The following is a 55,653-nucleotide window of genomic DNA, read 5'->3' on the forward strand; positions in this document are numbered from 1 at the left end:
TCAGGTAGACGGGAAGAAAGCCCGCGAACGCCAGCAGCGCGCGCTCGGCCGACCGCAGCGACGGGAGCCACGGCTGCGCGAGCGTGCGCGCCAGCCGCGCGCCAAGGTAGAACGCGGCGCCGAGATACAGCGCGAACAGCACCAGCCGTCCCGGCGAATAGTCGATCTCCAGCGCGGAGCGCCGCCACCAGACGGCGCGCCAGTCGCCCTCCAGCCAGTTGGCATGGGGCGGCTGGGTGACCGCGTACATGTAGGTGTCGTAGACGTGTACCGGTACGCCGGCGCCGTGCCATATCCACCAGGCGACGGCCGCCAGCAGCGCGGCCAGTCCCGCGATGCGGACGGTGCGCCGCGGCATCAGCGTGCCGGTGCCGAAGCTCCCGCGGGCGGTGCCGAAGCCGGGCCGGCCTGCGCACCGCGCGGGTGCTGGTGCTCGATGCCGGTGGGATCGGTGAGCTGCACCACCCGTCCCTTCTGCCAGGCATCGGCGCCGGGGTCGATCGGGGGGGGCGGCGATGCCCTCACGCTGCTTTTTCTTTTCCGCGCTATCGATCCCCAGGCGCTTGTCGCGCTCTGCGATCATCGCCGGATCGGCCTGGCCGTCCGCGGTGAAGCCCATCATCAACTGCGGCACGCCCAGCGGCAGCTCCTTGTGCAGGTCGGTGTGCCACGTATGCCAGGTCTTGCCATAGGTGCCGACCAGCTTCTTCATCAGCTCGTGCTCCGCCGCCTGCGGAATCCCGGGCGCTACCAGGGTGCCCGACTTGACCTCGTGCACATGGCTGTGCCACAGGGCCTTTTCGGCGTCGGGCAAGGTCTTGAAAATCCGCTCGCTGACGATGTACTCGACACCCATCAGCTTGGCCGACTTGACGTTGCCGTCGTAGATCGCGCACTGGATGACGTCCTCGTTCAGCACAGCGCAGTAGTGATGCGCCTCCATCTGTCCTTGCATGCGGCCGTTGTAAAAATGAAAGCCGTCGAGATAGGCGTTCAGGGCTTCCAGCGGCGGCTTGTCCTGCAGCGCGGCGGCGCCCGCTTCCAGCACCTTGGTCTTGACTGACGGATCCTCGCCGGGGGCCTTGACGTTGGAGGGCGTGTTCTCGCCACCGCAGGCGGCCACGGCGCAGGCGAAGGCCAGCAAGACAGGGGAGAGGGCGCGCATGGGACATCCTTGCAAGGTCGTGAACCTGTCGACATAAGCAAGGGGGATGCCCGCGCCGGCGCACGGCATCCGGCGGATGGGCGCGGACCGCTGGAGGGAGTAGAGTGATCCCACGCGGCTGGACAAGGGGCCGATCGGCGCGTCTTGTTCCCGTCCGGCCTTCCCACCACTGCTGCACGTCCGCCAGAGGCCCGCATGACCCGGATGCACTACTCGGTAAAGCTGTCATACCAGGTACTCGACCGCACGGCCGATTTCCTGCTCAACATTGAAGCGGCGCAGACTTTGCGCCAGCGCATCGTGTCGGAAAGCCTGGTGCTGCCGCCGGCCGTCCAGCTGAGCCGCTACACCGACCCCGTGCTGTGCAACCGGTTGATCCGCCTGCGCGCCGCTACCGGGCCGGTGGAGATCCGCTACGACGCGGTCGTGGACATCGACCATCGCTTCGACGATCCCGCCTCGCTGTCTGAGATGCCCATCTCGGAACTGCCGTTCGAGGTGCTGCCCTACCTGACGCCAAGCCGCTATTGCGAGTCGGACCGGCTGATGGAGTTCGCCATGCGCGAGTTCGGCGCGCTGCCGTGGGGCTATTCGCGCGTGGTGACGATCAAGGAATGGGTGCGCAATCACGTGCGCTTCGTCTCGCAGTCCACCAGCGAGCGCACCTCGGCGTGCGATACCGTGCTCGAGCGCAAGGGCGTCTGCCGGGACTTCGCGCATCTGATGATCGCGCTGTGCCGCGCGCTGAGCATTCCCGCCCGCATTTCGAGCAGCCTGGACTATGGCGCCGATCCGGCCATGGGCCCGCCCGACTTCCATGCGTTCGTCGAGGTGTTCCTGTCCGGAAACTGGTATCTGATCGACCCGTCCGGCGTGGCGGTGCCCACCGGGCTGCTGCGCATCGGCACCGGCCGCGACGCCGGCGAGATACCGTTCGCGGCCATCTTCGGCGCCGTCGTCTCGGAGCCGCCGCTGGTGGTCATCGAGCCGGTGACGGACCCGGCGGGGGGCCTGCCGGTGTCGACCGACCGCGCCATTTCGACGTGGTGAGGGCGCGGCACGGGCGGGCGTTATCGCGCGCCGCTATCGCAGGCGGCTATTGCGAAATTCATGGCGCCGGCTTGAGGTCCCCAAGCACCGTGGGAATCAGCTCCGAAACCGTGGGGTGGATCGGCACCGCCCATTGCAGCACGGGCCACGGCTGGTCGGCGTGCATCATGTCAAGGATGCCGTGGATGGCTTCGTCGCCGCCGGTGCCGAGGATGGCCGCGCCGAGGATGCGCTGGCTGTCCGCATCGGCGACGATCTTGATGAAGCCGCGCGTCTCGCCTTTCTCGACGGCGCGTCCGACGCGCGTCATCGGCCGCTTGGAGACGAGCACGGCTTTGCCGGAGGCGCGCGCCTGCGCTTCGGTCAGGCCCACGCGGCCGAGCGGCGGATCGACGTACAGCGCGTAGCCGGAGACACGGTCCGAGACCCTGCGGCTTGCGCCATCGAGCAGGTTGGCCGCGATGATCTCGTAGTCGTTGTAGGCCGTGTGGGTAAAGGCGCCGCGCCCGTTGCAGTCGCCCATGGCCCAGATGCCCGGGACATTGGTGGCAAGTCCTTCGTCGACGCGGATGTAGCCTCGTTCGTCCGTGTCGACGCCGGCCTTGTCCAGCCCGAGGTCGTCGGTGTTGGGGCGGCGGCCAACCGCCAGCAGGACGTGCGAGCCGACCGTTTCCTGCGGGCTCGGTTCACACTGCATGTGCACGGTCACCTGGCCGTCCGCGTGCGGCGCGAAGCTGATGCACTCGGAGCCGGTACGCACCGCGATGCCCTCGGCTTCGAGGATCTCGCGGACGGCCTCCGAGACATCCTCGTCTTCGCGCGAGACCAGGCGCGGACCTTTTTCGACCACGGTCACGTCCGCGCCCAGGCGCCGGAAGATCTGCGCGAATTCCAAGCCGATGTAGCTGCCGCCGATCACCACCAGATGGCGGGGCAGCGTGTCGAGCGCCAGGATCGTGCTGTTGGTGAGGTGCGGCACGTCGCCTACGCCGGGCATGTCGGGCACCAGGGCCCGTCCCCCCACGTTCAGGAAGATGCGCGGGGCGGTGAGCACGGTATCGCCCACGCGCAGCGTGGACGGCCCTTCGAAGCGCGCGTGGCCACGTATCACGGTCACGCCTTGCATGCGTTCCAGCCACGATTCGACGCCGGCGCGCGCGTTGCGCGTGACCGTGCGCGCCCGCTCCATGACCCTGGCGAAGTCGATGCGCACGCCGCCGTCGATCATCACTCCGAAGTCGGCGCCCCGGCGCGCGAGATGCGCGGCGTAGGCGCTGGCCACCAGCGCCTTGGTGGGCATGCAGCCGGTATTGACGCAGGTGCCGCCCATCAGATGGCGCTCGACCAGTGCAACCTTCATGCCGTTGCCTGCCAGCCGCGCCGCCAGCGAAGGGCCGGCCTGGCCGGCGCCGACCACGATGGCATCGTAGCGGGCGGTCATGGCAGCACCGCCACGATCAGTACCGCGCCGAGGATGGCCACGGCGTCCTCGATCAGTGCGGCCGGCAGGTCGCGGCGGAAGGCGGCCGCCAGCCGCGCACGCGCGGCCGCGCCACCGAGCGTGCCGATCACCGCGCCGATCGCGCCCAGTACCGCCCCGATCATCCACATGCCGCCCGCCGCGCCGAGCGTGGCGCCGGCCAGCCCGCCCGCCACGACACGCGCGCCGAACTGATGCGGCACCTTGCGGCTGGGCGTGGCGGGCAGCTTGTCGACGAGGAGCTCGGCGGCGGCCATCACGGACAGGACCCATGGGGTATAACGCCAGCCCATGAACTCGAGCGGGGTGCCGGAGGCGTCGATCATCCCGAGATGGACGGCCCAGCTGGCGGCGGCCGGCGCGGTCATGGTACGCAGGCCGGCGATGACGCCGATCAGCAATGCGAGCAGGGGAATCGTCATGCCGGCTGGTCTCCGTGTCGGCGCGCGGCCGGGTCGGTGGGAGAAGCGCCCGGCGTTTGCGGGCGCGGTGTGCTGCGGCAAGCATAGTGCAAGCCACGCCGTATTCCCAGTTGCGCCGCGGAGGAGGCCCCGGGGCGGTCGTAGGCCGGAAGCCGACGCCGGCGCGCCGGACTTGGGTGTAATCTTCCCGAAGCCCGTTCCCAAGGAGTTGCCATGGCCGCGCGCTCGATTGCCTCCCTCTCGCTCAGTTTCGGACTGGTGTCGATTCCCGTGAAGGTGTTCTCCGCCACCGAAAGCAAATCCTCCGTCGGCTTCAACCTGCTGCACAAGGGCTGCGGCTCGCGGCTCAAGCAGCAGTACATCTGCCAGCGCGAAGGCGTGGTGGTCGAGCGCGCCGACATGGTCAAGGGCTACGAATTCGAGAAGGACCGCTATGTGGTCTTCGAGCCGGACGAGCTGGAGGCGCTCGAAACTACCGCGCAGCACACGGTCGATATCGTCGCCTTCATGCCGGCCGGCGCCATCGACCCGCTCTATTTCGACAAGGCGTACTACCTGGGACCGGACCGCCGCGGCACCAAGCCGTACAACCTGCTGGCCGAGGCCATGCGCAAGACCGGCACCTGCGCGCTCGCGCGCTGGGTGTGGAAGGGAAAGCAGTACATGGTGCAGGTGCGGGCCATCGACGAAGGGCTCGTGCTGCAGCAACTGCTGTACGCGGACGAGGTGCGCTCGATGGCGGACCTGGGCGTGGAGCGCGTGGACATCCAGCCGGCGGAACTGGCGCTGGCCGAGCAGCTGATCGACCAGAACGCCGTGGACGGCTACGACCCGTCGGCCTACAAGGACGAGGAGAAGCAGCGCATCCTCGAGGAGATCGACCGCAAGATCGCCGGCAAGAAGATCACCGTGGCGGATACGCCCGAGCCTTCGGCCGGCGCCGAGGTCATCGACCTGATGGAGGCGCTCAAGGCAAGCCTGTCCAAGAGCAAGCGCGGGGCCGCGGCGGCGGACGACGGGGCCGCGCCGGCCAAGCGCGCCGCGCCGGTCGAACGCAAGGGCGCCAAACGCGCCGCCGCTCCGGCCGCGGCACCGGCGCCGGCGCGGCGAGCGGCCAAGAAATGACGGCGCCTGCCACGCACTGACCGCTTCCGACACCAACTCCGCCACGCATGGGCACCTACACGCTGCGCGATATCCAGGGCATGTTCGGCATCTCGCGGGCCGTCGTCAGCAGCCTCGTCGCCGCGGGCCTGGTGTCTCCCACGCGCGGGCCGCGAGGCGAATACCGGTTCTCCTTCCAGGATGTGGTGATGCTGCGCACCGCCCATTCGCTGCATGCGTCGCGGGTACAGCGCCAGCGCATCATCCAGTCGCTCAAGGGCCTGCGGGAGGCGCAGTCGGCGGATCAGCCGCTGACCGGACTGCGTATCTGCGCGGTGGGCAAGGATGTCGCCGTCAAGGGACGCGACGGCCGCTGGCAGGCGGTGACCGGGCAGTTGCTGATCGATTTCGACGCGCAGGCCGATGCACGCTCCGGCACCGGCACCGTCCACGCGCTGCGGCCCGCGCGCGGCGCGCAAGGCGGCAGCGCGCACGACTGGTTCGCGCTCGGCTGCCAGAGCGAGGGCGGGGACGATCACGATGGCGAGGCCGAGGCCGCCTACCGGCGCGCGCTGGCGCTGGATCCCGACTATCTCGATCCCTACCTGAACCTCGGTTGCCTGTTGTGCGATGCGGGAAGGTACGAGGAAGCGGTGGCGCTGTACCGCGAGGCGCTGCGCCACTTCGCCGACGAGGCGCTGATTCATTTCAACCTGGCGGTGGCGCTGGAAGACCTGGGCCAGAGCGAGGCCGCGCTCGCCAGCTACGATGCCTGCATCGCGCTGTCCCCGGATTTTGCCGATGCCCATTTCAACGTGGCGCGGCTGCACCAGGTGCTCGGCGACAAGCGGCGGGCGATCCGCCATTTCAACCACTACCGCAAGCTGCAGACGCGCTCCTAGCGGGAGCCGCCTGTGCGGCCGGCAAGGGTGCGCAGCGAGAAAAGCAGGTTTCACTTTCTTATCGCCGCGAGGTTTCATATTCTCGTCGGGATGCCCGCGGCAAACGCGGTGATGTGTTCGCTACATGGCCGCGGCGTCGCGGCGGCGAGCGGGCGTGGCAACAAGGGGAGCGCAGGGGAGGGCCGGCACAGGACAGGGCGCGCTGCAAGCCGCACGTGTCCACGGCGCCGGCGGCCGGTGCAAAAAAAATGGGCGGGAACATCACGCCCATCGACCGGTCGACCTTAAACACGCAGGCGGAAAGCCGTTTCGGCGACCCGCCTGCTATGGTGAAGGCAATCGCCCGGCTTGCGTCGCCAATGGGCGGCGGGGCCGTTTTTTCCCTTGGTTCACACTCGCGGAGACCGACATGATCCGACCCACCGTCCAGGAAAACGCCCAGCGCTACGCCGAATGTATCGCCGCCTGCCGCACCTGCGCCGCCGCCTGCCTGCAATGCGCGGCGTCCTGCCTGGAGGACCAGGATGTACGCAAGATGACACGCTGCATCGCCCTAGACCTGGACTGCGCGGGCATCTGCGAACTGGCTGCGTCGTACATGCTGCGCAACAGCGAATTCGCGCCGCTGGTGTGCGAGGACTGCGCCGAAGTGTGCAAGTGGTGCAAGGAGGAGTGCGAGCGTCACGGTGCCCAGCACTGCCAGGACTGCGCCAAGGCCTGCGCCGAATGCATGGAGCTGTGCCTGAAGATGACGGCCTGATGGCGTTCCTCCCTTCTCCCGTGGCGGGAGAGGGGAGGAACAGGGCGCCTCAGCGGGTCATCGCCGCATACACCTCGTTCCTGAACCAGGCCCGGTAGTACTCGCGCTGACCCGGGGCCTGCATCATCCAGATCGCTACCGTGTTCTCCTGCGGATCGATCCAGAAATACGTGCCACCCACGCCGCCCCAGTAGTGATCGCCGATGGAGCCCGGCACCGCCGCTTCGCCGGTGGCGACGCGGGTGCCGAAGCCCAGGCCGAAGCCATAGCCCGGTCCCGGCAGATAGGCGAGGCCGCGCGCCTGCGAGCGCTGGCGCATGATACCCAGGTGATCGGCGGTCATATAGCTGACGGTCTTGGGCGACAGCAGCCGGACGCCGTCGAGCTCGCCACCATTGAGCAGCATCTGCGCGAAGCGCAGATAGTCGGCGGCCGTGGACACCAGCCCGCCGCCGCCGGATTCCAGCTTCGGCGGCTTGCGTACGTCGATCAGCCGCACCGGCGTTCCGGTCGCGGGATCCAGCGGGAATGGCTCGGCAATGCGCGCCTGCTGGGCCGGCGGCACCCAGAAGCCCGTGTCCTGCATCTTCAGCGGCGTGAAGATACGCTGCGACAGATGCTCCGCCAGGGTCTGGCCGGACACGCGCTCGAGCAGGGCGCCCAACACATCGGTGGAGCGGCTGTATTCCCACACGGTGCCCGGCTGGAACTGCAGGGGCACGGTGGCGAGCTTGCCGATGAATTCGCGATTGGTCTGGTCCGTGCTGTCCACGCCGGCGCGCTTGTACTCGTCCTTGACCAGCGAGTTGCCGAACACGCCGTAGGTCAGCCCGGAGGTATGGCGCAGCAGATCCTGGATGGTCATCTCGCGCGCCGCGGGCACGCGCTCGAGCTGCGGCTTGCCATCGGGGCCGGGCTTCTCGACGCCCACCTGCAGGCCCTTGAGCTCGGGCAGGTAGCGCGAGACCGGCTCGTTCAGCTGCAGGCGCCCGTCCTCGACCATCATCATTACCGCCGTCGACACGATCGGCTTGGTCATCGAGTAGATGCGGAAGATCGAATCCGCGCGCATCGGCACCTTGCGCTCCGGGTCCTGCCAGCCGATGGCCTGCTGCTGCACGACCTTGCCGTCGCGCGCCAGCAGGAAGACCGCGCCGGGAATCCGCTGCGCGGCGACGTCGTCGCGTACGCGCGCGGACATGGCCTCGAGGCGGGGCGCGGCAAAGCCGGACGACTGCGGCGCGGTATGGTGCGAAGACGGGGGTGCGGCGCAGCCCGCGAGTGCGGCCGCGATGCATGCGGCCGAGGTGGCAAGTCGGATCATGTCGAAGTCTCCTGTCTGATGCTCTTGTCGCCGGCTCCGTTCGTTCCGCGCCGGTCGGAGCCGGTCGTATGCGGCCCGGCGGCGATCATCGCACGATTGCGCGGTTCGCATTCGGACGCGCCTGCGGCAATGCAGTCGATGCGAGGGGGCGGGCCGAGGGGCCGTATGCCACGCCGCCATGCTAGGATCGACCGGCATGGACAGGAACGCAGACAGGAGACGACGCCGATGCCCAAGCCAGTGTTTTCCCGCGCGCAGTATCTGAACATCCTGAACGAGAGCCTGCGCAACCATCCGGGCTGGCGTCCCGGCATGGCCTTCGTCTTCCTGCCGCCTGGCGCCGACGAACACAGCGCGACGGGCGTGGGCTGCACCGGTCCCGACGAGGCGATGCCGGTCTACGAGGACATCGAGGCGGTGGCGTCGCGGCTCGTGCGCGTGAAGCTCTGAGGCCCGCACCGGCCGCTCGTGCGCGGGCGCCGCGGTCGAACTGCGTACAATGCCGGTTTAGACCGAACCAAGGAAACGCCCGGACAAGCCGGCGGCACGCTCGTGAAGAAAACCGATCTCGAAAAGAACAAGGGGCTCAAGCTCACCAACAGCATGAAGCAGGCCAGCACGCGCTTCGGCAAGGACGCCGGCGCGGCCACGCTGGACCGCCGCGAGCAGCGCAAGCTCGATCAGCAGATGGGCCTCGTGCCCTTCGCGTGCAAGCTCAACGGGGATCTGGTCAAGCGCCTGCAGGCGCAGGCCGCCAACCACCCCGGCGGCATGACCGGCCTGCTGCAGGAAGCGCTGGAGCGGGGCCTGCCCGCGCAAGAGCAGGCCGGCTGAACCGACACGCTCCTCACTGCCGAACGAAAAACGCCCGCTGCATCACAGCGGGCGTTTTTCATCGTGCCGCCATGCCGCCGGCGCGGGCCGGCGAGGCGGCAGGGGGAGGGACGGGACCGGCGCCTCAGCGTGCGAAGAACCAGATCAGAATCAGCACGAAGGCCGGGACACCAAGCAGCCAGGCGAGGATATAAGGCATGTCGTTGCTCCTTTCCGTATAGCGTGAGTTCACTATACGCACCGGGCTTCGACGGGACTGTCGGGGCGGCTCCGCTTGCCTTGTAGGACCCGGCCGACGAAGTGTCGGCCTACCGTCCCGGGGCTCAATCCTCCTCGTCGTCCTCCGCGTCGAGGAAGTCGCGCCGCATCATCCAGTTCTGGATCGCCTCGTCGCACACCTTCTTCAGCTTCTCGCGGTCCGGCAGCTTGTCGAACAGCTCGAAGTTGACCAGCGCCATGCCGGCGTCGGTGATGTAGAACAGCCGGCTCGGCTCGTCATAGTGGACGATGCGTCCATCGATGCCGGATTCCTCGCTGTCCGCGGGCATGTCCTCCAGCTCGACCACCCGGCAGGTGAAGCGGGGGCTGCGGGTGTGGGTCAGGTATTCGAACTCGTCGTGCATTACTTCGCCGCCTTTGGTGGTGGCGATGGCGAAGCCCCAGATGAAGCGGGGCATCGGCAGATCGGACAGATCGTCTATCTCGTCCATGGTGTTCTCCGTCAATCGACAAGCCGCATTATCGCCCGGACCGGCGCGCCCGCTCAAATCCCTCGGGCGAAAAGCACATCATTTGGTCGCGCGGCAGTTCTGGTACGGCGCCGGGCCGTTGGGGTCCTGCGTGATGTCCTCGAGCCTGCCCTCGTCGCCCTTGGTGATCCACAGGTGCCGCCCGTGCGCGTAGCGCGCGCCCGAGCCGCTCAGCACGGCGACGAACAGCACCGGCCTGCCGTCCAGCCGCATCGCCGCGAGCTGGGTGTCCGGGCTGTTGAAGTACCGCACGGTCAGCGCCTTGTCGTCGTCGCAGCGATAGCGCACCGTGATGGGCTTGTCGAACTGGATGCCCGCGGTGGGCTGCTGCGCGAGGGCCGGCGTCGCCAGCAGGCCCGGCAGCAGCGCCGGAAAAAAGCGGTTGAGCCAGTGTAGCGAACGCATGCGGCCTCCTGTAGGGATAGCGTGGCTGGCGGGGCGCGGCGGCGGGCATGCGCTGCGGGGGGCCGCCGCGCCGCGGCATCAGTTCAGCATATAACCGGCCGCCAGCGCGCGGAAGCTCTGCACCTCCGCGTCCTGCCACGCGGCATCGTGCCCCAGTTCCTCGGCGAGGATGGCGGCGACCTGGGGCGCCGCCGCGCTCGCGGCGCGCGCATCGAGGAAGAGCGCGCGATTGCGCCGGGCCAGCACGTCCTCCACGCGCCGCGCCAGTTCGTGGCGGGCGGCGTAGCGCACGTGCGCGGCAGTCAGGCCCGCCTCGGGGACCAGCATCGTGTCGGCGCCCGCGAGCGCGCGCACCGCCGGCAGGTCGCTGCCGTAGTAGCGCTCCGGCGAGCCGCTGCCGGCCGCGGGCAGATCCGCCGGCATGCCGGTCGCGCCGTGCAGCGGCAGGTCGGCGGTCACGCACGGCGCCGCGGGCAGCAGCTGCCGCCGGATCGCCGTCTCCAGCACGTCCTCGGCCATCTTGCGGTAGGTGGTCCACTTGCCGCCGGTCACGGTGATGAGGCCAGCCTTCGATACGAGGATGGTGTGCTCGCGCGACAGCGAGGCGGTGGAGGCTTCGCCGGTTGCCTTGACCAGCGGCCGCAGCCCGGCCCAGACGCTGGTCACATCGTCGCGCGTGGGCGTGCGCGACAGATAGCGGGCCGCCGTCTCCAGGATGAAGTCCACATCCTCGCCGCCGGCGCGGGGCTCCACCGGCAGGTCGCGCCGCGGGGTATCGGTGGTGCCGACGATGGTGTGGCCGTTCCAGGGCACCAGGAACAACACGCGGCCGTCGTCGGTCTTGGGCACCAGGATGGCGCGATCGCCCGGCAGGAACTTGCGCGGCAAGGTCAGGTGCACGCCCTGGCTGGGCGCCACCATGCCCGCGGCGCGGCCGTCCTCCATCTGCCGGATCGCATCGACCCAGACGCCGGTGGCGTTGATCACGCAGTCGGCCCGCAGCTCGAAGGTGGCGTCGCCCAGCGCGTCCTGCACCGTCACGCCGCCGATCACGCCATTGCGCAGCGTCAGGCCGCTCACGCGCATGTAGTTGACGGCGACCCCGCCGACGTCGAAGAGCGTGCGCATCAGCGCGATGGCCAGGCGCGCGTCGTCGAACTGCCCGTCGAAATACAGATTGCCGCCGCGCAGCGGCCGGCCGCCGGCATGCTCGGCAAGCGTGGGCACGGCGGCCAGCGCCTCGCGGTGGCTGAGCCAGCGGCTGCTCGACAGGTTCAGGCGGCCGGCCAGCAGGTCGTACATCTTGAGCCCGATGCCGTAGAACGGCTGGTCCAGCAGTTGATAGGCCGGTACCACGAAGCCCAGCGGCCATACCAGGTGGGGCGCGTTGCGCGCCAGCAGGCCGCGTTCGTGCAGCGCCTCGCGCACCAGGCTGATATTGCCCTGGGCCAGGTAGCGCACGCCGCCATGCACGAGCTTGGTCGCCTTGCTCGAGGTGCCCTTGGCGAAGTCGGCCGCTTCGAGCAGCAGCGTGCGATAGCCGCGCGAGGCGGCATCCACCGCGGTGCCGAGGCCGGTAGCGCCGCCACCGATGACGATGACGTCCCATTTGCGTTCGCTCTGGAGCGTGGCCAGCAGGGCGGCGCGGTCGGGTGGCAGGGTGGGTTTGGTGTGGATCTGCATGTTCCGGTCGTTGAGGCGAGGCTTACGGCTTCGAATGGGTAAAGGGTTGTCGGGCTGGGTCAGGCGTTGTCCTCGCGGGCCCAGTCTCGCGAGCGGTCGACGGCGCGGTGCCAGCGGGCGAGCTGTGCCGCGCGCGCGTCGGCCGACAGGTTTGGCTCGAAGCGGTGCTCCACCTGCCATTGGCTGGCCAGTTCCGCTTCGTCGCTCCAGTAGCCGGTGGCCAGGCCGGCGAGATAGGCCGCGCCCAGCGCCGTGGTCTCGGTCACGCGAGGCCGGACCACGGGCGTGCCCAGCAGGTCTGCCTGCATCTGCATCAGCAGATCGCTGCGCGAGGCGCCGCCATCGACGCGCAGTTCGGCCAGCGCGATGCCGGAGTCCTTCTGCATGGCGGTCAGCACGTCCACGCTCTGCAGCGCGATGGCCTCCAGCGCGGCGCGGGCGATGTGCGGACGCCCCGTGCCGCGGGTCAGCCCGACGAGCGTGCCGCGCGCGAACGCGTCCCAGTGCGGCGCGCCCAGGCCCGCGAAGGCGGGCACCAGCACGACGCCGCCGGTGTCGTCGCACTGGCGGGCGAGCGGCTCCACTTCGGGCGCGCTCTCGATGATCTGCAGCCCGTCACGCAGCCACTGGATCGTGGCGCCGCCCATGAAGACGCCGCCCTCCAGGCAGTATTGGGTGGTGCGTGCGCCGGGCGCGCCGCCAAGCTGCCAGCCGATCGTGGTGAGCAGCCGGTTGTGCGAGGTGACGGGCTGGGTGCCGGTGTTCATCAGCAGGAAGCAGCCGGTGCCATAGGTGTTCTTCGCCATGCCCGGCGACAGGCAGGCCTGGCCGAAGGTGGCCGCCTGCTGGTCGCCCGCGATGCCGGCGATGGGAATCTGCGTGCCAAAGAGGCGTGGCGCGGTACGCGCGACCTCGCCGCTGGAGGGCACCACTTCGGGCAGCAGGCTGCGCGGGATGTCGAGCAGCGACAGCAGGGCGTCGTCCCACTCGAACGTGTGGATGTTGAACAGCATCGTGCGCGCGGCGTTGGAGACGTCGGTGACATGGCGCGCGCCATCGGTGAGCTGCCAGATCAGCCAGCTGTCCACGGTGCCGAAAGCCAGTTCGCCGCGTTGCGCGCGGGCGCGGGCGTCGTCGTAGTTGTCCAGCATCCAGCGCAGCTTGGTGCCGGAGAAGTAGGCGTCGATGACCAGGCCGGTCTTGTTGCGGAAGAGCGCCTCGTGGCCTTCGGCCTGCAGCGCCTCGCACATCGGCGCGGTGCGGCGGTCCTGCCAGACCAGCGCGCGGCCCACCGGTTCGCCGGTCTTGCGATCCCACAGCACCGCGGTCTCGCGCTGGTTGGTGATGCCGATCGCGCGAATCTGCGTGGCGCTCACGCCCGCGTCATTGAGCACCGCATGGGCGACCGCGAGCTGCGATTGCCAGATCTCGTAGGGATCGTGCTCGACGTGGCCGGGTTGCGGATAATATTGCCGGAATTCGCGCTGCGCGATCCGTACCACGTTGCCGGCGTGGTCGAACAGGATGGCGCGGGAGCTGCTGGTGCCCTGGTCCAGGGCCAGCACGTAGTCGTTGGGAGTGGGCGTCATGCGTTCAGTCCTGCCTTGCTTGCTGTTCCATGGCGGCCGCGCAATGCCGCGAGCCGCGCCTGATGATCCTGCCGATGTCCTCGATGTCCTCGATGCCCCTGTCCGCACCGCTGCCCGCGTCCTCGTCCGCCGTCGTTGCCGAACGCCTTGCCGCCTCGCTCGCCGCGCGCAGCGGTTTCGATGCCACCGCCCATTTGCGCCTCACTGTCGAGGGCACGCAGGTCGGCTGGCTGCCGCGCCGGCATGCGGCGTTACTGCGGGAGATCGGGGGCGTGCTCGGCAGCGAGCGCGACGGCGCGGTGCCGCTCCTGCCCGGCGTGGGCACCGTGGCCGCACGCAGCGCGGCGCTCGCCGGCGTGGCGGGGCGGCTTAGGGAGGCGGGGCATGTGCGCGGCTGGCGCAACGAACTGTTCGGCGTGACGGCCGCGCTGTCCGCGCCCGCCTTCGCCGTGATCGAACGCGCGGCGGCGCGGTACTTCGGCCTGCTGACCTTCGCCTCGCACATGAACGGCATCGTGCAGGGGGAGCCGGCGCTGTGGATCTCGCGGCGTAGCGCGTCCAAGGCGGTGGACCCGGGCATGTGGGACAACCTGGTCGCCGGGGGCATGCCCCATGGCAGCGATCCGCTGGCGACGCTGATCCGCGAATGCGACGAGGAGTCCGGCATTGCGCCCGAACTGGCGGCCCTCGCGGAGCCCCACGGCGTGATCGACGTCCTGCGCGAGATTCCCGAAGGCGTGCAGTGGGAAGCGGTCCACGTGTATGACCTGCTGCTGCCGGCGGACTTCGTGCCGCACAACCGCGACGGCGAGGTCGCGGAGCATCGCCGTATCGAGCCCGCGGCATTGCTTGCTATCATGGCGGATGGCGCGATGACCCTGGACGCGACCCTCGTCACGCTGGACACCCTGCGCCGGCGCGGCTGGGCCCCGGGGGCCCGAGCGGCGCCACGGCCAGCTACCGCGCCCCTCCCACCGAACAAGACACAATGAGCAACACCGGCTTTATCCTTACCATTTCCTGCCCGGACAAGCCGGGCATCGTCCACGCGGTTTCCGGCCTGCTGTTCCAGCACGGCTGCAATATCCTCGACTCGGACCAGTACGGCGACGAGTACACCGGCCGCTTCTTCATGCGCGTGCATTTCGCCACCGCGCCGAACGGCCCCGACCTCGCGGCGCTCAAGGCCGCCTTCGGCCCGGTGGGCGAGCAGTTCGCCATGCAGTGGGGCCTGTTCGATGCCAGCGTCAAGCCGCGCGTGATGATCATGGTCTCCAGGATCGGCCACTGCCTGAACGACCTGCTGTTCCGCGCCAAGGCCGGCGGCCTGCCGGTGGAGATCGCGGCCATCGTGTCGAACCACCGCGACTTCTACCAGCTCGCCGCGTCGTACGACGTGCCGTTCTTCCATCTGCCGCTGATGAACGCATCGGCCGAGCAGAAGGCCGCGCAGGAGGGCAAGGTGTTCGAAGTGGTGCGCGACCAGAACATCGACCTGGTGGTGCTCGCGCGCTATATGCAGGTGCTGTCCGACGACCTGTGCCGCAAGCTCGAGGGCCGTGCCATCAATATCCACCACTCGTTCCTGCCCAGCTTCAAGGGCGCCAAGCCGTACTACCAGGCGCACGACCGCGGCGTGAAGCTGATCGGCGCCACCGCGCACTACGTGACCGCGGACCTGGACGAAGGGCCGATCATCGAGCAGGAGATCGAGCGGGTCGACCACAGCATGGATCCGGACCAGTTGACCGCCGTCGGCCGCGATGTCGAATGCGTGGCGCTGGCGCGCGCCGTCAAATGGCACGCCGAGCACCGCATCTTGCTGAACGGACACAAGACCGTCGTCTTCAAGTAAGCCCGCTGGGCGTCCGCCCGGGCGCTCAGTCCTCTGTCGCGACCACACAGCGCACCTCGCTTTCCTCGAGGATCCGCTCGAACGGCGCCATCAGCGGCTGATCGGTAAACAGCCGGTCCACGTCCGACAGATGGCCCAGTTCCACCATCGCCTGGCGGTTGAACTTGGTCGCATCGGCCGCCAGCCACACCTCGCGCGAATGCTCGATGATCGTGCGCGCCACCTTGACCTCGCGGAAGTCGTAGTCGCGCAGGCTGCCGTCGGCCTCGATGCCCGAGATGCCGATCAGCCCGATATCCACCTTGAACTGCCGGATGAATTCGACCGTGGCCTCGCCGACGATGCCGCGGTCGCGCGAGCGCAGCACGCCGCCCGCCACGATCACCTCGCAGTCGGGGTTGTCGGCGAGGATATTTGCCACGTGCAGATTGTTGGTGATGACGCGCAGCCCGCGGTGATGGATCAGCGCGCGGGCAATTTCCTCCACCGTGGTGCCGATATTGAGGATCAGCGAGCAGCCCTCCGGCACGGCGCCGGCCACCGCGCGCGCAATCCGCGCCTTGCCCTCGGCATTGAGCGACTGGCGCTGCCGGTAGGCGATGTTCTCGGTGGTGGAATGGTCCATGCGCACCCCGCCGTGGAAGCGGGCCAGCATGCCGTTTTCGGCAAGCAGGTTGACGTCGCGCCGAACCGTCTGCAGGGTCACGCCGAACTTGCGTGCCAGCTCTTCGATGGAGGCGAAGCCCTGGTTGCGGACCTCTTCCAGCAGCGCGGTTTGGCGGGGATTTAGCGTCATGCCGGCATTCTAGATCAAACAGAAACGAAAACAAATGACGCAATGCACGATTGTTTTTCGTTCGTTTCTTTGCTAAAACGAGCACACATCGGAACCCGGGCCCACCCGGGTCAGCGCGTTTTGGGGAGCGTTTCTGGGGTGCGCGGCATGGACGCCTGACGTCCATCCCTGCCGCACCGCAATACGGCACGACGCACGGGAGACCGGATGCAGCTTCGACTGGAAGAGATCGCGCAGCAGGCAGGTTCGCAGACCCATCTTTATCCGATGTCCCTGGCGCCGGTTCCCGGCGCCGTTACCGTCCTGCTTGGCGCGACCCAGGCCGGCAAGACGTCGCTGATGCGTGTGATGGCCGGGCTCGACCGGCCCAGCGCCGGCCGCGTCACCGTCGACGGCGCCGACGTGACCGGGATGCCGGTGCGCGAGCGCAACGTTTCGATGGTGTACCAGCAGTTCATCAATTACCCGTCGCTGACGGTCTTCGACAATATCGCCTCGCCGCTGCGCCTGCGCGGCGGCCGCGCGGACCGCGCCGGCATCGCGGTCCGGGTGAAGGACCTCGCGGCGCGGCTGCATATCGACCATCTGCTCGAGCGCTATCCGGCCGAACTCTCGGGCGGCCAGCAGCAGCGCGTGGCGCTGGCCCGGGCGCTGGCCAAGGAGGCGCCGCTGATGCTGCTCGACGAGCCGCTGGTGAACCTGGACTACAAGCTGCGCGAGGAATTGCGCGAGGAACTGACCCAGCTGTTCGCGCACGGCGACGCCACCGTGATCTACGCCACCACCGAGCCCGGCGAGGCGCTGCTGCTCGGCGGCCATACGGCGGTGCTCGATGCCGGCGAGCTGCTGCAGTACGGGCCCACGCCGCAGGTCTTCCACTATCCGGACTCGCTCCGCGTGGCGCGCGCCTTCAGCGATCCGCCGATGAACCTCGTGCCGGGGCAGATGGAGGACGGCCACGTGATGCTGGCCGGCGGCATCGATATCGCGCTGCCCACCGCGGTGCCCTACAGCGGTCCGGTGACCCTCGGCGTGCGCGCCGGCGCGGTCGGGATCGCGGGGCAGGGCGGGACCGGGGTGAGCGGGGGCGCGGTGCCCGCCACGATGCCCGTGCCCGTGCCGGGCAAGGTGGCGCTGGCCGAGCTGTCCGGCTCCGATACCTTCGTGCACGCCGATACGCCGGTGGGCAACCTGGTCGCGCAGTTCCAGGGCGTGCTGGAGCTGGCGCTGGGCGAGGCCGTGACCATGCTGCTGCCTTCCGCGCAGCTCTACCTGTTCGATGCCGAGGGCCGGCGCATCCATGCGCCGTGCCAGCCCGGCACGCGGGAGGCATGAGATGGCCCGCATCGATCTGGACCTCGCGCATACCTACCGGCCCGATCCCCGCTCCGACGAGGACTATGCCCTGCTGCCGCTGAAGTTCACCTTCGAGGATGGTGGCGCCTACGCGTTGCTGGGTCCGTCCGGCTGCGGCAAGACCACGCTGCTCAACTGCATTTCCGGCCTGCTGCGGCCCTCGCAGGGCACCATCGCCTTCGATGGCCGGGACGTGACGGACGCCACGCCGCAGCAGCGCAATATCGCCCAGGTATTCCAGTTCCCGGTGATCTACGACACCATGACGGTGGGCGAAAACCTTGCCTTCCCGCTGCGCAACCGCGGCGTGCCGGCCGCTCAGGTGAAGGAACGGGTGGGGCGGGTGGCCGAGATGCTGGAGTTGTCCGGCGCGCTGGACCGGCGCGCGAGCGGGCTGTCGGCCGATGCCAAGCAGAAGATTTCGCTGGGCCGGGGGCTGGTGCGGCAGGACGTGTCGGCCATCCTGTTCGACGAGCCGCTGACGGTGATCGACCCCCACCTCAAATGGCAGCTGCGCCGCAAGCTCAAGGAAATCCACCACGAATTCCGCCTGACCCTGATCTATGTGACCCACGACCAGACCGAGGCGCTGACCTTCGCCGACCAGGTCGTGGTGATGTCGCGCGGCAAGGCGGTGCAGGTTGGCTCGGCCGATGCGCTGTTCCAGCGACCCGCCCATACCTTCGTGGGCAACTTCATCGGCTCGCCGGGCATGAACTTCCTGCCGGCGCGCTGGCGCGACGGCTTCGTCGAGATCGCCGGCCGCCGCTACACGCCCGACCTGCTGCCGGCGGTGGCGCAGCAGCTGGAGGCCGCGGGCGAGTTCAAGGTTGGCGTGCGGCCGGAATACGTGCGCCTTGCCCCGGACGGCGACCACCAGGCCGTACCGGCCCGCATCCAGCGCGCGCAGGATATCGGCACCTACTGGCTCGCCACGGCGGCGCTGGCCAGTCCTGGCCAGGGCGACGCTACCGCACCGGCGCAAGCCGAGGCGCCGGCCGCCACGCTGCTGCGCGCGCGCCTTGGCAGCGAGGCCGCGGCGCTGCGCACAGGCGACACCGCGTGGTTCTCGGTGTTCAACCGGCACACCTGCTATTACGTGAACGAGGAGCTGGTGCAATGAAGCCCATCAACCAGAAGGCGTGGCTGCTGGTGCTGCCGGTGGTCGTCTGTGTGGCCTTTTCCGCCATCCTGCCGCTGATGACCATCGTCAACTACTCGGTGCAGGACATCATCTCGCCCGAGCGGCGCGTGTTCGTCGGCACCGAGTGGTTCCGCACGGTGCTGCGCGACGAGGAACTGCACGACGCGCTGCTGCGCCAGCTCGGCTTTTCGCTGGCGGTGCTGGCGGTGCAGATTCCGCTGGGCATCCTGCTCGCGCTGGCGATGCCGGCCAGGGGCTGGAAGGCCTCGGCGGTGCTGGTGATCGTCGCGCTGTCGCTGCTGATCCCGTGGAACGTGGTGGGCACCATCTGGCAGATCTTCGGGCGCACCGATATCGGCCTGCTGGGCGCCGCGCTCTCGGCAATGGGGCTGGACTACAACTACACCGGCAATGCGCTCGACGCGTGGCTGACGGTGCTGGTGATGGACGTGTGGCACTGGACGCCGCTGGTGGCGCTGCTGTGCTACGCCGGGCTGCGCGCGATTCCCGATGCCTACTACCAGGCCGCGCAGATCGACGGCGCCTCGCGCTGGGCCGTGTTCCGCCATATCCAGCTCCCCAAGATGCGCGGCGTTCTGATGATCGCGGTGCTGCTGCGCTTCATGGACAGCTTCATGATCTACACCGAGCCGTTCGTGCTGACCGGCGGCGGCCCCGGCAACGCCACCACGTTCCTGTCGCAGTACCTGACGCAGAAGGCGGTGGGGCAGTTCGACCTCGGTCCGGCCGCGGCGTTTTCCATCGTGTATTTCCTCATCATCCTGCTGCTGTGTTTCATCCTCTATAACTGGATGCAGCGCGCCGGAACCGCGCGCGAGGAGGTGCCCCATGCCTGAACGTGGAACGTGGTGGCGCGGGATATTCCTGGCGCTGTACCTGGTCTTCGCCATCCTGCCGATCTACTGGATGGTCAACATGTCGTTCAAGACCAATGCGGAGATCGTCTCGACGCTGTCGTTGTGGCCGGCCGCATTCACGCTGGAGCACTACCGCACCATCGTCACCGACCCGTCCTGGTACTCCGGCTATATCAACTCGATGATCTATGTGGCGCTCAATACGGTGATCTCGCTTACCGTGGCGCTGCCGGCGGCCTATGCCTTTTCCCGCTACCAGTTCATCGGCGACAAGCACGTGTTCTTCTGGCTGCTGACCAACCGCATGACGCCGCCGGCGGTGTTCCTGCTGCCGTTCTTCCAGCTCTACACCACCGTTGGGTTGATGGACACCCACCTGGGCGTGGCGCTGGCGCACCTGGTGTTCAACGTGCCGCTCGCGGTGTGGATCCTGGAGGGGTTCATGTCGGGCGTGCCACGCGAGATCGACGAGACGGCCTATGTCGACGGCTATTCCTTCCCCCGCTTCTTCCTGACCATCTTCCTGCCGCTGATCAAGGCCGGCGTGGGCGTGGCGGCGTTCTTCTGCTTCATGTTCAGCTGGGTGGAACTGCTGCTGGCGCGCACGCTGACGTCGGTGGACGCCAAGCCGATCGTCGCCACCATGACGCGCACGGTGTCGGCATCCGGCATGGACTGGGGCGTGCTGGCCGCCGCCGGAGTGCTGACCATCGTGCCGGGCGGCATCGTGATCTGGTTCGTGCGGCACTACATCGCGAAGGGCTTCGCGATGGGCCGCGTCTAGCAAAAGGGGAGGGCCGCATGCTGAGCTGGATGGTATGGACCACACCCGTCGCGGTGTTCTTCGCCAGCGTGGTGCTGATGCTGATCGGCATGACGATCTGGGAGATCCGGCAGCCGACCGTGCTGCGCAAGGGCTTCCTGCCGATCGCCACCACGCGCGGCGACCGGCTGTTCATCGGCCTGATGTGCGCCGCGTGGGTCAACCTGGCCTGGGTGGGCCTGGGCGAACGCATGATGGGATGGTTCTCGCTGGCCGAGGAACCGTCGATCTGGATCAGCTTCGTGCTGTCGATGGTGGTGCTGGCCATCGTGATGCGCAAGGGATGAACACCGACGCAAGGGCAAACCGACACTGACGGGCTTCTCGTCAACCGGGCTGCGCGGCTCGCACCTTCCCCGGCCGCGGCCCGACCATACAGGGAGGGAGATTTTCGAGGAGACGTTCATGCAGGTACTGAGACTACTGAAGGTGGTGCAGTCAGACGCGAAGCTCGGAATGACAGCCCTGGCGGTCGCCGCCGCGCTGGTCTGCGCGCCTGACGCGCGCGCGGGCGAGGCCGAGGCGAAGAAGTGGATCGACAACGAATTCCAGCCTTCGTCGCTTGCCAAGGACAAGCAGATGGCCGAGATGAAGTGGTTCATGGAGGCGGCCGCCAAGCTCAAGGCCAAGGGCGTCACGCAGATCAACGTGGTGTCGGAGACCATCACCACCCACGAATACGAATCCAAGACGCTGGCCAAGGCGTTCGAGGAAATCACCGGCATCAAGGTCAATCACGACCTGATCCAGGAAGGCGACGTGGTCGAGAAGCTGCAGACCTCGATGCAGTCGGGCAAGTCGATCTACGACGGCTGGATCTCCGACTCCGACCTGATCGGCACCCACTACCGCTACGGCGCCATCCTGCCGCTGACCGACTACATGAACGGCGCGGGCAAGGAGTGGACCAACCCGGGGCTGGACGTCAAGGACTTCATCGGCACCAAGTTCACCACCGCGCCGGACGGCAAGCTGTACCAGCTGCCCGACCAGCAGTTCGCCAACCTGTACTGGTTCCGGGCCGACTGGTTCGCGCGGAAGGATCTGCAGGACAAGTTCAAGGCGAAGTACGGCTACGACCTGGGCGTGCCGACCAACTGGTCGGCCTATGAGGACATTGCGAACTTCTTCACCAACGACGTCAAGGAGATCGACGGCAAGAAGGTCTATGGCCATATGGACTATGGCAAGAAGGACCCGTCGCTGGGCTGGCGCTTCACCGATGCCTGGCTGTCGATGGCCGGCACCGCCGACAAGGGCCTGCCCAACGGCATGCCGGTCGACGAATGGGGCATCCGCGTGGCGGACGACAAATGCACGCCGGTCGGCGCGTCGGTGGCGCGCGGCGGCGCCACCAACAGCCCGGCCGCGGTCTATGCGCTGACCAAGTACATCGACTGGATGAAGAAGTTCGCGCCGCCGCAGGCCATGGGCATGACGTTCTCGGAGGCGGGGCCGGTGCCGGCGCAGGGCCAGGTCGCGCAGCAGATCTTCTGGTACACGGCCTTTACCGCCGACATGACCAAGAAGGGCCTGCCGGTGGTCAACCCGGATGGCTCGCCCAAATGGCGCATGGCGCCGTCGCCGTACGGCCCGTACTGGAAGCAGGGCATGCAGAACGGCTACCAGGACGTGGGCTCGTGGACCTTCTTCAAGAAGACCGATCCCAACCGGCTGGCCGGCGCCTGGCTCTACGCGCAGTTCGTCACGTCCAAGACCGTGTCGCTGAAGAAGTCGCTGACCGGGCTCACCTTCATCCGCGACAGCGATATCAACCACGACTACCTGACCAAGAACGCCTCGCGCTACGGCGGCCTGATCGAGTTCTATCGCAGCCCCGCGCGGGTGGCATGGACGCCGACCGGCACCAACGTGCCGGACTATCCGAAGCTGGCCCAGCTGTGGTGGAAGAACGTGGCCACCGCCGTGACCGGGGAAAAGACGCCGCAGGCCGCCATGGACAGCCTGGCCGACGAGATGGACCAGGTGATGTCGCGGCTGCAGCGCGCCGGCATGAGCAACTGCTCGCCTAAGCTCAACGCCAAGGGCGATCCCGCCAAGTGGCTGTCCGACGAGCACGCGCCGTGGAAGAAGCTGGCCAACGAGAAGCCCAAGGGCGAGACCATCGCCTACGACAAGCTGCTGCAGGCGTGGAAGGAAGGCAGGGTGCGGTAGGGCAGGCCGGCCTCCGGGGCCGGCGGCGATCTCCGCCACCGGCCCGGTGTTCGAGCGCCAAAAAAAATGGCGACCCGCAATGGGTCGCCATCTCTTTGCTCCGCACGCCGGGATCAGTCGGTGCTGTACTTCGGCGAGCGCGGCCCGTAGAGGATACCGCCGGGCTGGCCGGCCGAGAGCAGCCGGTTGCTCGCCACGCCGGCCACGGAATGGCTCGCGTCCATGGCGCTGTTGACGATCTGCTTGACCGCCGCGGCCACCAGCATGCCGACGAGGCCGCCGCCACCGCTGTTACCGCCTTCGTTGTTCGATGCGGAAGCCTGGCCGCTCCAGAGGCTGGTGCCCGTCTTCAGGTCCACCAGCTTGGCGTTGGCGGTCACCACCGTTGCGCTGTTGATGACCGTGTAGCGGGTGCCGTAGTTGGTGACGGTGATGTAGAGCGCCGCATCGGCACCGAAGATTTCGCGCAGCTTCTCGGGCGCGACGGCGTGGATTTCGCCGGGCTGCGTCAGCCCGTTCTGCTTGAACGTCTCGTCCACCAGCGTCACGGGCATGACGTAGTAGCCGGCTTCCGCCAGCGGGAAGGTCGCCTGCGACAGCACGCTGTAGCTGGCCTGGACCTCGGGCGAGTCGTTCTGCGGAGGCAGCACCAGGATCGTGCGCGGGCGTGCCTGTTTGAACGCGGCGTAGTCGACCTGCCTCGGCGTCGCGCAGCCTGTCGCCAGCACGGCCACCGCTACCAGCGGCAGAAGGCGTTTACACAGTGTTTTCATCGCTTGAGCTCCACCTTCTTGTCGTCGGCCTGGGCCTTTTTGTCGGTGCGCTTCACGTTGCGCAGCAGGAAGTCCACATAGGTGCCGGACTCGGGAAACAGCCGCTTTTCGGTCTGGAATTCACGGACCATTTCGTCGTCCTTGCCGAGGTCCGCGTACAGCAGGCCAAGGTGCGCGTGGTAGCCCGGAGGCGGCAGCTTGCCGGACGCCTTGATCTTCTCCAGGTCGGCCTCGAGCACCTGGATCTGTGCCTCCTTGGGTTCGCCCTTGAAGTACTGATAGACCTGCGGCTGATAGCCCTCCCACTGGTACAGCGTGGCTTGATTGGCGCAGCCGACCAGCAGCGCCGTGCCCACCGCGGCCAGCCATGCCGACCGCGAGGTGTGCAAACTCTTGTTCATGATGACCCGTTCCTCGAACGATGATTACTGAATGGCGGGCTTCCAGGCCCCGCTCTCGATACCGCCGACCAGCTTGGTAACCGCCTCGCGCACGGCCAGGTCCAGCACCTTGCCGTTGAGCGTCGAGTCGTAGCTTTGCGTGCCGCCGAAGCCGACGATCTCGCGGCTGGACAGCTCGTATTCGCCGGCGCCCTGGCTGCTGAAGACGACTTCGGACGTCTTGATGTTGACGACGTTCAGCGCGACCTTGGCGTAGGCCACCTGGGTCTTGCCGCGGCCCAGCAGGCCGAACAGCTGGCGGTCCCCGACTTCCTTGCGGCCGAACTCGGTGACGTCCCCCGTGATCACGAAGTCCGCGCCCTTCAGGCTCTGCTGTTGCTGCTTGATGGAGGCCTCGCGCTTGATCTCCTCGAGGTTGTCGCGGTCCAGCACGTTGAAGCGGTTGGTCTGCTGCAGATGGGTCACGAGGATGGTCTTGGCCTGGCCGCCGAGACGATCGACGCCGTCCGAGAAGACGCCCCGCATATAGCTGGAGCGGTTGTCGAACTTGCCGACGGCGATGGGAGCGCGGGCGCCGTGGTACGCGCGGCTCGCGGCTTCGACCTGCTGCACCGGCAGCGCGCGCGACGATTCGGCGGCGCAACCGGCCAGCGCGGCCGCGGCCGCGATGACGAGCAGGGGGAGGGCATGCACAGTCTTCACTCAGAGTTCTCCATGGCAATGAACCCGGGCCGGGCAAGGTCCGGGGATACGGGGTTAACGGAGGGCGAGTGAGAACGTGTAGGGCAACGACCGAGGATCCCCACTTCAGTGGGGGGCGATGGGTGAGCAGATCCATGGAGGCGGACTTTTCTCTGGCCTCGGCGGGGCCTGATGCATACTACGGCCTTCGCAAATTGACGCCGATTGACGAGGTGGCCCAGCCGCCGCGTCCGGACCCCCGATGAACCGCATTCTCGTCATCAAGATCACTTCTCTCGGCGATATGGCGCATACGCTGCCATTGATCTGGGACCTGCGCCGCGCCTATCCCGAGGCCAAGATCGACTGGGTGGCGGATGCCTCGTGCGCCGATATCCCGCGCTGGACCGTGGGAATCGACCGGGTGATCGCGCCCCCGCTGCGCGGCTTCAAGAAGTCGCGCAAATGGCGAGACCTGAAGGCGATCTTCGGTGCGCTGCGCCAGCTGCGGCGCGAGAAATACGACGTGGCCATCGACGTGCATGGCGTCTACAAGAGCGCGATCGTGGGCTGGCTGTCCGGCGCCCCGCGCCGCTTCGGCTACGCCGCCAGATACCTCGGCGAAGGGCGGGCCGAGTCCTTCTATACGGATATCTTCGGTCCGCACGGCGACGCGACGGCGCGCCACAAGATGCGGCTGGTGGCATCCCGGGCGCTCGGCTACGAGATCGACCAGCAGGAGCACTACGAACTGCGCGTGCCCGCGCCGGCCGCGCCGCTGAACGAGGACGGCGCGCCGCGCGCGCTGCTGTTCCATGCGACCTCGCTGGATGCCAAGAAATGGCCGGCGCAGCGCTGGATCGCCGTGGGCGCGGAACTGGCCGCGCGCGGCTATCGCGTGCAGCTGCCGTGGGGCTCGCCCGCGGAGCGCGAACAGTCTGAAGCGCTGGCACGCGAGATTCCCGGCTCGGTGGTGCTGCCGCGCATGACCATCACCGAATGCGCGCAGCGGGTCGATGCCGCCGCGCTGGTGGTGGGCACCGATACCGGCTTCGTGCATCTGGCCCATGCGCTGGGCAAGCCCTCGGTGATGCTGTTTACCGCGACCTCCCGCGAGCACTTCGGCATTTCGGCCCCGGGACGCGCCGTGTCGGTGGGCGATCGCGGCGTGGTGCCGGAAGTGTCCGAGGTGCTGCAGGCCATCGACGAGGTGACCGGCCGCGCCACTGCGGGCTCCTGCGCAGCCCCGCCCATACCGGCAAGGATGGCCCAGGCCTGAACGACAACGCCGCCCTCGGGCGGCGTTGTCATTTGCGCGGTCGCGGCGCTCAGGGGGCGACCGACGCCATCAGCAACTCGTCGGCCGCGTCGAGCCGCTCGGGGGTGCCGAACAGCCGCGAGGCGATCAGGCCGTTCTGCAGCGTGGCGAACACCGCCTGCGCGATGGCCTTGGGCGGCAGCGGCAGGGGCTGCTCGCGCTGCGCGGCGGACTGCTCCAGCAGATGCCGGATCCAGGCCTCGTTCATCGTGTAGAAGTCCTTCAGCACCCGGTGCACGGGCTCGGGCAGCGACATGGCTTCGGTCGACAGCATGCCGGCCAGGCAGATCAGGTCGCCATGCGCGCTGTCGCGCCACGACTGCAGGTAGCGCCGCGCCTGCTCCGTGGACGGCAGCGTGTCGTCGATGGCCCGCAGTTCGCTGGCTACGCGGTTGCTGTACTCCGTCACCGCAGCCAGCACGAGGTCTTCCTTGGTGGGGAAGTGGTAGTGGACGCTCGAGGTCTTGACGCCGACCAGATCGGCCAGGTCACGATAGCTGAAGCCATTGAATCCCCGGCGCCGCAGTAGCACCAGGGCGTGCTCGAGCAGTTGTTCGCGAACGGATGGGGCTTTCATGGTGCACTCGTCTATCTGTCGATAGTCCTCAAGGTTTGGTTGGATCGTTTGCTTGCTTCGCGATTCGGTTGCGTGGCGGCGGTCCGGGGCGGCTCAGGCGGGCAGGACCTGCGCCACCATCGCCACCGCCGAACCGCTCACCACGCAGACCGCCAGGTAACCGGCGATCAGTATGCTGTTGCGCTTGTTCATGATGGGCTCCGTCTGTTGCGGAGCCGTGGTCATCGGCTCCGCGCTGTGTTGCTATTTGTGCGATTCGTCATGCGACGCGGCCTCAGGCGTTGGCGCCTTCGGAGAACACGTCGAACTGGCCGCTGCGCGCGCCGTCGGTGAAGGCGCTGCGCTCGCCGGTGCGGGCGCCGTCGGTGTAGACGTCGCGGGCGCGGCCGGGGGCGGCGGACACGCCGGTGCGATCCAGGCCTGCGACGATGCGGGCGCCGTCGGTGTACGGGTCGACCGAGCGGGCGCCGTCCGTGAAGTTGCTGCGCTCGCCGGTGCGGGCACCGTCGGTGAAGGCGCTGCGTTCACCGGTGCGGGCGCCATCGGTAAAGGCGCTGCGCTCCAGGCGGGCGACGATGCGGGCACCGTCCGTGTACGGGTCGACCGAGCGGGCGCCGTCGGTGAAGCTGCTGCGCTCGCCGCTGCGGGCGCCATCCGTGAAGGCGCTGCGCTCGCCGGAGCGGGCACCGTCGGTAAAGGCGCTACGGTCCAGGCCGGCAACGATGCGGGCACCGTCGGTGTACGGATCGACCTTGCGGGCGCCATCAGTGAAGGCGCTACGCTCGCCGGTGCGGGCACCGTCGGTGAAGGCGCTGCGCTCACCGGTGCGGAATTCGTAGCCGTACTTGTCGGCGGCAACGGGGGCGGCCTGCGCGGTGCCGGCGACGAAGGCGGCGGCGAGGGTAGCGGCGGTGATGACGGTCTTGGCAAAGGTCGATGCGGTCATGATGTTCTCCATTCGGTAGCGGTCTCGCCTTGGCGAGGATGGTTAAGAGGTACGGGTTGGGGACTGTCTCCGGATCGGTTATCTACTAATAGATAGAGAGGCCGGTCCAAAAAAAGAGGGAAGTCCCCCGGGTGTTGCTTGGTCGCGCCGCCTGCCTCGTCGTTCACTTGGGAGGGGGTGCCGCGTCCATGGATCGAATAGTATCTACTGGTAGATAGATAGTCAAGGACTTTTTTCGGCGACCCCGGAAGTTGTATGGTGGCTTCCGGGTGCGCAACGCCGTCGCCATCTCACTCCTGCGCGAAGGCGCAGGCTTCGCGCACCCCGCGCATCGGAAAGCGTGCCGGGCGCGCTCTCCGGTCTATGCCAGTCCGTCTACGGAATTTTCAGGCGAACGGCGACAAGCGCGGACGTCGTCGCGGCGGCGCCGAGAATCCCGGCAGAACCGGCGAAGAAGTTCTACAACTCCAGCAGAGAGCGGCGTTTGCCATCGGGCCTTCGTCTGCGGCAGGGATCCGGCGTGGGTGCCGGAACGGCCGTGAGAACGACGAACGGAAAAGGGCGGCGCAAGCGCATCCAGACCGCGGCACGGTCCGCGGCGCGGCGTCGCGGCGTCGCGGACCATGCTACAGGCTGGTACACGGCGCTCCCCTTCTGCAAGGAGAACTCATGCGGCCCATGCCTCTTTCGGAATGGACTTTCTCTCGCGGGATGCTCGATGTGCTGATCCGCGCCGGGCTGATCGCCGTCCTCGCGATCTTCTGCTTCCGCATCTTCTATCCGTTCCTCGATATCGTCCTGTGGTCCGTCATCCTGGCCGTCACCATGTATCCGCTGCAGGTGCGGATGCGCCGGCGGCTCGGCATGCGCGACGGTCGCAGCGCCACGCTGATCGTGCTGGTGTCGCTGGCCCTGATCATGGTGCCGGCCTACGTGCTGGGTGTGGCGTTGCTCGAATCGGTGGAGAACGCGATGCACGCGGTCCGCAACGAAAGCATCCGCATACCCCCGCCTCCGGACTTCGTCGCGGGCTGGCCGCTGTTCGGCCAGCGGCTGCATGCGGCATGGCTGTCCGCGTCCACGGACATGACCGGCATGGTGGAGAAGTTCCTGCCGCAGTTCCGCGGCATCACGATGGCGGTGCTCGGCAAGCTGGCGAGCCTGGGCGTCGCGCTGCTGGTATTCGTGCTCGCGCTGTTCCTCGCGGGCATCATCATGGCGTACGGGGAGGAGGGCCATCGCAGCGCGCTGCGCATCGCCGCGCGGGTCTTCGGCGCGGAGCGGGGCCCGCGCATCGCGCTGCTATGCACCGCGACCATCCGGGCCGTGGCCCAGGGCGTGGTCGGCATCGCGTTCATCCAGATGCTGCTGATCGGCATCGCCTTCGTGGTCAAGGGCGTGCCGGCCGCCGGCCTGCTGGCGCTGCTGGTGCTGTTGCTGGGCATCATGCAATTGCCGGCCACGCTGATCACGCTGCCCGTCATCGCTTATGTCTTCTACACGGACGGCGTCAACCTCGCCACGGTGATATTCGCCGCCTATGTGTTCGTCGCCGGCCTGGCGGACAACGTGCTCAAGCCGCTGATGCTCGGGCGCGGCGTGGACGTGCCGATGCCGGTGGTACTGATCGGCGCGCTGGGCGGCATGGTGACGGGCGGCGTGATCGGCCTGTTCATCGGGCCGGTGGTGCTGTCGGTGGGTTACCGCCTGTTCTGGCTGTGGGTCGACGAGCCGCCGCTGGCCGTCCCGGCCGACGAGCCGACCGCGAGGGTGAGCCCCTGATGTCGATGCCGGGCACGGCGCCGTTGGCGGACAGCGGGCGCCACGCGCGACGATCGTTCGGCCGTAACGACGATGCCGCCCCGAAGGGCGGCATCGTTCATCTCACGCGCGATGCGGATCTCAGGCGTTGGCGCCTTCGGAGAACACGTCGAACTGGCCGCTGCGCGCGCCGTCGGTGAAGGCGCTGCGCTCGCCGGTGCGGGCGCCGTCGGTGTAGACGTCGCGGGCGCGGCCGGGGGCGGCGGACACGCCGGTGCGATCCAGGCCTGCGACGATGCGGGCGCCGTCGGTGTACGGGTCGACCGAGCGGGCGCCGTCCGTGAAGCTGCTGCGCTCGCCGGTGCGGGCACCGTCGGTGAAGGCGCTGCGTTCACCGGTGCGGGCGCCATCGGTAAAGGCGCTGCGCTCCAGGCGGGCGACGATGCGGGCACCATCCGTGTACGGGTCGACCGAGCGGGCGCCGTCGGTGAAGCTGTTGCGCTCGCCGCTGCGGGCGCCATCCGTGAAGGCGCTGCGCTCGCCGGAGCGGGCACCGTCGGTAAAGGCGCTACGGTCCAGGCCGGCAACGATGCGGGCACCGTCGGTGTACGGATCGACCTTGCGGGCGCCATCAGTGAAGGCGCTACGCTCGCCGGTGCGGGCACCGTCGGTGAAGGCGCTGCGCTCACCGGTGCGGAATTCGTAGCCGTACTTGTCGGCGGCAACGGGCGCGGCCTGCGCGGTGCCGGCGACGAAGGCGGCGGCGAGGGTAGCGGCGGTGATGACGGTCTTGGCAAAGGTCGATGCGGTCATGATGTTCTCCATTCGGTAGCGGTCTCGCCTTGGCGAGGATGGTTAAGAGGTACGGGTTGGGGACTGTCTCCGGATCGGTTATCTACTAATAGATAGAGAGGCCGGTCCAAAAAAAGAGGGAGTCCCCCGGGTGTTGCTTGGTCGCGCCGCCTGCCTCGTCGTTCACTTGGGAGGGGGTGCCGCGTCCATGGATCGAATAGTATCTACTGGTAGATAGATAGTCAAGGAGTTTTTTGCTGCACCCCCCAATTTATTGATTCGCCCGCGAGAGGCCGTGTCATCGGAAGCTGGCCCGATACTGCGCGGGCGACACGCCCAGCCGCTGCTGGAACACCACGCGCATGCGGTCCACGGTCACGAAGCCGCACCGATGGGCGACGGTCTTGAGCGGCAGGGCGCTGCCCTCTAGCAGGTTGCGGGCCATATCGATCCGTGCCGCTTCGATGAAGGCGTGCGGGGTCATGCCGGTCTGCGCCACGAAGAGGCGCACGAGGTTGCGTGCGCTCATGCCGAGTTCCGCCGCCAGCAGCGGCAGGGTGAGCCTGGCGCCGAGATTGGCCATCACGTAGGCCTGTATCCGCGCTACCGGTGAATCGGCATGCTGTGGCGCCACGGTGAGGTAGGGGCTGAACTGCGACTGACCGCCCTGGCGCTGGGCGACCACGACGAGCCGCTTGGCGACCGCCAGCGCCACCGCGCCGCCATGCGCCTCGCGTACCAGCGCGAGCGCCAGATCGATGCCGGCCGTGACCCCCGCCGACGTGACCAGCGGCCCGTCGCGCAGGTGGATGCGGTCGTGTTCCACCGTGGCCGCGGGGAAGCGTGCCGCCAGTTGCGCGGCGTTCTGCCAGTGCGTGGTCACCTTGCGCCCGTCGAGCAGGCCGGCGTGACCCAGCACGAACGCCCCCGTGCAGACCGAGCCATGCAGACCGGCCCGTGCCGCCGCGGCCCGCAGCCACCGGGAGACCGCCGCATCCGCCGGCGCGGCAGGCAGACCGGGCCCGCCCGCGACGAGCACGATGTCGAAGCGCCCGTCGGCCTGCGCCATCGACAGATCCGCGATCAGCTGCATGCCGTTGGATGCGCGCAGCGGTTTGCAGCTGCGCGCGACCAGACTCACCTGATAGCGGGCGCCGGGCTCGAGGAAGGCGTTGGCCTCGCTGAACACGTCCACGGGGCCCGCCACGTCGAGTGCCTGCACACCGTCCAGCATCAAGATGGCGACCTTGGTCTCGTTCATTTCGGGGTTCCGATCCGGCTGTCCTGAAGCACCGTCAAGATGTCCAGATCCGACGGATTGCCGCCATTGTAGCCATCCGGGCGGGGCTCCAGAATGAATGCGCTGAGAGGGCGCCCACGCTGCCGCACGGCAGTTGCCGGGCCGGCCCGCTCACGTTCATCCCCCGCCATGGCGGGGCACCGCGCGCCGTTGCCGATGCCCGCCATGCCAACACCGGAGCAGATCCATGACAGACATCATTGCGGGCATTCGCGTGCCCGACAGCGCGATGGCGCGTGCCGCGACCGAACTCGTCCGCGATACCGAGGACGACCTGCTGTACCACCACAGCCGACGCGTCTTTTTCTGGGGCGCGCTCACCGGCACGCGCCGGGCGCTCGCCTACGATCCCGAGTTGCTGTATGTCGGCGCCATGTTCCACGACATGGGCCTGACCGAGCCGCATGCCAGTCCCGATCTGCGGTTCGAGGTGGACGGCGCCAACGCGGCCCGCCGCTTCCTGCAGGAATACGGCATTGCGGAGCGCGATATCGACGACGTATGGGCGGCCATCGCGCTGCACACCACGCCCGGCATCCCGCAGCATATGCGGCCCACCATCGCGCTGGTCACCGCCGGCGTCGAGATGGATGTGCTGGGCCTGGGGTACCACGACTTCACGGCGGAGCAGCGCGACCACGTGTGCCGCCACCATCCGCGGGAGCACAACTTCAAGCAGGGGATCATCGACCATTTCGCCGAGGGCACGCGGCGCAAGCCGCAGACCACCTTCGGGAATGTGAAGGCCGATGTGCTGGCGCTGCGGGACCCGGACTACCAGCGGATCAACTTCTGCAGCCTGATCCTGGGATCGGCCTGGCCGACCTGAGCCGGCCCGCCGCCCGCGGGGGCGGCGGGGCAAGCCATCAGCGCACGAAGTCGCCCAGTCCCTCCTGGTCGTAGAACTCCAGCCATACGCGGTCGCTGGAAAATTCGGCGCGCGAGATCATGCCCGGCATCGCGTTTTCGTTGCTCAGCGTAAAGGTGAAGACATCGCCGTCCCAGTGCGTCAGCGGAACCTGCAGCGGCACGGGGCCGATGGACATGACCAGCGCTCCGGCCTGTTCGGCGATCTGGATCGGCCCGTGGTAGTCGTTCCGGTAGGTGCCGGTGTAGATGGACAGCGCGCGGGCCGGCAGCGGGGAGGTGGGGGGCGGCGCGCCGACAAGGCGGCCCTCGGGAGCCGTCACCTGCGCCAGCGCGCGCGCATAGAGCGCGGGCCAGTCGTGGCGGATGGCGCCGAACTGCACCAGGTCCGCGAACTGCGCGTTCAGCGCCTCGGGCAGGCCGATCGGGTAGCCGTTGGTCAGCGTGACGATGCCCAGGTCGAGCGTGGGGAGCGCGAAGAAACTGGTGGCGGCGCCCACGCCGAACGCGCCGGAATGGCTGTAGGAAGCGAGCCCCGATTCCGTGGTGCCGACGTTGAAACCATAGCCATAGTGGCCGGCGGGATAGTCGGCGGTGGGCGGCGACGACTGCATCTGCGCCGTCAGCGCGGGGGCGAGTGCGGCCGCTTCGACGATTCTCCTGCCCCCGGCTTCGCCCTTGGCCAGCACCATCGCCAGCCATCTGGCCATATCGTTGACCGACGAACTGACGCCGCCGGCCGGCGCCTGGGCGTCCGGCCGGGTGCCCATGCCCTGCACCCATTGTCCGTTCGTGCGCACGTGGCCCAGCGCGCGGTTCGGGCGCGCGGCGAAATCCGCGTAGCGCGAGCTGGTGCTGGCCATGCCCAGCGGCTGGTAGATGGCCTGCTCGGACAGCGAGGCCCAGTCGAGGCCGGCGGCCGCGGCCACCGCCTCCGCGCCGGCGGTCAGGCCGAAGTTGGTGTAGGCGTAGTGCGAGCGCAGCGGCGCCACGGGCAGGTAGCGCAGGCGCGTCAGTACCTCGCGCTGGCCGTAGCCCAGGTCTTCGAGCCGGTCGCCGGCGTGGTCCGGCAGGCCGGAGCGGTGCGCAAACATGTCGCCGATCGTGACGGCGGCGGTGGAGTCGGGGTCGGACAGCTCGAACCACGGCAGGTGATTGCGTACCGGCGTGTCCCAGCCGATGCCGCCAAGTCCAACCTGGCGCGCCACCACGGTGGCGCCGACGGATTTGGACAGCGAGGCTAGCTGGAACACGGTATCGGCGTCCACGGGCGCGGGGTCCGTCACCACACGCCGGCCGAATCCTTTGGCGTAGACCGTCTTGCCGCCGTGCACCACCGCGACGGCCATGCCCGGCACTCCGGAACTTGCCATCAGCTGGGCCGCCATGGCGTCGAGCTGGCCGATGGCGCTGGCGATGCGCGCGTCGGATCCGGTATCCGGCGGAGGGGGCGGCGGGGCCGGCGAATCGTCATCGCCGCCGCAGGCGGCCAGGGGTGCCAGGGCGGCGAGCGCCGCGGCCTGGAGGAAATGTCGACGACCTTGCAATGGGTTCACGGCTACTCTCCTGGCGCGCGGGCGCCCTTGATGAAACGTCCCCGGTACCTGGGACGTTGTAGTCGCTCCGCGGTCGCGGCCCAAGGCATTGTTATCGCCACATGTGAAAAGGGCCCCCGGCGCGTGCCGGGGGCCCTGACGGGAGCTCCAATGTGAAAAAGGCCCTCGGCTTGCGCCGAGGGCCTTTCCCGTGCGGTTTCCCGCGAATCTGGTGGGTGGTACAGGGATTGAACCTGTGACCCCTGCCGTGTGAAGGCAGTGCTCTACCGCTGAGCTAACCACCCCTGCCGCTGCGTCGTACATCGCGCAACAGAGAAAACGCGATTATGTCAGTGTGGCTGTACCTTGTAAAGCCCTTTTTTCACGCCGCAAGGTCCGTGGGGACTTCGGCGGCGGCAATTTCCTTCCACACCGTCTTGCCGCGGCTCTCGTCGTCCAGGCTCTTGAGCACCATTGCGTGGGCGGCCAGTTCCTCGGCGGTGGGGGCGAGCACCGGCAGTTGCAGGCGCGACAGGTCCGCACTGGCAATGGCGTTGCCGCTCGCGCCGGCGCCGCCGTCCAGCATGTCGATCACCAGCGAGTTCTGGCCGCGCGTCATGGCCAGGTAGACCTCGGCCAGCAGCTCGGCATCGAGCAGCGCGCCGTGCAGCGTACGGTGGGCGTTGCTGATGCCAAGTCGGTCGCACAGGGCGTCCAGCGAGTTGCGCTTGCCCGGGAACATCTGGCGCGCCTCGCGCAGCGTGTCGATGACGTTGGCCACGTGCTCGCGGAAGGGCGGCAGGCCCAGCAGCTGGAATTCCATGTCGAGGAAGCCCAGGTCGAACGCGGCGTTATGGATGATCAGCTCGGCGCCCTCGACGAACTCGCGCACGTGGTGAACGATTTCCCCGAACTTGGGCTTGTCCGCCAGGAACTCCAGCGTGATGCCGTGGACCGCGATCGCGCCCTCGTCGATGTCGCGCTCGGGGTGGACGTAGTAGTGGAGGTGGCGCCCGGTCAGGCGGCGGTTCACCAGTTCGACGCAGCCGATTTCGATCAGGCGGTCGCCGGTGGCGGCATTCAGGCCGGTGGTTTCGGTGTCGAGAACGATCTGTCGCATGGCGGGCATTCTAACCGGCGACGGCACGGGTGCCGGTCAGCATGGCGACGCCGCGGTTGGCCAGCGCGTCGGCGTGCTCGTTGCCGGGATGGCCGTTATGGCCGCGCACCCAATGCCAGCGCACCTCGTGCTGCTGGGCCAGCGTGTCCAGCGTCTGCCACAGGTCGGCGTTCTTGACCGGCTTCTTGTCGGCGGTCTTCCAGCCGCGCGCCTTCCACCCCGGCAGCCATTCGCCGATGCCTTTCTGCACGTACTGCGAGTCGGTGTAGACGTCCACGCTGCAGCGGCGCTTGAGGGCGCGCAGCGCTTCGATCACCGCGGTCAGCTCCATGCGGTTGTTGGTGGTGTTCGCCTCGCCGCCGAACAGCTCCTTCTCGTTGCTGCCGGAGACCAGCACGGCGCCCCAGCCGCCGGGGCCGGGGTTGCCCTTGCAGGCGCCGTCGGAATAGATCGTGACTTCTTGCATGCGTCTTCAAAAAGATGGCCGCCCGGGGTTGCCGGGCGGCGCGGTGTCGGGATGGCGGCGACGAAGCGGCCGCGTTCAGTTTTCGTCGCCGGGCGAGCTCTTGCCGTGGGTGCCGGTGGGCGTGGCCACCGGCGCGGCGACGGGCGCGAGCGCGGGCTTGGAGGTTTTCCAGGCCGGGCCGACCAGGCGGATGTTGCGCACGCGCTTGACCGCCGAGATCATATAGACCGCGCCGAAGATCGGCCACCAGCGGTCGCCGGCCTTCTCCATGAAGGCGGCGCGCTGCAGCCAGCGCTCGGTGCGGTAGGGCGGGCAGTAGCAGCCGAAGCGGCCGCGGATGATGTCGAAGCCCAGCAGCTTGAGCCAGTCCTTGATCCGCACGAAGCCGATCGACTGGGCGTCGGCGGGCAGGAAGGGGTCGGCCCCCAGCCGGTTCAGGCCCTGCCGCGCGCCCCACAGGCTCATCGGGTTGAAGCACGAGACGATGACCTGGCCCTCGGGCATCAGCACGCGCGAGACCTCGCGCAGCACTTCGTGCGGATCGTCCGAGAACTCCAGCACATGGGGCAGGGTGACCAGATCCACGCTCTGCGTATCGAAGGGCAGCTCGTCGAAGCGGCACAGCAGCTGGCGGTTGTCCGCCTCGTCCTGGCGCGGGCCGTGGGGCCCGGCGGCGGGATCGAGCGCCAGCGCACTGAACGGCATGCGGTTCTCGCGCAGCGTATCCATGACGGGCAGGCCAAGCTGCACCGCGTGATAGCCGAAGATATCGGCCACGGTCCGGTCGTATTGCTGGCGTTCCCACTCGAGCATGTACTGCCCGGGCGGGGAAGTGAGCCAGTTATCCCAATCTATAATCGGACGCTTGGACATAGGAGCAACGCATGTTGAAGGTGGAGCCAATCCCCGCATTCCAGGATAACTATATCTGGGCGATCCACGATGGTCATGCCGTGGCTGTGGTCGACCCGGGCGAGGCCGCTCCGGTCGAGGATTTCCTGGCGCGCAACGGGCTCGCGCTGGGGGCCATTGTAATCACCCACCATCACGGCGATCACCAGGGCGGCGTCGAAGCGCTGCTGCAGCGCCACCCCAGCGGACCGGACGGCAAGCCCGTGCCGGTGGTGGGACCGGCGGGCGAGCGCATCGGCCATCGTACCCTGGCCGTACGCGAGGGCGATACCTTCGACCTCCGTTTCCCCGCCCTTTCCATGCGCGTGCTCGACGTGCCCGGCCATACCGCCGGGCACGTTGCCTTCGTGGCCGACCTGCCCGGCGCGGGGCCGTCGGTCTTCTGCGGCGATACGCTGTTCGCCAGCGGCTGCGGGCGGCTGTTCGAGGGCACGCCGGCGCAGATGCTGGACTCGCTCGACAAGCTCGCGGCGCTCCCCGCCGAGACGAAGGTCTATTGCGCGCACGAATACACCCGCAGCAATGTGCGCTTCGCGAGGGCGGTGGAGCCGCACAATCCGGTGCTGTCCGAGTGGGATGCGCGGGTGGAGGCACTGCGCGCGACCGGGCGGCCGACGCTGCCCACCACCATCGGCCACGAACGCGAAGTCAATCCTTTCCTGCGCTCGCGCGAAGCGGCGGTGCGCGAAGCGGTGGCAGTCGAGGCGGGCACGCAGGGCGAAGACGATGCCGCCGTGTTTGGAGCACTGCGCAAATGGAAGGACGGTTTCCGCTGAGGCGGGCGAGTCGCCCCAGGCGGGAGGCAGAGCCAGCGAGGCCGGGAAAAGCCCGCTGCGTCGGGCCGTTCCGGGGTCCGCGCCCGGAAAATTTCATTGACTCGCAGGCACGTTTTTCATAGCATCGCTCAACTTTTTAGCGTCACGATTCGAGAAATTAATGGAATTTGGTCGATTACTGGCGGTGATTGCGTGCTCCGCGCTGCTTGCAGCGTGTGCCGGCACGCCAACGTCGCCCGATGCCGGCACGGCCGGCGAGCCGACCGCCCAGACAGCCTCCCGCCCCGATCCCCTAAACACCATCCACCCGCCGGTCTCGGCGGCCGCCGGCACGGCGCCGCTGGTCAATGTCGACGAGCAGAGCGTGGAATGGCTGCGCGGCCCCTCGCAGGACATCTGGGTCCGTATCCGCCGCGGCTTCGCCATGCAGGATCTGGAAGGCACGCTGGTCGAGGACCGCACGCAGTGGTATGCCGCGCGGCCCGACTACATGGAGCGGATGGTGGGCCGGTCCAGCAAGTACCTCTACCACATCGTCGCGGAGCTCGAGCGCCGCAACATGCCGACCGAACTGGCGCTGCTGCCCTTCGTCGAGAGCGCGTTCAACCCGCAGGCCGAGTCCACCGCCAAGGCGGCCGGCATGTGGCAGTTCATCCCGAGCACCGGCAAGGACTACAACCTCAAGCAGAACATGTTCCGCGACGAGCGCCGCGACGTGCTGGCCTCGACGGACGCGGCACTGGACTACCTGTCCCGGCTGTACGACATGTTCGGCGACTGGCATCTGGCGCTGGCGGCGTACAACTGGGGCGAGGGCGCGGTGGGCCGGGCGATCGCCCGCAACCAGGCCAAGGGGCTGCCGACCGACTACGCGAGTCTCAATATGCCTAACGAGACGCGCTACTACGTGCCCAAGCTCCAGGCGGTCAAGAACATCATCGGCAATCCGGCGATGTATGGGGTCAAGCTGCCGGAGATTCCGGACCACCCGTATTTCGTCACGGTCACCACCTCGCGCGATATCGATGTCTCGCTGGCGGCCAAGCTGGCCAACCTGCCGCTCGATGAATTCCGCGCGCTCAATCCATCGTTCAACAAGCCGGTGATCCTGGGTGCGTCGAATCCGCAGATCCTGCTGCCGTTCGACAACGCCGAGCGCTTCCAGTACAACCTGAACACCTATCGCGGCGGACTGTCGAGCTGGACCGCGGTCACCGTCGATGGGCGCGAGCGCATCGAGACGCTGGCGGCGCGGCTCAACGTCGATCCGGACACGCTGCGCGAGGTCAACCGCATTCCCAAGGGCATGCGGCTGAAGCCGGGGTCCACGGTGATGATTCCGCGTTCGGACCGCTACAGCGAGGACATCAGCGCCAAGATCGCCGAGACGGCGACGCTGGCGATGGAGCCGGACGTGCCGGAGCCGCGCCGCATCGTCGTGCGGGCCGGCAAGCGCGATACCGTGGTGACGGTGGCGCGGCGCTATCGCGTCACCCCGCGCCAGGTGCAGGCGTGGAACGACCTGTCCGGCAGCAAGCTGGTCGCCGGCCAGAGCCTGGTGCTGATGGTGCCGGCCGGCCGCGCGCGCGCGCTGGTGCGGGATGCGGACCCGTCGCCGCGCGGCAAGGTCGAAGTGATCCGGGTCTCCGGCAAGCGGGGTGGCAAGGCCGCGCCGGCCGGACGCCAGCGCGTGGTGGTGGAAGCGACGCCGCGCAGCAAGGGCGGCAACGTCAAGGCGTCGGCCAAGGCCTCGGCGAAGGCTTCCGCCAGAAGCACGGGCACGGCCAGCGCGAAGCCCGCGGTCAAGGCCTCCGGCAAGGGCAAGTCCCGCTAGCGGGGTACCGGCGCGGCCGGGCCGGAAGGAAAGGGCATGCGCCAGCGCATGCCCTTTTTGTTTTTTCCGGCCCCTCCGGCCCCATCGCGGTAAGGCCCGCGTAAGTCGGTCTGCCGACACTGTGAATGACCCGGGCCGCTCGCGCGGTGGCACACTTGCCGGGCACCGCTACAGATAACCGCGACCACGCGGAGGAGACACCGATGACAGCGACGAGCGCCATGCATGCGCGTTCCCTGGCCGATCCCGAAGGCTTCTGGGCCGAACAGGCCGCCCGGATCGAATGGCAGACCCCCTGGCATACCGTGCTGGACCACAGCAACCCGCCGTTCGCGCGGTGGTTCGTCGGCGGCCGCACCAACCTTTGCCACAACGCGGTGGACCGCCATCTGCGCGAGCGGGCGGACCAGCCCGCGCTGATCCATGTCTCGACCGAGACCGGCGCCGAGCGCACCTATACCTTCGCGCAACTGCATGCGGAGGTGAACCGCATGGCCGCCATCCTGCAGGCGCTGGGCGTCGCTCGCGGCGAGCGGGTGCTGATCTACATGCCGATGATTCCCGAGGCCACCTTCGCCATGCTGGCCTGTGCGCGCATCGGTGCCATCCATTCGGTGGTGTTCGGCGGCTTCGCCTCGGTCAGCCTCGCGGCGCGCATCGACGACGCGCGCCCGCGCGTGATCGTCGCCGCGGACGCCGGCTCGCGCGCGGGCAAGGTCGTGCCCTACAAGCCGCTGCTGGACGAAGCCGTGGCCCTCGCCGGGCACAAGCCGGAAAAGGTCCTGCTGGTGGACCGCCAGTTGGCGCCGATGGAGCGGGTGGCGGGGCGCGACGAGGACTATGCCGCGTGGCGCGAGCGCGTGGGCGAGGCGTCCGTGCCGTGCGCGTGGCTCGAGTCGAACGAGCCGTCCTATGTGCTCTACACCTCGGGGACCACCGGCAAGCCCAAGGGCGTGCAGCGCGATACGGGCGGGTATGCGGTGGCGCTCGCCGCATCGATGGAATACATCTTCTGCGGCAAGCCCGGCGACACGATGTTCACCACTTCGGACATCGGCTGGGTGGTGGGCCACAGCTATATCGTCTACGGGCCCCTGCTGGCCGGCATGGCCACCGTGATGTACGAGGGCACGCCGGTGCGGCCCGACGGCGGCATCCTGTGGCAACTGGTGGAGCGCTACCGGGTGAACCTGATGTTCAGCGCGCCGACCGCGATCCGCGTGCTGAAGAAGCAGGACCCGGCGCTGCTGCATCGCCATGACCTGTCCAGCCTGCGTCTGCTGTTTCTCGCCGGCGAGCCGCTGGACGAGCCCACCGCCAGCTGGATCCAGCAGGGCATCGGCAAGCCGGTGGTGGACAACTACTGGCAGACGGAAACCGGCTGGCCGATCATCGCGATCCAGCGCGGCATCGAGGCGCTGCCGCCCAAGCTCGGCTCGCCCGGGGTGCCGGTGTACGGCTACGACGTGCGCATCGTCGACGAGCAGACCGGGGAGGAATGCGCGCCGGGCCAGAAGGGCGTGGTCGCCATCGCGGGACCGCTCCCGCCCGGATGCATGAGCACGGTATGGGGCGACGACGCCCGCTTCGTCAGGACGTACTGGTCCAGCTTTCCCGACGCGCCGCGCTATTCCACCTTCGACTGGGGCGTGCGGGACCAGGACGGCTATCTGTTCATCCTGGGCCGCACCGACGATGTGATCAACGTGGCCGGCCATCGGCTGGGCACCCGCGAGATCGAGGAGAGCATCGCCTCGCATCCGGCCGTGGCCGAAGTCGCGGTGGTGGGCGTGCGGGACGCGCTCAAGGGGCAGGTGGCCATGGCGTTCTGCATCGCCCGCGACGCCGGCCGCACCGGCACGCCGCAGGACCGCCTCGCGCTGGAGGGCGAGATCATGCAGACGGTGGACCGGCAGTTGGGCGCGGTGGCGCGCCCGGCGCGCGTGCTGTTCGTCAACGCCCTGCCCAAGACGCGCTCGGGCAAGCTGCTGCGGCGCGCGATGCAGGCGGTGGCGGAGGGCCGCGATCCGGGCGACCTGACGACGATCGAGGATCCGGGCGCGCTGGCGCAGGTGCAGGCCGCGATGCAGGGGTAGCCGGCCGGCTGGCGGCGCGGCGGGCGCGATCCCGCCGATTTCGCTTGCCCTGCACGGGCGCGCGCACTAATATTTCAAACATAAAATATTTAGCCATGAGCTAAAACGATGCCTGGACGGCCCTAGCGCGCGACGACAAGGCGTCGCCAGGACGACGATCAGGCAAGCGAGCCGCATTTCGAGGTGGGGCGCCACAGGCCACCCGCCTCGCCAGGAGACGACACAATGCGTGTGCTGTGCATCGGCGGTGGTCCCGCGGGCCTGTATTTCGGCCTGCTGATGAAGCTGCAGGACCCGCGCAACGACGTGGTGGTGGTCGAGCGCAACCGGCCCTACGACACCTTCGGCTGGGGCGTGGTGTTTTCCGACGCCACCATGGACAACCTCAAGGAAGCCGACCCCGTCAGCGCCGCCCAGATCAACGCGGCCTTCAACCACTGGGACGATATCGACATCCATATCGGCGGGCGCACGCTGCGCTCAGGCGGGCATGGCTTTATCGGCATCGGCCGCAAGCGGCTTCTCAATATCCTGCAGGCGCGCTGCGAGGAGCTCGGCGTGCGGCTGGTGTTCGAGACCGACGTCGCCGACGACCAGCAGCTGGCGCGGCAATACGAGGCCGACCTGGTGATCGCCGCCGACGGCGTCAACAGCCGCGTGCGCGCGAGCTATGCGCAGACTTTCGCTCCCGATATCGATACCCGCCAGTGCCGCTTCGTCTGGCTGGGTACGCACAAGCGCTTCGACGCCTTCACCTTCGCCTTCGAGAAGACCGAACACGGCTGGTTCCAGGCCCACGCCTACCGCTTCGACGACGACACTTCCACCTTTATCGTCGAGACGCCCGAGCCGGTGTGGCAGGCCGCGGGGCTGGACCGCATGAGCCAGGAGGAGGGCATCGCGTGGTGCGAGCGCCTGTTCGCGCGATACCTCGACGGCAACCGGCTGATCAGCAACGCCACCCATCTGCGCGGCTCGGCCAACTGGATCCGGTTCCCGCGCGTGATCTGCCATACCTGGGTGCACTGGCAGGCGCTGCCTGACGGCCGCCGCGTTCCCATCGTGCTGATGGGCGACGCCGCGCATACCGCGCATTTCTCGATCGGCTCCGGCACCAAGCTCGCGCTGGAGGATGCCATCGAGCTGGCGCGCAATATCGGCGCCGCCGGGCCCGAAGGGTTGCCCGCGGCGCTGGAGCGCTACGAGGCGGTGCGCAGCGTGGAGGTGCTCAAGATCCAGAACGCCGCGCGCAATTCCACCGAATGGTTCGAGCATGTCGAGCGCTATGCCCATCTCGCGCCGGAACAGTTCGCCTATTCGCTGCTCACCCGCTCGCAGCGGATCTCGCACGAGAATCTGCGGCTGCGCGATCCGGACTATGTGGCCGGGTTCGAGCGCTGGCTCGCGCTGCAGGCCGGCGTGCCCGAGCAGGCGCTGCGCCTGCGCGAGGGGCCGCTGCCGCCGATGTTCACGCCGTACCGCGTGCGCGGCGTGACGCTGAAGAACCGCGTGGTGGTGTCGCCGATGGCGATGTACTCGTGCGTGGACGGCGTGCCCGGCGACTTCCACCTGGCTCACCTGGGCGCGCGCGCGATGGGCGGCGCCGCGCTGGTGATGGCGGAGATGACCTGCGTGTCGCCCGATGCACGCATCACGCCGGGCTGCCCGGGGCTGTGGAACGACGCGCAGCGCGACGCGTGGCGGCGCATCGTCGATTTCGTGCACGCGAGCACCGATGCCCATATCGGCATCCAGCTCGGCCACGCGGGCCGCAAGGGGTCGACCCAGCTCGGCTGGGAGGCGATGGACCATCCGCTGGCCGAGGGCAACTGGCCGCTGGTCTCGGCCTCGCCGCTGCCCTACCTGCCTGGCATCTCGCAGGTGCCGCGCGAGATGAGCCGCGCGGACATGGAGCAAGTGCGCGATGACTTCGTCGCCTGCGCCCGCCGTGCCGCGCAGGCCGGCTTCGACTGGCTGGAGCTGCATTGCGCGCACGGTTACCTGCTGTCGTCGTTCATCTCGCCGCTGACCAACCGGCGCACCGACGAATTCGGCGGCTCGCTGGCGAACCGGCTGCGTTTTCCGCTGGAGGTGTTCGCCGCGGTGCGCGCGGTGTGGCCGGTGGACCTGCCGATGTCGGTGCGCATCTCCGCCCATGACTGGGTCGAAGGCGGCATCACGCCCGACGATGCCGTGGAAATCGCCCGGGCGTTCCAGGCCGCCGGCGCCGACATGATCGACTGTTCGTCCGGCCAGGTCAGCCCCGACCAGGCCCCGGTCTACGGCCGCATGTACCAGACGCCATTCGCCGATCGCATCCGCAACGAGGCCCGCATCCCCACCATCGCGGTGGGCGCGATCTCGGAGGCGGACCATGTGGACAGCATCATCGCCGCCGGGCGGGCGGACCTGTGCGCCATCGCCCGGCCGCATCTGGCCGACGCCGCATGGACGCTGCGCGAGGCCGCGCGCCTGGGCGTGCGCGACGTGAACTGGCCGAAGCAGTACCTGGCCGCCAAACGGCAGCTCGAAACCAATCTGGAGCGCGCGGCGCAGGCGGCGGGAGGCAAGGCATGAGCACCGCCGACCGGCCCACGGAGCAGGGCGCGCTGCGGGGGCGGCATGCGCTGGTCACCGGCGGCGGGCGGGGCATCGGCGCGGCCATCGCGGCGCGCCTGCTGGCCGATGGCGCCAGCGTGACGCTCGTGGGGCGCGATGCGGCCACGCTGGAAGACGCCGCGGGCACGTTGGCGCGCGAAGGCGGCGACGCCCGCGTGGGATTCGCGCCGGCCGACGTCACCGACGAGGACAGCGTGGCCGCGGCGTTCGCCGCCGCGCAGGCGCGCTTCGGCCGGGTCGACATCCTCGTCAACAACGCGGGCCAGGCGCACAGCGCGCCGTTTGGCCGCACCGACCTCGCGCTGTGGCGCCGCATGCTCGACGTCAACCTGACCGGCACCTACCTGTGCGCGCACGCGGCGGTGGGACCGATGGTGGCCGCGGGCTGGGGGCGCATCGTCAACGTGGCGAGCACCGCCGGGCTGATCGGCTATGGCTACGTCAGCGCGTATTGCGCGGCCAAGCACGGCGTGGTCGGACTCACGCGCGCGCTGGCGCTGGAGCTGGCCCGTAGCGGCGTGACGGTCAACGCGGTCTGCCCGGGATTCACCGAGACCGACATCGTGCGCGATGCGGTCGTGAACATCGTGCGCAAGACCGGCCGCAGCGAGGACGAGGCGCGCGAGGAGCTGTCGGCCCGCAATCCGCAGAAGCGCCTGATCCAGCCGGACGAGGTGGCCGACGCCGTGGCCTGGCTGTGCCAGCCGGGCGCGGGCGCGATGACCGGACAGGCCATCGCGGTGGCCGGCGGCGAGGTCATGACGGGCTGATGCCGCACCATCGGACAAGCGCCGCAGCAACGTGTAACCACGAGGGAAACCCATGAGCACCGACCGCGAGATCGCTCTCGACATGCGCCACCACAAGCGCACCTTCGCCGACTATCAGCCGCAGCACTTCCTCTGGAGCGTGTCCGGCGACGGCAAGGTCGGCACCGTGACGCTGAACCGGCCCGAGCGCAAGAACCCGCTGACGTTCGACTCGTATGCCGAGCTGCGCGACCTGTTCCGCGCGCTGTGCCACGCCAGCGACATCAAGACCGTGGTGGTGACCGGCGCCGGCGGCAACTTCTGCTCGGGCGGCGACGTGCACGAGATCATCGGCCCGCTGACGCGGATGACCATGCCGGAGCTGCTGGACTTCACCCGCATGACGGGCGACCTCGTCAAGGCCATGCGCGCCTGCCCGCAGCCGGTGATCAGCGCGGTGGACGGCATCTGCGCCGGCGCGGGCGCCATGATTGCGCTGGCCTCGGACATGCGGCTGGGCACGCCCCAGGCCCGGACCGCCTTCCTGTTCGTGCGCGTGGGACTGGCCGGTGCCGACATGGGCGCCTGCACGCTGCTGCCGCGCGTGATCGGGCAGGGCCGCGCCAGCGAGCTGCTCTACACGGGCCGGGCGATGACGGCGGACGAGGGCATGCAGTGGGGCTTCTTCAACGCGCTGCACGCGCCGGAGCAGGTGCTGGCCGAAGCGCAGGCGCTGGCCGCCACGCTGGCCGCCGGCCCCACCTTTGCGCACGGCATGACCAAGAAGCTGCTGCACCAGGAGTGGAACATGGGCGTGGACGAGGCCATCGAGGCGGAGGCCGAGGCGCAGGCCATCTGCATGCAGACGCGGGATTTCCGCCGGGCCTACGATGCCTTCGTGGCAAAGACGCGTCCGGTGTTCGAGGGCGACTGACCATGACCTCGCCCACCACGACCATGGCCGGCGGCGGCCACCTCGACCTGCCGTTCTTCGACGACACCCACCGCGAACTGGCGCGCGAACTGGACGCATGGTGCGCGGCGTCGCTGGCGGTGGACCATGCCGATACCGATGCCGCCTGCCGCGCGCTGGTGCGCCAGCTCGGCGCGGCGGGCTGGCTGCGCTACTGCGTGCCGCAGGCGCATGGCGGCGTGCTGCCCGCGCTGGATTCGCGGGCGCTGTGCCTGCTGCGCGAGACGCTGGCCCGGCACGACGGGTTGGCGGACTTCGCTTTTGCGATGCAGGGACTCGGCTCGGGCGCCATCACGCTGGCCGGCAGCGACGCGTTGCGCGAGCGCTACCTGCCGCGCGTCGCGCGCGGCGAAGCCATCGCCGCGTTCGCGCTGTCGGAGCCGGAGGCGGGGTCGGATGTCGCCGCGATGCAATGCCGGGCCACGCGCGATGGCGACCACTACGTCATCGACGGCAGCAAGACCTGGATTTCCAACGGCGGCATCGCCGACTTCTATTGCGTCTTCGTGCGCACCGGCGAGGCACCCGGCGCGCGCGGCATCTCCGCCTTCGTGGTCGATGCCGATACGCCGGGGCTGAGCATCGCCGAGCGCATCGATGTGATGGCGCCGCATCCGCTGGCCACGCTGGCCTTCGACGGCTGCCGCGTGCCCGTCGCCAACCGGCTCGGCGAGGCGGGGCAGGGCTTCAAGGTGGCGATGATGACGCTCGACATTTTCCGCGCGTCGGTGGCCGCCGCCGCGCTCGGCTTCGGCCGCGCGGCGCTGGACGAAGCCGTGGCGCGCGCCACCACGCGGCCAATGTTCGGCGGCGTGCTGGCCGACCTGCAGCTGACGCAGGCGGCGCTGGGCGACATGGCCACCGCCATCGACGCGGCGGCGCTGCTGACCTATCGCGCCGCCTGGCTGCGCGACGTGCGCGGCGTGCGCACCACGCGCGAGGCGGCGATGGCCAAGATGGTCGCCACCGAGAACGCGCAGCAGGTGATCGACCGCGCGGTGCAGATGTTCGGCGGCCTGGGCGTCAAGGTCGGCACGCGCGTCGAGAGCCTCTATCGCGAGATCCGCTCGCTGCGCATCTACGAGGGCGCGACCGAGGTGCAGAAGCTGATCATCGCGCGCGAGACGCTGGCCGCGCATCGCGCATCGTCTTCCCCGTCCACGCAATCAAGCTGAAACCCCGACCGGAGGCAGCAATGGCAAGCACGGCTCACCTGGACACTTTCGCGCGGGACCGCCTGCCGCCGCCGGCGCAGTGGCCCCGGTTCGTGTTCAACGACGACACGGCGTATCCCGAGCGCCTGAACTGCGCCGCGGAGCTGGTGGACCGGCACGTGCGCGAGGGACGCGGCGCGCGCATCGCCATCCGCCATCAGCCCGGCGCGGCGGACGCGCCCGTCCAGACGGTCAGCTACGCCGCGCTTGCGGCGCTGTCCAACCGCATCGCGCATGTGCTGGTGCAGGACATGGGGCTGGTACCGGGCAACCGCGTGCTGCTGCGCGGGCCCAACAACCTGATGATGGCCGCAAGCTGGCTTGCCGTGCTCAAGGCCGGCCTGATCGCGGTGCCGACCATGCCGCTGCTGCGCGCGCGAGAGCTGAAGCAGGTCATCGACAAGTCTCAGGTCTGCGCCGCGCTGTGCGACGCCCGGCTGCGCGAGGAGTTGGACGCCAACCTGCGCGAGGGCGAGCACCATTGCCCGAGCCTGGCGCGCGCGCTGTACTTCAACGGCGAAGGCGAGGGCTCGCTGGAGGCCGCAATCGCGGGCAAGCCCGACGAGTTTGCCGTGTGCGACACGGCCGCGGACGATATCTGCGTGATCGCCTTCACCAGCGGCACCACCGGCCAGCCCAAGGGCACCATGCATTTCCACCGCGACGTGCTGGCGATGTGCGACCTGTTCCCGCGCCATGTGCTGCGGCCCGGTCCCGACGACATCTTCTGCGGCACGCCGCCGCTGGCCTTTACCTTCGGCCTCGGCGGCCTGCTCTGCTTTCCGCTGCGCCTCGGGGCCTCGACCGTGCTCGCCGAGAAGCTCACGCCGGACGGCCTGCTCGCGCTGATCCAGCGCCACCGGGCCACCATCGTGTTCACCGCGCCGACCTTCTATCGCCAGATGGCCGCACTGGCGCAGGGCTATGACCTGACCAGCCTGAAGAAAAGCGTCTCCGCCGGCGAGGCGCTGCCGGACGCGACGCGCCAGAGCTGGAAGGCCGCCACCGGCATCGAGATGACGGACGGCATCGGCGCCACCGAGATGATGCATATCTTCATCTCCAGCGCGGGGAAGCAGGTGAGGGCGGGCGCCATCGGCAAGGTTGTGCCCGGCTACGAGGCGCGGATCGTGGACGACGACATGCAACCCGTGCCGCCCGGCACCGTCGGCAAGCTCGCGGTGCGCGGCCCCACCGGCTGCCGCTACCTGGACGATCCGCGCCAGGCCAACTATGTCAAGGACGGCTGGAACCTGCCGGGCGACACCTTCGTGGCCGATGCGGACGGGTACTACTACTACCAGGCGCGCTCGGACGACATGATCGTCTCGGCCGGCTACAACATCGCCGGCCCCGAAGTGGAGGCCGCGCTGATGCAGCACGAGGCGGTGGCCGAGTGCGGCGTGGTGGGCGCGCCCGACGGCGAGCGCGGGCAGGTGGTGGCCGCCTATGTCGTGCTGCGCCCCGGCGTGGCCGCCGACGAGGCGATGCGCGCGGCGCTGCAGGAGCACGTCAAGCGCCAGATCGCCCCGTACAAGTACCCGCGCCGCATCGTCTTCGTCCCGGCCCTGCCGCGCACCGAGACCGGCAAGCTGCAGCGCTTCCGGCTGCGCCAGATGGCGTCGCAGCCGGAAGCCGCGGGCGAGGCGCCCCGCACCACGCCATGAGCGGGGTATTCGCGCGGCCGGTGCGGGTGCGCTTCCAGCATTGCGACGCCGCCGGCATCGTGTTCTTTCCGCGCTACTTCGAGATGCTGAACGGCCTGGTCGAGGACTGGTTCCGGGAGGCCCTCGACTGGCCTTTCGACGAAATGCACGGCGCCGGGCACGCCGGCGTGGCGACGGCGGACCTGCAGTGCCGCTTCGTCGCGCCGAGCCGGCTGGGCGAGGTGCTGGCAGCGGAATTGCGCGTGGCACGGCTGGGCGGCTCCAGCTTCACGCTCCACGTGCGCCTGCGCGGGCCCGATGGCGGCACCCGGGTGGAAATCACGCAGCGGCTGGTCTGCGTCGATACCGGCCGGATGGCGCCCCAGCCATTGCCGGAGCGTGTGCGGCAGGCCATGTCCGCCTATGTCGCGGCCGGGCCCGATGACGAGACACCATGACAAGCAAAACGGAAACGACCATGAAAGTGCTGCAACCTCCCGACTGGGCGCCGCCGCGCGGCTATGCCAACGGCATCCTGACCGAATTCCAGGCCGGCAGCCGGCTGATTTTCGTCGGCGGGCAGATCGGCTGGAACGGCCAGTGCGAATTCGAGACCGACGACTTCGCCGGGCAGGTGGCGCAGGCGCTGCGCAATATCGTCGCGGTGCTGGAGCAGGGCGGAGCGGGGCCGGCGCATATCGCCCGCATGACCTGGTATGTGAAGAACAAGGCCGAATATGTGAACGCCTATCCGGCGATCGGCGAGCACTACCGCGCCATCATCGGGCGCCACTACCCGGCGATGTCGGCGGTCGAGGTGGCCGATCTGGTCGAGCCGCGCGCCAAGGTGGAGATCGAGGTCACGGCGGTGGTGCCGCCCGCGCCCTAGGCCGTCCGGCGGCCCGCGAGGGGAGGCCGGCGGGCGGTCCGGCAGCCGTCGCGGCGCGCATGCAAGTCCTTGAAAACTTGGAAAATTGCGCCGCGTGGGGTAGAATCCGAAAGTTTCGCTTTCAGAACCCTTCACCCTAGCGCCAACCGCATTCCACCTTCCGCCGCCCCCAGTCCGCCACGCCGGAATTCCCATCGCGACGCCGCCTGCCCAACCCGCACGGGCCCGGCAACGCAAGCAGTCCAGGGAAATCGCGTGCCGCGGCCGGCCCCGACAGTCCCGGCGCACCGCCGGCGCTGCGGCGCCCGAGCCAGTCAGGGGGCAAGAGGCGTCGATCAGGTCGGTCACGGGGTGAATCCAGCAGGAGCCTACCCGTGTTACCGTCTTTTCCGTCCGCCATTCTCGCGCTTGCAGACGGCACGGTCTTTCGTGGCTATTCCATTGGCGCTTCCGGCCATACCATCGGCGAAGTGGTGTTCAACACCGCGCTGACCGGTTACCAGGAAATCCTCACCGACCCGAGCTATTCCCGGCAGATCGTCACCCTGACGTATCCGCATATCGGCAATGTCGGCGTCAACGTTGAGGATGTCGAAGCCACGAAAGTCCATGCCGCCGGCCTGATCATCAAGGATCTGCCGCTTCTGGCGTCCAACTTCCGCAAGGAACATACGCTCTCGCACTACCTGAAGCAGGAGAAGGTGCCCGCCATCGCCGGCATCGACACCCGCAAGCTGACCCGCATCCTGCGCGACAAGGGCGCGCAGAACGGCTGCATCCTGGCCGGCGAGGACAATGTGCAGAAGGCCATCGACCTGGCGCGTTCCTTCCCCGGCCTGGCCGGCATGGACCTGGCCAAGGTGGTGTCGGTCAAGGAACCGTACGAATGGAACCAGACCGAATGGGCGCTCTCGCGCGGCTACGGCAAGCAGACCGACCCGCGTTTCCATGTGGTCGCGTTCGACTACGGCGTGAAGTTCAACATCCTGCGCATGCTGGCAGAGCGCGGCTGCCGCATCACGGTGCTGCCGGCCCAGTCGACCGCCGAGGACGCGCTGGCCTATAACCCGGACGGCATCTTCCTGGCCAATGGCCCGGGCGACCCCGAGCCGTGCGACTACGCGATCCGCGCCACCCAGGAATTCCTGCGCCGCGGCATCCCGACCTTCGGCATCTGCCTGGGCCACCAGATCATGGGCCTGGCGGTCGGCGCCAAGACGCTGAAGATGAAGGCCGGCCACCACGGCGCCAACCATCCGGTCAAGGACATGGACGACGGCCGCGTGGTGATCACCTCGCAGAACCACGGTTTCGCGGTGGACGCCAGCACGCTGCCGGCCAACGCCCGCGTGACGCACGTCTCGCTGTTCGACGGCACGCTGCAAGGCTTCGCACTGAACGACAAGCCGGCGTTCTGCTTCCAGGGCCACCCCGAGGCATCGCCGGGTCCGCACGACGTGGCGTACCTGTTCGACCGCTTCACGGCCATGATGGCCGACGCGAAGAAGTAAGCGAGAGTCGCCAACGCTGCAACGATGTTTCGAAGAACGCAGGACGCCCGATGAACGCCTTCATGCACGCCTCGCTCGGCATCACCGATTTCTGGACCTTCGTGGTCGGCACGATCTTCATCGTGCTGCTGCCGGGGCCGAACTCGATGTTCGTGCTGTCCGTGGCCGCCCAGCGCGGCGTGCGGCAGGGCTACCTGGGCGCATGCGGGGTGTTCCTCGGCGACGCCATCCTGATGGTGCTGTCCGCCGCGGGGGTCGCCTCGCTGCTCAAGGCGAGCCCCGGCCTGTTCTATGCGGTCAAGTATGTCGGCGCGGCCTACCTGGTGTGGATCGGCGTGCAGATGCTGCGCGGCGCGCTGCGCAGTTGGGCGAACCGCAACCAGCCGGCCGAAGCGGCCGCGGTGACGGTGGAAAAGGCCGGCAACCCGTTCCGCAAGGCGCTGGTGATCAGCCTGCTGAACCCCAAGGCGATCCTGTTCTTCATCTCGTTCTTTATCCAGTTCGTCGATCCGCAGTTCGCGTATCCCGCGCTGTCCTTCGTGGTGCTGGGGCTGGTGTGCCAGGTCTGCAGCTTCGCCTACCTGACCGCGATCATCTTCGCGGGCGCGCGGCTGGCCGAGGTGTTCCGGCGCCGGCGGCGCCTGTCCGCGGGCATGGCCAGCGGCGTCGGCGGCATGTTCATCGGCTTCGGCGCGAAGCTGGCGACGGCCACCCTGAACTGAGACCGCGCCGGGCGACAGCCACCGACAACGTCATCCTGATATCCGGCCGGCCCGTGCCAAGCGAGCCGGCAACAAAGTGAGCGTGCAATGCCAAAACGCACAGATATAAAAAGCATCCTGATCATCGGCGCGGGCCCCATCATCATCGGCCAGGCGTGCGAGTTCGATTACTCCGGGGCCCAGGCCTGCAAGGCGCTGCGCGAGGAAGGCTTCAAGGTCATCCTGGTCAACTCCAATCCGGCCACGATCATGACGGACCCGAACACGGCCGACGTGACCTATATCGAGCCGATCACCTGGGAAGTGGTGGAGCGCATCATCGCCAAGGAGCGTCCCGATGCGATCCTGCCGACCATGGGCGGCCAGACCGCGCTGAACTGCGCGCTGGACCTGCATCGCCATGGCGTGCTGGACAAGTACGAGGTCGAGCTGATCGGCGCGTCGCCGGAGGCCATCGACAAGGCCGAAGACCGCCAGAAGTTCAAGGAAGCGATGACCAAGATCGGACTGGGCTCGGCCAAGTCCGGCATCGCGCATTCGATGGAGGAAGCGCTGTCTGTGCAGGCGCAGATCGCCGGCGAGACCCAGTCCAGCGGCTATCCGATCGTGATCCGCCCCTCGTTCACGCTGGGCGGCACGGGCGGCGGCATCGCCTACAACCGCGAGGAGTTCGAGGAGATCTGCAAGCGCGGCCTCGACCTGTCGCCCACGCGCGAGCTGCTGATCGAGGAATCGCTGCTCGGCTGGAAGGAATACGAGATGGAAGTGGTCCGCGACAAGGCGGACAACTGCATCATCATCTGCTCGATCGAGAACCTGGACCCGATGGGCATCCACACCGGCGACTCGATCACCGTGGCCCCGGCCCAGACGCTGACCGACAAGGAATACCAGATCCTGCGCAACGCCTCGCTGGCCGTGCTGCGCGAGATCGGCGTCGATACCGGCGGCTCGAACGTGCAGTTCTCGATCAACCCGGCCGACGGCCGCATGATCGTGATCGAGATGAACCCGCGCGTGTCGCGTTCGTCGGCGCTGGCCTCCAAGGCCACGGGCTTCCCGATCGCCAAGGTCGCCGCCAAGCTGGCGGTGGGCTACACGCTGGACGAACTGAAGAACGAGATCACCGGCGGCCAGACCCCGGCTTCGTTCGAGCCCTCGATCGATTACGTGGTCACCAAGGTGCCGCGCTTCGCCTTCGAGAAGTTCCCCCAGGCCGACAGCCACCTGACCACGCAGATGAAGTCCGTCGGCGAGGTGATGGCCATGGGCCGCACCTTCCAGGAATCGTTCCAGAAGGCGCTGCGCGGCCTCGAAGTGGGCGTGGACGGGCTGGACGAGAAGTCCACCGACCGCGACGAGATCGTCGAGGAAATCGGCGAGGCCGGCCCGGACCGCATCTGGTACGTGGGCGACGCGTTCCGCCTCGGCATGTCGCTGGAGGAAGTGCACGCCGAGACCGCGATCGACCCGTGGTTCCTTGCGCAGATCGAGGACATCGTCAAGACCGAGGCTTTGATCAAGGCCCGCACGCTGCCCAGCCTGTCGGCCGCGGAGCTGCGCCACGTGAAGCAGAAGGGCTTCTCGGACCGGCGCCTCGCCAAGTTGCTCAAGACCGATGCCAAGTCGGTGCGCCAGGCGCGCATCAAGCATCAGGTGCGCCCGGTCTACAAGCGCGTGGACACCTGCGCGGCGGAGTTCGCCACCAACACCGCCTACATGTACTCGACCTACGAGGCCGAGCATGGCGAGTGCGAATCGAACCCGACCGACCGCCGCAAGATCATGGTGCTGGGCGGCGGCCCGAACCGGATCGGCCAGGGCATCGAGTTCGACTACTGCTGCGTGCATGCCGCGCTGGCGCTGCGCGAGGACGGCTACGAGACCATCATGGTCAACTGCAACCCGGAGACCGTGTCCACCGACTACGACACCTCCGACCGCCTGTACTTCGAGCCGGTGACGCTCGAGGACGTGCTCGAGATCGTCGACAAGGAAAAGCCGGTCGGCGTCATCGTGCAGTACGGCGGCCAGACCCCGCTGAAGCTGGCGCTGGACCTGGAAGCCAACGGCGTGCCCATCATCGGCACCAGCCCCGACATGATCGACGCGGCCGAGGATCGCGAGCGCTTCCAGAAGCTGCTGCAGAAGCTGGACCTGCTGCAACCGCCCAACCGCACCGCGCGCACCGAGGACCAGGCGCTGAAGCTGGCGGCGGAAATCGGCTATCCGCTGGTGGTGCGTCCTTCGTACGTGCTGGGCGGACGCGCGATGGAAATCGTCCATGAGCCGCGCGACCTCGAGCGCTACATGCGCGAGGCCGTCAAGGTCTCCAACGACTCGCCGGTGCTGCTGGACCGTTTCCTGAACGACGCCATCGAGTGCGATGTCGACGCCCTGTGCGACGGCAAGCGCGTGTTCATCGGCGGCGTGATGGAGCATATCGAGCAGGCCGGTGTGCACTCGGGCGACTCGGCGTGCTCGCTGCCGCCGTACTCGCTGTCGCAGGCGACCGTCGACGAGCTCAAGCGCCAGACCGCCGCGATGGCGATGGCGCTGAACGTGGTGGGCCTGATGAACGTGCAGTTCGCCATCCAGCAGAAGGACGGCAAGGACATCGTCTACGTGCTCGAAGTCAATCCGCGCGCGTCGCGCACGGTGCCGTACGTGTCCAAGGCCACCGGCCTGTCGCTGGCCAAGATCGCCGCGCGCTGCATGGCCGGCCAGTCGCTGGACGAGCAGGGCGTGGGCGACGAGGTGGTGCCGCACTACTTCAGCGTCAAGGAAGCGGTGTTCCCGTTCAACAAGTTCCCGGGCGTGGATCCGGTGCTCGGACCCGAAATGCGCTCCACCGGCGAGGTGATGGGCGTGGGCACGACCTTCGGCGAGGCGCTGTTCAAGAGCCAGCTCGCCGCCGGTTCGCGCCTGCCCGAGCGCGGCACGGTGCTGCTGACCGTCAAGGACAGCGACAAGCCGCACGCCGTCGGCGTCGCCCGCATGCTGCACGACATGGGCTATCCGATCGTGGCCACGCGCGGCACCGCCTCGGCCATCGAGGCCGCGGGCATTCCGGTGCGCGTGGTGAACAAGGTCAAGGACGGCCGTCCGCATATCGTCGACATGATCAAGAACGGCGAGCTCGCGCTGGTGTTCACCACCGTCGACGAGACCCGCACGGCGATCGCCGATTCGCGTTCGATCCGCATCTCGGCGCTTGCCAACCGGGTGCCGTACTACACCACCATCGCCGGCGCGCGCGCCGCGGTCGAGGGCCTCAAGCACATGCAGAGCCTGGAGGTCTACGACCTGCAGGGCCTGCACGCCTCGCTGGCCTGAGCCCCCGCCGGCATTGCCGGGGAGTCCGCCGCAGTTGCTGCCGGCGGACTTCTTGGCCTAAACTACCGGCAAAACCAAGGCGTCCCAGACGCCGATTCAACCCAAAGCCGCGGTTGAGCGGAAGTGCCTCCGGCCCTATGTCGTTGTGATTGCGATGTCGAGCGATGTCGCACCCGACCTGTCCGGATGCATGATTCCTGCTCCGCTGCGGCTCATTTTTTTGCCTAACGAAGACATGAGCACGATTCCGATTACCAAGCGCGGCGCAGAACTCCTGAAGCAGGAGCTGCAACGCCTGAAGGCCGTCGAACGTCCCGCGGTGATCAATGCCATTGCGGAAGCGCGTGCCCAGGGCGATCTGTCCGAGAATGCGGAGTACGACGCCGCCAAGGAAAAGCAGGCGTTCATCGAGGGCCGGATCATGGAGGTCGAAGCGAAGCTGTCGGCCGCCCAGATCATCGACCCGACCCAGCTCGACACCGATGGCCGCATCGTGTTCGGCGCCACCGTCGACCTCGAGGACCTCGAGTCCGGCAAGCCGGTCAGCTACCAGATCGTCGGCGAGGACGAGGCGGACCTGGACAACGGCAAGATTTCCGTCAGCTCGCCCATCGCGCGCGCATTGATCGGCAAGTTCGAAGGCGACGTGGCCACCGTGGTGGCCCCGGGCGGCGAACGCGAGTACGAGGTGATTACCGTCCGCTACGTCTGACGACGGGCGCGCCGTGTTCTCCTCTTCCTATGCCCACGAATCGCCGCTGCCGCACCGGCTCTTTCTGCTGTTGACGGTGGTGTGGGCGGGCAGCCTGTGGACCACCGGCTACATGGTGGCGCCCACGCTGTTCTCCGTGCTCCCGGCCCGCGAGATGGCCGGCATGGTGGCGGGGCATTTGTTCCGCAGCCAGGCCATTCTCGGGGTCGTCGTCGGCGTGCTGCAACTGGCGCTGTGCAACGTGATGATCCGCCGCGGCGCCGAGCGCTACCGCGCGCTGCGCTGGCTGGTGCTTGGCATGTTGTGCTGCGTGCTGGTGGGGTATTTCGGCATCCAGCCGTTCATGGAGAGCCTGCGGCAGAAGGCGGCGGCGCTGGGGATGGCGGTTTCCGCTTCCCCGTACCGCGGCCAGTTCGGCATGCTGCACGGCGTCTCCAGCGGCTTCTATCTGCTGCACAGCCTGCTGGCGCTGGCGCTGGTGTGGCGCAGTTCCGCGCCGCGGGCGTCGGGCGAGTAAGGCCCGCAGGTCAGGCCGGGGCGGCGGCGTTGCGCCGGCCGCCCGGAACGCGGGCGCTCAGTCGAGCGCCTTCTTTTTGGGGCTGGCCTGCCGGGTCTTGGCGCGCTTGACGTTGC

General features: G+C 68.4%; 53 protein-coding genes and 1 tRNA gene (2 of these 54 running past the window's edge). 32 read left to right on the forward strand and 22 right to left on the reverse strand.

Annotated features, from left to right (window positions below):
- Window positions 1-1,165 carry the 5' portion of an OBAP family protein gene (locus tag LDO27_RS21610; protein WP_224043929.1) on the reverse strand. Its footprint begins 1,607 nt before the window's first position, so the window shows 1,165 of its 2,772 coding nt (coding positions 1-1,165); the start codon lies at window positions 1,163-1,165; its stop codon lies off the left edge, out of view.
- 195 nt (window positions 1,166-1,360) lie between these two features.
- Between LDO27_RS21610 and LDO27_RS21615 the strand changes: the two genes are divergently transcribed.
- Window positions 1,361-2,215: a transglutaminase-like domain-containing protein gene (locus LDO27_RS21615; RefSeq protein ID WP_224043930.1), complete on the forward strand. Its 855-nt coding sequence runs from the start codon at window positions 1,361-1,363 to the stop codon at window positions 2,213-2,215.
- A 58-nt stretch (window positions 2,216-2,273) separates the two neighbouring features.
- On the opposite strand, the gene LDO27_RS21620 is transcribed toward LDO27_RS21615, so the two are convergent.
- Window positions 2,274-3,656, reverse strand: a complete 1,383-nt coding sequence (locus tag LDO27_RS21620) for an FAD-containing oxidoreductase (RefSeq protein WP_224043931.1) — start codon at window positions 3,654-3,656, stop codon at window positions 2,274-2,276.
- Window positions 3,653-4,117: a DUF4126 domain-containing protein gene (locus LDO27_RS21625; protein WP_224043932.1), complete on the reverse strand. Its 465-nt coding sequence runs from the start codon at window positions 4,115-4,117 to the stop codon at window positions 3,653-3,655. The genes LDO27_RS21620 and LDO27_RS21625 overlap by 4 nt, the downstream gene beginning before the upstream one ends.
- A gap of 213 nt (window positions 4,118-4,330) precedes the next feature.
- Here LDO27_RS21625 and ku point away from each other — a divergent pair, with 213 nt between their 5' ends.
- The 3 genes from ku (at window position 4,331) to LDO27_RS21640 (ending at window position 6,883) form a co-directional block, all read left to right on the forward strand.
- On the forward strand, window positions 4,331-5,242 hold the full coding sequence (gene ku / locus LDO27_RS21630; RefSeq protein ID WP_224043933.1) for a non-homologous end joining protein Ku: 912 nt from the start codon (window positions 4,331-4,333) through the stop codon (window positions 5,240-5,242).
- Between the two features lie 47 nt (window positions 5,243-5,289).
- Entirely contained in the window at window positions 5,290-6,123 is an 834-nt protein-coding gene (locus tag LDO27_RS21635; RefSeq protein ID WP_224043934.1) for a tetratricopeptide repeat protein, read from the forward strand.
- A gap of 409 nt (window positions 6,124-6,532) precedes the next feature.
- Complete coding sequence (locus tag LDO27_RS21640) at window positions 6,533-6,883, forward strand: four-helix bundle copper-binding protein (RefSeq protein WP_222203869.1); 351 nt, start codon at window positions 6,533-6,535, stop codon at window positions 6,881-6,883.
- A 49-nt stretch (window positions 6,884-6,932) separates the two neighbouring features.
- Here the strand turns inward: LDO27_RS21640 and LDO27_RS21645 are convergent, their stop codons facing one another.
- Window positions 6,933-8,207 (reverse strand): serine hydrolase domain-containing protein, encoded by a 1,275-nt coding sequence (locus LDO27_RS21645; protein ID WP_224043935.1) that lies wholly within the window; start codon window positions 8,205-8,207, stop codon window positions 6,933-6,935.
- Between the two features lie 228 nt (window positions 8,208-8,435).
- On the opposite strand from LDO27_RS21645, the gene LDO27_RS21650 reads away from it, so the two are divergent.
- Both LDO27_RS21650 and LDO27_RS21655 read left to right on the forward strand, forming a co-directional pair.
- Complete coding sequence (locus LDO27_RS21650; RefSeq protein ID WP_224043936.1) at window positions 8,436-8,657, forward strand: hypothetical protein; 222 nt, start codon at window positions 8,436-8,438, stop codon at window positions 8,655-8,657.
- A gap of 153 nt (window positions 8,658-8,810) precedes the next feature.
- Window positions 8,811-9,041, forward strand: a complete 231-nt coding sequence (locus tag LDO27_RS21655) for a hypothetical protein (RefSeq protein ID WP_224043999.1) — start codon at window positions 8,811-8,813, stop codon at window positions 9,039-9,041.
- Window positions 9,042-9,364: 323 nt separating this feature from the next.
- Here LDO27_RS21655 and LDO27_RS21660 read toward each other — a convergent pair whose 3' ends face one another.
- From LDO27_RS21660 to glpK, 4 genes are all read right to left on the reverse strand, one after another.
- Window positions 9,365-9,751 carry a hypothetical protein gene (locus LDO27_RS21660; protein ID WP_222203864.1) on the reverse strand — a complete coding sequence of 129 codons (387 nt, stop codon included), beginning with the start codon at window positions 9,749-9,751 and terminating at the stop codon, window positions 9,365-9,367.
- 78 nt (window positions 9,752-9,829) lie between these two features.
- The gene (locus LDO27_RS21665; RefSeq protein ID WP_224043937.1) at window positions 9,830-10,195 is read right to left on the reverse strand and encodes an MliC family protein; all 366 of its coding nucleotides are present in this window, start codon (window positions 10,193-10,195) and stop codon (window positions 9,830-9,832) included.
- 78 nt (window positions 10,196-10,273) lie between these two features.
- Entirely contained in the window at window positions 10,274-11,878 is a 1,605-nt protein-coding gene (locus tag LDO27_RS21670) for a glycerol-3-phosphate dehydrogenase/oxidase (protein ID WP_222203858.1), read from the reverse strand.
- Between the two features lie 59 nt (window positions 11,879-11,937).
- Window positions 11,938-13,467 carry a glycerol kinase GlpK gene (gene glpK, locus LDO27_RS21675; RefSeq protein WP_224043938.1) on the reverse strand — a complete coding sequence of 510 codons (1,530 nt, stop codon included), beginning with the start codon at window positions 13,465-13,467 and terminating at the stop codon, window positions 11,938-11,940.
- Between the two features lie 74 nt (window positions 13,468-13,541).
- Between glpK and LDO27_RS21680 the strand changes: the two genes are divergently transcribed.
- The gene (locus LDO27_RS21680) at window positions 13,542-14,459 is read left to right on the forward strand and encodes an NUDIX hydrolase (protein ID WP_224043939.1); all 918 of its coding nucleotides are present in this window, start codon (window positions 13,542-13,544) and stop codon (window positions 14,457-14,459) included.
- Window positions 14,456-15,322: a formyltetrahydrofolate deformylase gene (gene purU, locus LDO27_RS21685; RefSeq protein WP_224043940.1), complete on the forward strand. Its 867-nt coding sequence runs from the start codon at window positions 14,456-14,458 to the stop codon at window positions 15,320-15,322. The genes LDO27_RS21680 and purU overlap by 4 nt, the downstream gene beginning before the upstream one ends.
- Window positions 15,323-15,347: 25 nt before the next feature.
- Here the strand turns inward: purU and LDO27_RS21690 are convergent, their stop codons facing one another.
- Window positions 15,348-16,118, reverse strand: a complete 771-nt coding sequence (locus LDO27_RS21690; RefSeq protein ID WP_222203849.1) for a DeoR/GlpR family DNA-binding transcription regulator — start codon at window positions 16,116-16,118, stop codon at window positions 15,348-15,350.
- A 207-nt stretch (window positions 16,119-16,325) separates the two neighbouring features.
- Here LDO27_RS21690 and LDO27_RS21695 point away from each other — a divergent pair, with 207 nt between their 5' ends.
- The 6 genes from LDO27_RS21695 to LDO27_RS21720 all read left to right on the forward strand — a co-directional run bounded on the left by LDO27_RS21695 (window position 16,326) and on the right by LDO27_RS21720 (window position 22,494).
- Window positions 16,326-17,453, forward strand: coding sequence for an ABC transporter ATP-binding protein (locus tag LDO27_RS21695; protein ID WP_224043941.1), 1,128 nt, complete (start codon window positions 16,326-16,328; stop codon window positions 17,451-17,453).
- A 1-nt stretch (window position 17,454) separates the two neighbouring features.
- Complete coding sequence (locus LDO27_RS21700; protein WP_224043942.1) at window positions 17,455-18,597, forward strand: ABC transporter ATP-binding protein; 1,143 nt, start codon at window positions 17,455-17,457, stop codon at window positions 18,595-18,597.
- Window positions 18,594-19,475, forward strand: a complete 882-nt coding sequence (locus tag LDO27_RS21705; protein WP_222203840.1) for a carbohydrate ABC transporter permease — start codon at window positions 18,594-18,596, stop codon at window positions 19,473-19,475. Before LDO27_RS21700 ends, LDO27_RS21705 begins: the two co-directional genes overlap by 4 nt.
- Window positions 19,468-20,280: a carbohydrate ABC transporter permease gene (locus LDO27_RS21710; RefSeq protein WP_222203836.1), complete on the forward strand. Its 813-nt coding sequence runs from the start codon at window positions 19,468-19,470 to the stop codon at window positions 20,278-20,280. Before LDO27_RS21705 ends, LDO27_RS21710 begins: the two co-directional genes overlap by 8 nt.
- A 17-nt stretch (window positions 20,281-20,297) precedes the next feature.
- Window positions 20,298-20,606: a DUF2160 domain-containing protein gene (locus tag LDO27_RS21715; protein WP_222203833.1), complete on the forward strand. Its 309-nt coding sequence runs from the start codon at window positions 20,298-20,300 to the stop codon at window positions 20,604-20,606.
- A gap of 118 nt (window positions 20,607-20,724) precedes the next feature.
- On the forward strand, window positions 20,725-22,494 hold the full coding sequence (locus LDO27_RS21720; protein ID WP_222203829.1) for an ABC transporter substrate-binding protein: 1,770 nt from the start codon (window positions 20,725-20,727) through the stop codon (window positions 22,492-22,494).
- Window positions 22,495-22,607: 113 nt separating this feature from the next.
- Here LDO27_RS21720 and LDO27_RS21725 read toward each other — a convergent pair whose 3' ends face one another.
- From LDO27_RS21725 to LDO27_RS21735, 3 genes are read right to left on the reverse strand one after another with little or no spacing between them, the layout of a single operon-like run.
- Entirely contained in the window at window positions 22,608-23,267 is a 660-nt protein-coding gene (locus tag LDO27_RS21725) for a DUF799 domain-containing protein (RefSeq protein ID WP_222203827.1), read from the reverse strand.
- Entirely contained in the window at window positions 23,264-23,668 is a 405-nt protein-coding gene (locus LDO27_RS21730) for a DUF4810 domain-containing protein (RefSeq protein ID WP_224043943.1), read from the reverse strand. The genes LDO27_RS21725 and LDO27_RS21730 overlap by 4 nt, the downstream gene beginning before the upstream one ends.
- A gap of 24 nt (window positions 23,669-23,692) precedes the next feature.
- The gene (locus tag LDO27_RS21735; RefSeq protein ID WP_222204249.1) at window positions 23,693-24,361 is read right to left on the reverse strand and encodes a CsgG/HfaB family protein; all 669 of its coding nucleotides are present in this window, start codon (window positions 24,359-24,361) and stop codon (window positions 23,693-23,695) included.
- Between the two features lie 250 nt (window positions 24,362-24,611).
- On the opposite strand from LDO27_RS21735, the gene waaC reads away from it, so the two are divergent.
- A complete protein-coding gene (gene waaC, locus LDO27_RS21740; RefSeq protein ID WP_224043944.1) occupies window positions 24,612-25,628 on the forward strand; it encodes a lipopolysaccharide heptosyltransferase I in 1,017 nt (338 codons plus the stop codon).
- A gap of 49 nt (window positions 25,629-25,677) precedes the next feature.
- On the opposite strand, the gene LDO27_RS21745 is transcribed toward waaC, so the two are convergent.
- On the reverse strand, window positions 25,678-26,244 hold the full coding sequence (locus tag LDO27_RS21745; RefSeq protein ID WP_224043945.1) for a TetR/AcrR family transcriptional regulator: 567 nt from the start codon (window positions 26,242-26,244) through the stop codon (window positions 25,678-25,680).
- Window positions 26,245-26,518: 274 nt separating this feature from the next.
- Entirely contained in the window at window positions 26,519-27,190 is a 672-nt protein-coding gene (locus LDO27_RS21750; RefSeq protein WP_224043946.1) for a copper resistance protein CopQ, read from the reverse strand.
- A gap of 669 nt (window positions 27,191-27,859) precedes the next feature.
- Here LDO27_RS21750 and LDO27_RS21755 point away from each other — a divergent pair.
- Window positions 27,860-28,972 carry an AI-2E family transporter gene (locus LDO27_RS21755; protein WP_224043947.1) on the forward strand — a complete coding sequence of 371 codons (1,113 nt, stop codon included), beginning with the start codon at window positions 27,860-27,862 and terminating at the stop codon, window positions 28,970-28,972.
- A gap of 120 nt (window positions 28,973-29,092) precedes the next feature.
- On the opposite strand, the gene LDO27_RS21760 is transcribed toward LDO27_RS21755, so the two are convergent.
- Complete coding sequence (locus LDO27_RS21760; protein WP_224043948.1) at window positions 29,093-29,764, reverse strand: copper resistance protein CopQ; 672 nt, start codon at window positions 29,762-29,764, stop codon at window positions 29,093-29,095.
- Window positions 29,765-30,041: 277 nt separating this feature from the next.
- Complete coding sequence (locus LDO27_RS21765) at window positions 30,042-31,004, reverse strand: GlxA family transcriptional regulator (protein WP_224043949.1); 963 nt, start codon at window positions 31,002-31,004, stop codon at window positions 30,042-30,044.
- A gap of 226 nt (window positions 31,005-31,230) precedes the next feature.
- Between LDO27_RS21765 and LDO27_RS21770 the strand changes: the two genes are divergently transcribed.
- Entirely contained in the window at window positions 31,231-31,872 is a 642-nt protein-coding gene (locus tag LDO27_RS21770; protein ID WP_224043950.1) for an HD domain-containing protein, read from the forward strand.
- 37 nt (window positions 31,873-31,909) lie between these two features.
- Here LDO27_RS21770 and LDO27_RS21775 read toward each other — a convergent pair whose 3' ends face one another.
- The 5 genes from LDO27_RS21775 to LDO27_RS21795 all read right to left on the reverse strand — a co-directional run bounded on the left by LDO27_RS21775 (window position 31,910) and on the right by LDO27_RS21795 (window position 35,904).
- Entirely contained in the window at window positions 31,910-33,466 is a 1,557-nt protein-coding gene (locus tag LDO27_RS21775) for a serine hydrolase (RefSeq protein ID WP_224043951.1), read from the reverse strand.
- Window positions 33,467-33,675: 209 nt separating this feature from the next.
- A tRNA-Val gene (locus LDO27_RS21780) sits at window positions 33,676-33,750 on the reverse strand.
- A gap of 77 nt (window positions 33,751-33,827) precedes the next feature.
- The gene (dnaQ, locus tag LDO27_RS21785) at window positions 33,828-34,565 is read right to left on the reverse strand and encodes a DNA polymerase III subunit epsilon (protein WP_222203796.1); all 738 of its coding nucleotides are present in this window, start codon (window positions 34,563-34,565) and stop codon (window positions 33,828-33,830) included.
- Between the two features lie 10 nt (window positions 34,566-34,575).
- Window positions 34,576-35,031 (reverse strand): ribonuclease HI, encoded by a 456-nt coding sequence (rnhA, locus tag LDO27_RS21790; protein ID WP_222203793.1) that lies wholly within the window; start codon window positions 35,029-35,031, stop codon window positions 34,576-34,578.
- 75 nt (window positions 35,032-35,106) lie between these two features.
- Window positions 35,107-35,904: a class I SAM-dependent methyltransferase gene (locus tag LDO27_RS21795; protein WP_224043952.1), complete on the reverse strand. Its 798-nt coding sequence runs from the start codon at window positions 35,902-35,904 to the stop codon at window positions 35,107-35,109.
- 11 nt (window positions 35,905-35,915) lie between these two features.
- Between LDO27_RS21795 and gloB the strand changes: the two genes are divergently transcribed.
- The 15 genes from gloB to LDO27_RS21870 all read left to right on the forward strand — a co-directional run bounded on the left by gloB (window position 35,916) and on the right by LDO27_RS21870 (window position 55,537).
- On the forward strand, window positions 35,916-36,719 hold the full coding sequence (gene gloB, locus LDO27_RS21800; protein WP_224043954.1) for a hydroxyacylglutathione hydrolase: 804 nt from the start codon (window positions 35,916-35,918) through the stop codon (window positions 36,717-36,719).
- A gap of 160 nt (window positions 36,720-36,879) precedes the next feature.
- Entirely contained in the window at window positions 36,880-38,553 is a 1,674-nt protein-coding gene (locus tag LDO27_RS21805; protein WP_222203787.1) for a transglycosylase SLT domain-containing protein, read from the forward strand.
- A gap of 203 nt (window positions 38,554-38,756) precedes the next feature.
- The gene (locus LDO27_RS21810; protein ID WP_222203786.1) at window positions 38,757-40,649 is read left to right on the forward strand and encodes a propionate--CoA ligase; all 1,893 of its coding nucleotides are present in this window, start codon (window positions 38,757-38,759) and stop codon (window positions 40,647-40,649) included.
- Window positions 40,650-40,874: 225 nt separating this feature from the next.
- The gene (locus LDO27_RS21815; protein ID WP_224043955.1) at window positions 40,875-43,226 is read left to right on the forward strand and encodes a bifunctional salicylyl-CoA 5-hydroxylase/oxidoreductase; all 2,352 of its coding nucleotides are present in this window, start codon (window positions 40,875-40,877) and stop codon (window positions 43,224-43,226) included.
- Complete coding sequence (locus LDO27_RS21820; protein WP_224043957.1) at window positions 43,223-44,038, forward strand: SDR family NAD(P)-dependent oxidoreductase; 816 nt, start codon at window positions 43,223-43,225, stop codon at window positions 44,036-44,038. Before LDO27_RS21815 ends, LDO27_RS21820 begins: the two co-directional genes overlap by 4 nt.
- Before the next feature lie 52 nt (window positions 44,039-44,090).
- On the forward strand, window positions 44,091-44,951 hold the full coding sequence (locus LDO27_RS21825) for an enoyl-CoA hydratase family protein (protein WP_224043959.1): 861 nt from the start codon (window positions 44,091-44,093) through the stop codon (window positions 44,949-44,951).
- Window positions 44,952-44,953: 2 nt separating this feature from the next.
- Window positions 44,954-46,165 carry an acyl-CoA dehydrogenase family protein gene (locus LDO27_RS21830; RefSeq protein ID WP_377747755.1) on the forward strand — a complete coding sequence of 404 codons (1,212 nt, stop codon included), beginning with the start codon at window positions 44,954-44,956 and terminating at the stop codon, window positions 46,163-46,165.
- Window positions 46,166-46,185: 20 nt separating this feature from the next.
- Window positions 46,186-47,871 carry an AMP-binding protein gene (locus LDO27_RS21835; protein ID WP_224043960.1) on the forward strand — a complete coding sequence of 562 codons (1,686 nt, stop codon included), beginning with the start codon at window positions 46,186-46,188 and terminating at the stop codon, window positions 47,869-47,871.
- On the forward strand, window positions 47,868-48,308 hold the full coding sequence (locus LDO27_RS21840) for an acyl-CoA thioesterase (RefSeq protein ID WP_224043961.1): 441 nt from the start codon (window positions 47,868-47,870) through the stop codon (window positions 48,306-48,308). Before LDO27_RS21835 ends, LDO27_RS21840 begins: the two co-directional genes overlap by 4 nt.
- Window positions 48,309-48,328: 20 nt before the next feature.
- Window positions 48,329-48,739: a RidA family protein gene (locus tag LDO27_RS21845; protein WP_224044003.1), complete on the forward strand. Its 411-nt coding sequence runs from the start codon at window positions 48,329-48,331 to the stop codon at window positions 48,737-48,739.
- A 374-nt stretch (window positions 48,740-49,113) separates the two neighbouring features.
- Window positions 49,114-50,250: a glutamine-hydrolyzing carbamoyl-phosphate synthase small subunit gene (carA, locus tag LDO27_RS21850; protein ID WP_222203778.1), complete on the forward strand. Its 1,137-nt coding sequence runs from the start codon at window positions 49,114-49,116 to the stop codon at window positions 50,248-50,250.
- Window positions 50,251-50,300: 50 nt separating this feature from the next.
- The gene (gene leuE / locus LDO27_RS21855) at window positions 50,301-50,972 is read left to right on the forward strand and encodes a leucine efflux protein LeuE (protein WP_224043963.1); all 672 of its coding nucleotides are present in this window, start codon (window positions 50,301-50,303) and stop codon (window positions 50,970-50,972) included.
- Between the two features lie 87 nt (window positions 50,973-51,059).
- Window positions 51,060-54,308 carry a carbamoyl-phosphate synthase large subunit gene (carB, locus tag LDO27_RS21860; protein WP_224043968.1) on the forward strand — a complete coding sequence of 1,083 codons (3,249 nt, stop codon included), beginning with the start codon at window positions 51,060-51,062 and terminating at the stop codon, window positions 54,306-54,308.
- Between the two features lie 235 nt (window positions 54,309-54,543).
- On the forward strand, window positions 54,544-55,020 hold the full coding sequence (greA, locus tag LDO27_RS21865; protein ID WP_224043970.1) for a transcription elongation factor GreA: 477 nt from the start codon (window positions 54,544-54,546) through the stop codon (window positions 55,018-55,020).
- Window positions 55,021-55,033: 13 nt separating this feature from the next.
- Window positions 55,034-55,537: a DUF4149 domain-containing protein gene (locus LDO27_RS21870; protein WP_222203771.1), complete on the forward strand. Its 504-nt coding sequence runs from the start codon at window positions 55,034-55,036 to the stop codon at window positions 55,535-55,537.
- A gap of 57 nt (window positions 55,538-55,594) precedes the next feature.
- Here LDO27_RS21870 and LDO27_RS21875 read toward each other — a convergent pair whose 3' ends face one another.
- Window positions 55,595-55,653, reverse strand: partial view of a YhbY family RNA-binding protein gene (locus tag LDO27_RS21875; RefSeq protein WP_222203769.1) — the 3' end only. The gene runs 439 nt beyond the window's last position; the window shows 59 of its 498 coding nt (coding positions 440-498); the start codon falls outside the window, past its right edge; it ends in the stop codon at window positions 55,595-55,597.

It is taken from the genome of Cupriavidus respiraculi (assembly GCF_914271545.1).
Lineage (GTDB): Bacteria > Pseudomonadota > Gammaproteobacteria > Burkholderiales > Burkholderiaceae > Cupriavidus > Cupriavidus respiraculi.

What these genes read in the sequence shown, in the direction of transcription:
- LDO27_RS21715 (WP_222203833.1), top strand. Translation starts at nt 20,298, where the DNA reads ATGCTGAGCTGGATGGTATGGACCACACCCGTCGCGGTGTTCTTCGCC.
- greA (WP_224043970.1), top strand. Translation starts at nt 54,544, where the DNA reads ATGAGCACGATTCCGATTACCAAGCGCGGCGCAGAACTCCTGAAGCAG.
- LDO27_RS21815 (WP_224043955.1), top strand. Translation starts at nt 40,875, where the DNA reads ATGCGTGTGCTGTGCATCGGCGGTGGTCCCGCGGGCCTGTATTTCGGC.
- carB (WP_224043968.1), top strand. Translation starts at nt 51,060, where the DNA reads ATGCCAAAACGCACAGATATAAAAAGCATCCTGATCATCGGCGCGGGC.
- LDO27_RS21650 (WP_224043936.1), top strand. Translation starts at nt 8,436, where the DNA reads ATGCCCAAGCCAGTGTTTTCCCGCGCGCAGTATCTGAACATCCTGAAC.
- LDO27_RS21645 (WP_224043935.1), bottom strand. Translation starts at nt 8,207, where the DNA reads ATGATCCGACTTGCCACCTCGGCCGCATGCATCGCGGCCGCACTCGCG.
- LDO27_RS21825 (WP_224043959.1), top strand. Translation starts at nt 44,091, where the DNA reads ATGAGCACCGACCGCGAGATCGCTCTCGACATGCGCCACCACAAGCGC.
- LDO27_RS21655 (WP_224043999.1), top strand. Translation starts at nt 8,811, where the DNA reads ATGAAGCAGGCCAGCACGCGCTTCGGCAAGGACGCCGGCGCGGCCACG.
- LDO27_RS21620 (WP_224043931.1), bottom strand. Translation starts at nt 3,656, where the DNA reads ATGACCGCCCGCTACGATGCCATCGTGGTCGGCGCCGGCCAGGCCGGC.
- LDO27_RS21625 (WP_224043932.1), bottom strand. Translation starts at nt 4,117, where the DNA reads ATGACGATTCCCCTGCTCGCATTGCTGATCGGCGTCATCGCCGGCCTG.
- LDO27_RS21760 (WP_224043948.1), bottom strand. Translation starts at nt 29,764, where the DNA reads ATGACCGCATCGACCTTTGCCAAGACCGTCATCACCGCCGCTACCCTC.
- waaC (WP_224043944.1), top strand. Translation starts at nt 24,612, where the DNA reads ATGAACCGCATTCTCGTCATCAAGATCACTTCTCTCGGCGATATGGCG.
- LDO27_RS21835 (WP_224043960.1), top strand. Translation starts at nt 46,186, where the DNA reads ATGGCAAGCACGGCTCACCTGGACACTTTCGCGCGGGACCGCCTGCCG.
- leuE (WP_224043963.1), top strand. Translation starts at nt 50,301, where the DNA reads ATGAACGCCTTCATGCACGCCTCGCTCGGCATCACCGATTTCTGGACC.
- LDO27_RS21695 (WP_224043941.1), top strand. Translation starts at nt 16,326, where the DNA reads ATGCAGCTTCGACTGGAAGAGATCGCGCAGCAGGCAGGTTCGCAGACC.
- LDO27_RS21705 (WP_222203840.1), top strand. Translation starts at nt 18,594, where the DNA reads ATGAAGCCCATCAACCAGAAGGCGTGGCTGCTGGTGCTGCCGGTGGTC.
- LDO27_RS21680 (WP_224043939.1), top strand. Translation starts at nt 13,542, where the DNA reads ATGTCCTCGATGTCCTCGATGCCCCTGTCCGCACCGCTGCCCGCGTCC.
- LDO27_RS21720 (WP_222203829.1), top strand. Translation starts at nt 20,725, where the DNA reads ATGCAGGTACTGAGACTACTGAAGGTGGTGCAGTCAGACGCGAAGCTC.
- gloB (WP_224043954.1), top strand. Translation starts at nt 35,916, where the DNA reads ATGTTGAAGGTGGAGCCAATCCCCGCATTCCAGGATAACTATATCTGG.
- LDO27_RS21750 (WP_224043946.1), bottom strand. Translation starts at nt 27,190, where the DNA reads ATGACCGCATCGACCTTTGCCAAGACCGTCATCACCGCCGCTACCCTC.
- LDO27_RS21725 (WP_222203827.1), bottom strand. Translation starts at nt 23,267, where the DNA reads ATGAAAACACTGTGTAAACGCCTTCTGCCGCTGGTAGCGGTGGCCGTG.
- LDO27_RS21805 (WP_222203787.1), top strand. Translation starts at nt 36,880, where the DNA reads ATGGAATTTGGTCGATTACTGGCGGTGATTGCGTGCTCCGCGCTGCTT.
- dnaQ (WP_222203796.1), bottom strand. Translation starts at nt 34,565, where the DNA reads ATGCGACAGATCGTTCTCGACACCGAAACCACCGGCCTGAATGCCGCC.
- LDO27_RS21615 (WP_224043930.1), top strand. Translation starts at nt 1,361, where the DNA reads ATGACCCGGATGCACTACTCGGTAAAGCTGTCATACCAGGTACTCGAC.
- LDO27_RS21660 (WP_222203864.1), bottom strand. Translation starts at nt 9,751, where the DNA reads ATGGACGAGATAGACGATCTGTCCGATCTGCCGATGCCCCGCTTCATC.
- LDO27_RS21665 (WP_224043937.1), bottom strand. Translation starts at nt 10,195, where the DNA reads ATGCGTTCGCTACACTGGCTCAACCGCTTTTTTCCGGCGCTGCTGCCG.
- LDO27_RS21810 (WP_222203786.1), top strand. Translation starts at nt 38,757, where the DNA reads ATGACAGCGACGAGCGCCATGCATGCGCGTTCCCTGGCCGATCCCGAA.
- LDO27_RS21730 (WP_224043943.1), bottom strand. Translation starts at nt 23,668, where the DNA reads ATGAACAAGAGTTTGCACACCTCGCGGTCGGCATGGCTGGCCGCGGTG.
- LDO27_RS21755 (WP_224043947.1), top strand. Translation starts at nt 27,860, where the DNA reads ATGCGGCCCATGCCTCTTTCGGAATGGACTTTCTCTCGCGGGATGCTC.
- glpK (WP_224043938.1), bottom strand. Translation starts at nt 13,467, where the DNA reads ATGACGCCCACTCCCAACGACTACGTGCTGGCCCTGGACCAGGGCACC.
- purU (WP_224043940.1), top strand. Translation starts at nt 14,456, where the DNA reads ATGAGCAACACCGGCTTTATCCTTACCATTTCCTGCCCGGACAAGCCG.
- LDO27_RS21690 (WP_222203849.1), bottom strand. Translation starts at nt 16,118, where the DNA reads ATGACGCTAAATCCCCGCCAAACCGCGCTGCTGGAAGAGGTCCGCAAC.
- LDO27_RS21745 (WP_224043945.1), bottom strand. Translation starts at nt 26,244, where the DNA reads ATGAAAGCCCCATCCGTTCGCGAACAACTGCTCGAGCACGCCCTGGTG.
- LDO27_RS21635 (WP_224043934.1), top strand. Translation starts at nt 5,290, where the DNA reads ATGGGCACCTACACGCTGCGCGATATCCAGGGCATGTTCGGCATCTCG.
- rnhA (WP_222203793.1), bottom strand. Translation starts at nt 35,031, where the DNA reads ATGCAAGAAGTCACGATCTATTCCGACGGCGCCTGCAAGGGCAACCCC.
- LDO27_RS21795 (WP_224043952.1), bottom strand. Translation starts at nt 35,904, where the DNA reads ATGTCCAAGCGTCCGATTATAGATTGGGATAACTGGCTCACTTCCCCG.
- LDO27_RS21845 (WP_224044003.1), top strand. Translation starts at nt 48,329, where the DNA reads ATGAAAGTGCTGCAACCTCCCGACTGGGCGCCGCCGCGCGGCTATGCC.
- LDO27_RS21710 (WP_222203836.1), top strand. Translation starts at nt 19,468, where the DNA reads ATGCCTGAACGTGGAACGTGGTGGCGCGGGATATTCCTGGCGCTGTAC.
- ku (WP_224043933.1), top strand. Translation starts at nt 4,331, where the DNA reads ATGGCCGCGCGCTCGATTGCCTCCCTCTCGCTCAGTTTCGGACTGGTG.
- LDO27_RS21765 (WP_224043949.1), bottom strand. Translation starts at nt 31,004, where the DNA reads ATGAACGAGACCAAGGTCGCCATCTTGATGCTGGACGGTGTGCAGGCA.
- LDO27_RS21840 (WP_224043961.1), top strand. Translation starts at nt 47,868, where the DNA reads ATGAGCGGGGTATTCGCGCGGCCGGTGCGGGTGCGCTTCCAGCATTGC.
- LDO27_RS21770 (WP_224043950.1), top strand. Translation starts at nt 31,231, where the DNA reads ATGACAGACATCATTGCGGGCATTCGCGTGCCCGACAGCGCGATGGCG.
- LDO27_RS21830 (WP_377747755.1), top strand. Translation starts at nt 44,954, where the DNA reads ATGACCTCGCCCACCACGACCATGGCCGGCGGCGGCCACCTCGACCTG.
- LDO27_RS21700 (WP_224043942.1), top strand. Translation starts at nt 17,455, where the DNA reads ATGGCCCGCATCGATCTGGACCTCGCGCATACCTACCGGCCCGATCCC.
- LDO27_RS21670 (WP_222203858.1), bottom strand. Translation starts at nt 11,878, where the DNA reads ATGCAGATCCACACCAAACCCACCCTGCCACCCGACCGCGCCGCCCTG.
- LDO27_RS21820 (WP_224043957.1), top strand. Translation starts at nt 43,223, where the DNA reads ATGAGCACCGCCGACCGGCCCACGGAGCAGGGCGCGCTGCGGGGGCGG.
- LDO27_RS21640 (WP_222203869.1), top strand. Translation starts at nt 6,533, where the DNA reads ATGATCCGACCCACCGTCCAGGAAAACGCCCAGCGCTACGCCGAATGT.